50 protein-coding genes and 1 pseudogene (1 of these 51 cut by a window edge) are annotated in these 55402 nt (G+C 73.5%); 21 read left to right on the top strand and 30 right to left on the bottom strand.

Annotated elements, in window-relative coordinates; all coding sequences use genetic code 11:
* Together DRV96_RS03485 and DRV96_RS03490 are read right to left on the bottom strand one after the other, a co-directional pair.
* A partial coding sequence (locus tag DRV96_RS03485; protein WP_473199543.1) for a transposase occupies nt 1-377 on the bottom strand: 377 nt, incomplete at its 3' end.
* A 61-nt stretch (nt 378-438) separates the two neighbouring features.
* Complete coding sequence (locus DRV96_RS03490) at nt 439-1188, bottom strand: SDR family NAD(P)-dependent oxidoreductase (RefSeq protein WP_119287813.1); 750 nt, start codon at nt 1186-1188, stop codon at nt 439-441.
* A gap of 62 nt (nt 1189-1250) precedes the next feature.
* Between DRV96_RS03490 and DRV96_RS03495 the strand changes: the two genes are divergently transcribed.
* A complete protein-coding gene (locus DRV96_RS03495; protein WP_119288104.1) occupies nt 1251-1946 on the top strand; it encodes a hypothetical protein in 696 nt (231 codons plus the stop codon).
* A 3-nt stretch (nt 1947-1949) separates the two neighbouring features.
* On the opposite strand, the gene DRV96_RS03500 is transcribed toward DRV96_RS03495, so the two are convergent.
* The 3 genes from DRV96_RS03500 to DRV96_RS03510 all read right to left on the bottom strand — a co-directional run bounded on the left by DRV96_RS03500 (nt 1950) and on the right by DRV96_RS03510 (nt 3702).
* Nucleotides 1950-2582 carry a dioxygenase family protein gene (locus DRV96_RS03500; RefSeq protein WP_119287816.1) on the bottom strand — a complete coding sequence of 211 codons (633 nt, stop codon included), beginning with the start codon at nt 2580-2582 and terminating at the stop codon, nt 1950-1952.
* Nucleotides 2583-2647: 65 nt separating this feature from the next.
* The gene (locus DRV96_RS03505; protein WP_119287818.1) at nt 2648-3262 is read right to left on the bottom strand and encodes an RluA family pseudouridine synthase; all 615 of its coding nucleotides are present in this window, start codon (nt 3260-3262) and stop codon (nt 2648-2650) included.
* A gap of 2 nt (nt 3263-3264) precedes the next feature.
* Complete coding sequence (locus DRV96_RS03510; RefSeq protein ID WP_119287820.1) at nt 3265-3702, bottom strand: MarR family winged helix-turn-helix transcriptional regulator; 438 nt, start codon at nt 3700-3702, stop codon at nt 3265-3267.
* A gap of 154 nt (nt 3703-3856) precedes the next feature.
* Between DRV96_RS03510 and DRV96_RS03515 the strand changes: the two genes are divergently transcribed.
* The 4 genes from DRV96_RS03515 (at nt 3857) to DRV96_RS03530 (ending at nt 6801) form a co-directional block, all read left to right on the top strand.
* A complete protein-coding gene (locus DRV96_RS03515) occupies nt 3857-4405 on the top strand; it encodes a VOC family protein (RefSeq protein WP_119287822.1) in 549 nt (182 codons plus the stop codon).
* A 13-nt stretch (nt 4406-4418) separates the two neighbouring features.
* The gene (locus DRV96_RS03520; protein ID WP_119288106.1) at nt 4419-6068 is read left to right on the top strand and encodes an FAD-dependent oxidoreductase; all 1650 of its coding nucleotides are present in this window, start codon (nt 4419-4421) and stop codon (nt 6066-6068) included.
* A gap of 24 nt (nt 6069-6092) precedes the next feature.
* Entirely contained in the window at nt 6093-6284 is a 192-nt protein-coding gene (locus DRV96_RS03525) for a DUF2783 domain-containing protein (protein ID WP_119287824.1), read from the top strand.
* 304 nt (nt 6285-6588) lie between these two features.
* Nucleotides 6589-6801 carry a cold-shock protein gene (locus tag DRV96_RS03530; protein ID WP_119287826.1) on the top strand — a complete coding sequence of 71 codons (213 nt, stop codon included), beginning with the start codon at nt 6589-6591 and terminating at the stop codon, nt 6799-6801.
* 120 nt (nt 6802-6921) lie between these two features.
* On the opposite strand, the gene DRV96_RS03535 is transcribed toward DRV96_RS03530, so the two are convergent.
* Together DRV96_RS03535 and DRV96_RS03540 are read right to left on the bottom strand one after the other, a co-directional pair.
* Complete coding sequence (locus tag DRV96_RS03535; protein WP_119287828.1) at nt 6922-8637, bottom strand: choice-of-anchor Q domain-containing protein; 1716 nt, start codon at nt 8635-8637, stop codon at nt 6922-6924.
* A gap of 300 nt (nt 8638-8937) precedes the next feature.
* Nucleotides 8938-9873: a Tim44 domain-containing protein gene (locus DRV96_RS03540; protein WP_119287831.1), complete on the bottom strand. Its 936-nt coding sequence runs from the start codon at nt 9871-9873 to the stop codon at nt 8938-8940.
* 182 nt (nt 9874-10055) lie between these two features.
* On the opposite strand from DRV96_RS03540, the gene DRV96_RS03545 reads away from it, so the two are divergent.
* A complete protein-coding gene (locus DRV96_RS03545) occupies nt 10056-10538 on the top strand; it encodes a DUF456 domain-containing protein (protein WP_119288109.1) in 483 nt (160 codons plus the stop codon).
* On the top strand, nt 10538-12763 hold the full coding sequence (locus tag DRV96_RS03550; protein ID WP_119287834.1) for a TonB-dependent receptor plug domain-containing protein: 2226 nt from the start codon (nt 10538-10540) through the stop codon (nt 12761-12763). Before DRV96_RS03545 ends, DRV96_RS03550 begins: the two co-directional genes overlap by 1 nt.
* Here the strand turns inward: DRV96_RS03550 and DRV96_RS03555 are convergent.
* The 4 genes from DRV96_RS03555 to DRV96_RS03570 form a co-directional block, all read right to left on the bottom strand.
* Nucleotides 12729-13775 carry an LLM class flavin-dependent oxidoreductase gene (locus DRV96_RS03555; protein WP_119287836.1) on the bottom strand — a complete coding sequence of 349 codons (1047 nt, stop codon included), beginning with the start codon at nt 13773-13775 and terminating at the stop codon, nt 12729-12731. The two genes, DRV96_RS03550 and DRV96_RS03555, sit on opposite strands and share 35 nt — an antisense overlap.
* An 87-nt stretch (nt 13776-13862) precedes the next feature.
* A complete protein-coding gene (locus DRV96_RS03560) occupies nt 13863-14330 on the bottom strand; it encodes a fasciclin domain-containing protein (protein WP_119287838.1) in 468 nt (155 codons plus the stop codon).
* Between the two features lie 82 nt (nt 14331-14412).
* Nucleotides 14413-15411 carry a fasciclin domain-containing protein gene (locus DRV96_RS03565; protein WP_119287840.1) on the bottom strand — a complete coding sequence of 333 codons (999 nt, stop codon included), beginning with the start codon at nt 15409-15411 and terminating at the stop codon, nt 14413-14415.
* 136 nt (nt 15412-15547) lie between these two features.
* Nucleotides 15548-16531, bottom strand: coding sequence for a magnesium transporter (locus tag DRV96_RS03570; RefSeq protein ID WP_119287841.1), 984 nt, complete (start codon nt 16529-16531; stop codon nt 15548-15550).
* 123 nt (nt 16532-16654) lie between these two features.
* On the opposite strand from DRV96_RS03570, the gene DRV96_RS03575 reads away from it, so the two are divergent.
* From DRV96_RS03575 to DRV96_RS03590, 4 genes are read left to right on the top strand one after another with little or no spacing between them, the layout of a single operon-like run.
* Nucleotides 16655-19741 carry a cation-translocating P-type ATPase gene (locus DRV96_RS03575; RefSeq protein WP_119287843.1) on the top strand — a complete coding sequence of 1029 codons (3087 nt, stop codon included), beginning with the start codon at nt 16655-16657 and terminating at the stop codon, nt 19739-19741.
* The gene (locus DRV96_RS03580; protein ID WP_162910931.1) at nt 19738-21849 is read left to right on the top strand and encodes a P-type ATPase actuator domain-containing protein; all 2112 of its coding nucleotides are present in this window, start codon (nt 19738-19740) and stop codon (nt 21847-21849) included. The genes DRV96_RS03575 and DRV96_RS03580 overlap by 4 nt, the downstream gene beginning before the upstream one ends.
* Before the next feature lie 24 nt (nt 21850-21873).
* Complete coding sequence (locus DRV96_RS03585; protein WP_119287848.1) at nt 21874-22359, top strand: hypothetical protein; 486 nt, start codon at nt 21874-21876, stop codon at nt 22357-22359.
* Between the two features lie 34 nt (nt 22360-22393).
* On the top strand, nt 22394-22621 hold the full coding sequence (locus DRV96_RS03590; protein ID WP_119287850.1) for a hypothetical protein: 228 nt from the start codon (nt 22394-22396) through the stop codon (nt 22619-22621).
* A 10-nt stretch (nt 22622-22631) separates the two neighbouring features.
* On the opposite strand, the gene DRV96_RS03595 is transcribed toward DRV96_RS03590, so the two are convergent.
* A complete protein-coding gene (locus DRV96_RS03595; RefSeq protein WP_119287852.1) occupies nt 22632-25364 on the bottom strand; it encodes a cation-transporting P-type ATPase in 2733 nt (910 codons plus the stop codon).
* A gap of 167 nt (nt 25365-25531) precedes the next feature.
* Here DRV96_RS03595 and DRV96_RS03600 point away from each other — a divergent pair, with 167 nt between their 5' ends.
* Nucleotides 25532-26572, top strand: a complete 1041-nt coding sequence (locus DRV96_RS03600) for a sodium:calcium antiporter (RefSeq protein WP_119287854.1) — start codon at nt 25532-25534, stop codon at nt 26570-26572.
* A 15-nt stretch (nt 26573-26587) separates the two neighbouring features.
* On the opposite strand, the gene phnE (DRV96_RS03605) is transcribed toward DRV96_RS03600, so the two are convergent.
* The 5 genes from phnE (DRV96_RS03605) to DRV96_RS03625 all read right to left on the bottom strand — a co-directional run bounded on the left by phnE (DRV96_RS03605) (nt 26588) and on the right by DRV96_RS03625 (nt 32766).
* Entirely contained in the window at nt 26588-27400 is an 813-nt protein-coding gene (gene phnE / locus DRV96_RS03605) for a phosphonate ABC transporter, permease protein PhnE (protein ID WP_119287857.1), read from the bottom strand.
* A complete protein-coding gene (phnE, locus tag DRV96_RS03610; protein ID WP_119287859.1) occupies nt 27397-28206 on the bottom strand; it encodes a phosphonate ABC transporter, permease protein PhnE in 810 nt (269 codons plus the stop codon). Before phnE (DRV96_RS03610) ends, phnE (DRV96_RS03605) begins: the two co-directional genes overlap by 4 nt.
* Nucleotides 28203-29027 carry a phosphonate ABC transporter ATP-binding protein gene (gene phnC / locus DRV96_RS03615; protein ID WP_119287861.1) on the bottom strand — a complete coding sequence of 275 codons (825 nt, stop codon included), beginning with the start codon at nt 29025-29027 and terminating at the stop codon, nt 28203-28205. The genes phnE (DRV96_RS03610) and phnC overlap by 4 nt, the downstream gene beginning before the upstream one ends.
* Nucleotides 29028-29037: 10 nt before the next feature.
* Nucleotides 29038-29985 (bottom strand): phosphate/phosphite/phosphonate ABC transporter substrate-binding protein, encoded by a 948-nt coding sequence (gene phnD / locus DRV96_RS03620; RefSeq protein WP_119288111.1) that lies wholly within the window; start codon nt 29983-29985, stop codon nt 29038-29040.
* Nucleotides 29986-30069: 84 nt separating this feature from the next.
* On the bottom strand, nt 30070-32766 hold the full coding sequence (locus DRV96_RS03625; protein WP_119287863.1) for a cation-translocating P-type ATPase: 2697 nt from the start codon (nt 32764-32766) through the stop codon (nt 30070-30072).
* A gap of 58 nt (nt 32767-32824) precedes the next feature.
* On the opposite strand from DRV96_RS03625, the gene DRV96_RS03630 reads away from it, so the two are divergent.
* The 5 genes and pseudogenes from DRV96_RS03630 (at nt 32825) to DRV96_RS03645 (ending at nt 38668) form a co-directional block, all read left to right on the top strand.
* Nucleotides 32825-33727 (top strand): universal stress protein, encoded by a 903-nt coding sequence (locus DRV96_RS03630; RefSeq protein ID WP_119287865.1) that lies wholly within the window; start codon nt 32825-32827, stop codon nt 33725-33727.
* A 161-nt stretch (nt 33728-33888) separates the two neighbouring features.
* A pseudogene (locus DRV96_RS18525) lies at nt 33889-34437 on the top strand (patatin-like phospholipase family protein); the annotation flags it as partial.
* Nucleotides 34438-34965: 528 nt separating this feature from the next.
* Nucleotides 34966-36426: a GntP family permease gene (locus DRV96_RS18340; protein WP_210756964.1), complete on the top strand. Its 1461-nt coding sequence runs from the start codon at nt 34966-34968 to the stop codon at nt 36424-36426.
* Between the two features lie 57 nt (nt 36427-36483).
* A complete protein-coding gene (locus tag DRV96_RS03640) occupies nt 36484-37803 on the top strand; it encodes a GTP-binding protein (RefSeq protein WP_119287870.1) in 1320 nt (439 codons plus the stop codon).
* Nucleotides 37796-38668 carry an amino acid kinase family protein gene (locus DRV96_RS03645; protein ID WP_119287872.1) on the top strand — a complete coding sequence of 291 codons (873 nt, stop codon included), beginning with the start codon at nt 37796-37798 and terminating at the stop codon, nt 38666-38668. The genes DRV96_RS03640 and DRV96_RS03645 overlap by 8 nt, the downstream gene beginning before the upstream one ends.
* A 7-nt stretch (nt 38669-38675) precedes the next feature.
* Here the strand turns inward: DRV96_RS03645 and DRV96_RS03650 are convergent, their stop codons facing one another.
* The 5 genes from DRV96_RS03650 to acsA all read right to left on the bottom strand — a co-directional run bounded on the left by DRV96_RS03650 (nt 38676) and on the right by acsA (nt 44112).
* On the bottom strand, nt 38676-38912 hold the full coding sequence (locus DRV96_RS03650; protein WP_119287874.1) for an acyl carrier protein: 237 nt from the start codon (nt 38910-38912) through the stop codon (nt 38676-38678).
* Nucleotides 38913-38926: 14 nt separating this feature from the next.
* A complete protein-coding gene (locus DRV96_RS03655; RefSeq protein WP_119287876.1) occupies nt 38927-40222 on the bottom strand; it encodes a dihydrolipoamide acetyltransferase family protein in 1296 nt (431 codons plus the stop codon).
* A 2-nt stretch (nt 40223-40224) separates the two neighbouring features.
* Entirely contained in the window at nt 40225-41217 is a 993-nt protein-coding gene (locus DRV96_RS03660; RefSeq protein ID WP_119287879.1) for an alpha-ketoacid dehydrogenase subunit beta, read from the bottom strand.
* Nucleotides 41214-42215, bottom strand: coding sequence for a pyruvate dehydrogenase (acetyl-transferring) E1 component subunit alpha (gene pdhA, locus DRV96_RS03665; protein ID WP_119287881.1), 1002 nt, complete (start codon nt 42213-42215; stop codon nt 41214-41216). The genes DRV96_RS03660 and pdhA overlap by 4 nt, the downstream gene beginning before the upstream one ends.
* Nucleotides 42216-42321: 106 nt before the next feature.
* Nucleotides 42322-44112 carry an acetate--CoA ligase gene (gene acsA / locus DRV96_RS03670; RefSeq protein WP_119288113.1) on the bottom strand — a complete coding sequence of 597 codons (1791 nt, stop codon included), beginning with the start codon at nt 44110-44112 and terminating at the stop codon, nt 42322-42324.
* Nucleotides 44113-44353: 241 nt separating this feature from the next.
* Here acsA and DRV96_RS03675 point away from each other — a divergent pair, with 241 nt between their 5' ends.
* Nucleotides 44354-45397: an amidohydrolase family protein gene (locus DRV96_RS03675; RefSeq protein ID WP_119287883.1), complete on the top strand. Its 1044-nt coding sequence runs from the start codon at nt 44354-44356 to the stop codon at nt 45395-45397.
* Nucleotides 45398-45449: 52 nt separating this feature from the next.
* Nucleotides 45450-46445: a Bug family tripartite tricarboxylate transporter substrate binding protein gene (locus tag DRV96_RS03680; protein ID WP_119287885.1), complete on the top strand. Its 996-nt coding sequence runs from the start codon at nt 45450-45452 to the stop codon at nt 46443-46445.
* A gap of 156 nt (nt 46446-46601) precedes the next feature.
* Here DRV96_RS03680 and DRV96_RS03685 read toward each other — a convergent pair whose 3' ends face one another.
* The 4 genes from DRV96_RS03685 to DRV96_RS03700 form a co-directional block, all read right to left on the bottom strand.
* Nucleotides 46602-47009, bottom strand: a complete 408-nt coding sequence (locus tag DRV96_RS03685; RefSeq protein WP_119287888.1) for a type II toxin-antitoxin system VapC family toxin — start codon at nt 47007-47009, stop codon at nt 46602-46604.
* A complete protein-coding gene (locus DRV96_RS03690) occupies nt 47006-47251 on the bottom strand; it encodes a FitA-like ribbon-helix-helix domain-containing protein (RefSeq protein ID WP_119287890.1) in 246 nt (81 codons plus the stop codon). The genes DRV96_RS03685 and DRV96_RS03690 overlap by 4 nt, the downstream gene beginning before the upstream one ends.
* A gap of 237 nt (nt 47252-47488) precedes the next feature.
* A complete protein-coding gene (locus DRV96_RS03695; protein ID WP_119288115.1) occupies nt 47489-48127 on the bottom strand; it encodes a SagB/ThcOx family dehydrogenase in 639 nt (212 codons plus the stop codon).
* Nucleotides 48128-48194: 67 nt separating this feature from the next.
* Nucleotides 48195-48536 carry an HPF/RaiA family ribosome-associated protein gene (locus tag DRV96_RS03700; RefSeq protein ID WP_119287892.1) on the bottom strand — a complete coding sequence of 114 codons (342 nt, stop codon included), beginning with the start codon at nt 48534-48536 and terminating at the stop codon, nt 48195-48197.
* Between the two features lie 154 nt (nt 48537-48690).
* On the opposite strand from DRV96_RS03700, the gene DRV96_RS17960 reads away from it, so the two are divergent.
* The gene (locus tag DRV96_RS17960) at nt 48691-48936 is read left to right on the top strand and encodes a lipopolysaccharide assembly protein LapA domain-containing protein (protein ID WP_162910932.1); all 246 of its coding nucleotides are present in this window, start codon (nt 48691-48693) and stop codon (nt 48934-48936) included.
* Between the two features lie 27 nt (nt 48937-48963).
* Here the strand turns inward: DRV96_RS17960 and DRV96_RS03710 are convergent, their stop codons facing one another.
* Genes DRV96_RS03710 through DRV96_RS03725 form a run of 4 tightly spaced genes read right to left on the bottom strand, consistent with a single transcriptional unit; the run spans nt 48964 to nt 53615 of the window.
* Nucleotides 48964-50295, bottom strand: a complete 1332-nt coding sequence (locus DRV96_RS03710; protein WP_119287907.1) for an SLC13 family permease — start codon at nt 50293-50295, stop codon at nt 48964-48966.
* Complete coding sequence (locus DRV96_RS03715; RefSeq protein ID WP_119287909.1) at nt 50292-51185, bottom strand: universal stress protein; 894 nt, start codon at nt 51183-51185, stop codon at nt 50292-50294. The genes DRV96_RS03710 and DRV96_RS03715 overlap by 4 nt, the downstream gene beginning before the upstream one ends.
* Nucleotides 51182-52858: a cation:proton antiporter gene (locus DRV96_RS03720; RefSeq protein WP_119287910.1), complete on the bottom strand. Its 1677-nt coding sequence runs from the start codon at nt 52856-52858 to the stop codon at nt 51182-51184. The genes DRV96_RS03715 and DRV96_RS03720 overlap by 4 nt, the downstream gene beginning before the upstream one ends.
* A 46-nt stretch (nt 52859-52904) precedes the next feature.
* Nucleotides 52905-53615, bottom strand: a complete 711-nt coding sequence (locus tag DRV96_RS03725; RefSeq protein ID WP_119287911.1) for a VC0807 family protein — start codon at nt 53613-53615, stop codon at nt 52905-52907.
* A gap of 126 nt (nt 53616-53741) precedes the next feature.
* Here DRV96_RS03725 and DRV96_RS03730 point away from each other — a divergent pair, with 126 nt between their 5' ends.
* Nucleotides 53742-55402: the 5' portion of an ATP-dependent DNA ligase gene (locus DRV96_RS03730; protein WP_119287912.1), read on the top strand. The gene runs 52 nt beyond the window's last position; 1661 of the gene's 1713 nt are visible here — the first part of the coding sequence; its start codon is at nt 53742-53744; its stop codon lies off the right edge, out of view.

Genomic DNA, 55402 nt, shown 5'->3' on the forward strand with positions numbered 1-55402 from the left:
AGCCGCGCCAGCTCGCGCCCGCTGCCCACGCCTTCGAGCGTGGCGTACAGCCACAGCGCAAACAGGATGCGCGGGTCGATCGCCGCGCGTCCGGCATTGCTGCCGCGCGCCTTGATCGCATCGGTCAGCCGGCTCAGGTCCTGCCGCTCGACGTAGCCCCATACCAGCCGCGCTCGGTGATCCTCGCCCAGCAGCGACTCCAGGTCCGATGCTCGCAGTTCGATCTGCTTGCGGTTGGGCTGCAGCAGCCGCGGCGGCTGCGCGCGCAGCGCAACGGCTCGCGCTTGCACGGCGGCCTGCACCGCTTGCTCATCGACGCGCACCAAGTCCTCGAACAAAACCCCGGCCACGCTGTCTTGGTGCTTCGGATCGCTCATGCCCAACAGCAAGCCAGAGACATGCCAGCACGAGGGCAGCGGACGAAAAACTCTCACGCTCTCAGGCGTCGCGCACGTCGGCCACCGGCTGCGCGCCGAAGTCGGCGCGGTCGAGGTAGGCCAGCACTTTCGCGGCGGCGGCGGCGGGGCTGTCGAGCTGGCCGCGCGCGTGCAGCTGCGCGAAGCGCTCGCGCTCTGTGAACACGGCCGCGTCGGCGCTGCGCAGCTGCACCTGCATGTCGGTGTCGATCACGCCGGGGGCCAGCGACACGACGCGCGCGCCGTTCGGCTTGAGCGCCTCGTCGAGCGCGAGCGCGCGGCTGAAGTGGTCGAGCCCGGCCTTGACGGCGCAGTACGGCGCGCTGCCGGCCATCGCGAAGCGGCCGAGCCCCGACGAGATGTTGAGCAGCTTGCGCGCGCCCGGCCACGCGGCGGTCGCGCGCACGAAGGCCTGCGCGAGCAGCACCGGCGCCTCGAGCCCCACGCGCATTGCCGCCGACAACGCCTCGGCCGTCGTCGCGCCGATCGGCCCCGGCGGCGTCAGCAGCGCCGCGTTGTTGACGAGCGCGGCGCTGGCGAAGCACACGCCGTCGAGCGCGCCGAGCCAGGCTTCGAGGCGCTGCGCGACGGCCAGCGGCTGCGCGAGGTCGGCCGCCCACTGCTCGAGCACGGCGCCGGCCGGTGCGGCCAGCGTCGCGTCGGGGTGGCGCGAGATCGTCAGCACGTGGTGGCCTTCGCGCAGCCGCTGCGCGGCCATCGCGCGGCCCAGGCCGCGCGAGGCGCCGGTGATCACGGTCAGGTGCATGTTCATGGGTGCAGCATAGCGGCCGCGGCGCGCGAGGGCACGCCACCGCGGCGCGGGACAATGACATGATGAAGGAATGGTGGACCCGCCCGTGGCTCGTCGCGCTGGCCGCCGGCGGTGCGATCCTGGCCGCCGCGCTGCTGCCGCCGCTGTGGCAGGCCTGGCGCGCGCCCGCGGCGCCGGTGGCCGACGCGCACGGTCTGCCGTGGCAGGTCGAGGTGCTGCCGGGCGGCGCGACGCGCGTGTTCGGGCTCACGCTCGGCGCGAGCCCGCTCGCCGCCGCGAGCCGGCGCGACGACGACCTTCAGGTCGCGCTCGTCGCGCGCGGCGACGAGCCCGGCGTGCTCGAGGCCTACGTCGAGCGTTTCCAGGCCGGCTTCGTCGAAGGCCGCCTCGTGATCGCCGCGGCCGCCGACGAGGCGCAGCGCCGCGCGTGGCGCGCGCGCTCGACGCAGCGCGACGCGGGCGGCGAGGGCACGTGGCGGCACCGCCTCGCCCCCACCGATCTGGCCGCGGCGCGGCAGGCGCTGATCACCGGGCTGACCTTCATTCCCGCCGCGCAGCTCGACGCGGCCACCGTCGCGCAGCGCTTCGGCGAGCCGGCCGAGCGTGTGCGCACCGGCACGCGGCTCGAGCACTGGCTGTACCCCGAGCTCGGCCTCGCGGTGACGATCGACGCCGATGGGCGCGAGGTGCTGCAGTACGTCGCGCCGGCCGAGTTCGACGCGCGGCTGCGCGCGCCGCTGCGCGCCGCGGCCGACTGACGTTCAGGTCCGCACGACGATCGGGAACGTCGCGCGCACGCCGTCGGCCGCCGGGCGGAACGGCACCGTGATCAGCGCGCGCTCGTCGTCGCGCAAGCGACGCCACAGAAAGTCGCGCTCGTTGCCGGGGTCGCCCTCGACGTAGAGCTGCGTCGTCAGCAGCTCGCGCGCGCCGAGCCGGACCTTGACGTGGATGTGCGGCGTGCGCCCGCTGTAGGGCACCGGGCGCAGCGTGCGGAAGCGCCAGCGCGCGTCGGCGTCGACCGGGGTGCGCCCGAAGCCCTGGAACGCCGGGTCGTGGCGGCGCGGGTCGCCCGGGTGGTTGTAGACGCCGTCGACGTCGCACTGCCAGATCTCGACGACCGCGCCGCGCACCGCACGGCCGTCGAGGTCGACGACGCTGCCCTCCACCGTGGCCGGTGTGCCGCGCGTCGTCACGAGCGTGCCGTGGCGCAGCAGGTCGGCGTCGTGGTCGTCGGGAATGTCGAGCGGGTAGAACGGGCCTTCGGTCTGCGACGGTGTCGGCCGCAGCGGACGCGACTGCGCGAGCGCGCTGCGCCAGACGGCCGGCGCGCCGATCAGCGCGGCGCCGGCGGCCAGGTGCAGCACGCGGCGGCGGGGGAACGTGGCGGGCATGGGGCGCTCCGTGAACGTCGACAGCCCATTGTGAGCCGCGCACCCGCGCCCGGTTCCGCACGGGGTCAGAACGGCGGCGGCGACTCGAACGCGACCGCGCCGCCACCGGCCGGGTGCACGAACGCCAGGCGCGTGGCGTGCAGCAGCAGCCGCGGCGCCGCGTCGGCGACGGCGGGTGGCGCATACAGTGCGTCGCCGACGATCGGGTGGCCGAGCGCCATCAGGTGCACGCGCAGCTGGTGCGAGCGGCCGGTCACGGGTTCGAGCGCGAGCCGCGTCGTGCCGGCGCCGCGCGCGAGCACGCGCCAGCGCGTCAGCGACGGCTTGCCGCGTTCGCGGTCGACGACCTGGCGCGGCCGGTTCGGCCAGTCGGCGGCCAGCGGCAGGTCGATCTCGCCGGCCTCGCCGGTGACCGCGCCGGCGACGACGGCCACGTAGGCCTTGCCGACCTCGCGCGCCGCGAACGCGCGCGACAGCGCGCGCTGCGCCGCCGCCCCGCGCGCGAACACGACGAGGCCCGACGTGGCCTGGTCGAGCCGGTGCACGACGAGCGCGTCGGCGAAGCGCTCGCGCACGCGCGCCCACAGGCAGTCGGCCTTGTGCTCGCCGCGGCCGGGCACCGCGAGCATCCCGGCGGGCTTGTCGGCGACGACGAGCGCGTCGTCGGCGTGGACGATCACCGTCAGCCCGTCTGTGCGAGCAGTCGCGCACGCTCGCGCAGCTTGTCGATCGCGCGGTCGAGCACGCGGCGCTCGTCGGCGTCGAGTGCGTCGAGCAGGAAGGCCTCGCGCGCGCGCGCCAGCGGCGCGATGCGGCGAAACAGCGCGCGTCCGGCCGGCGTCAGCCGCAGCACGCGCGCGCGCCGGTCACTGGCGACCTGCTCGCGCTCGATGAGCCCATGGGCCTCGAGCCGGGTCACGGCGCGGCTGACCTGCATCTTGTCGAGCGTCGTGTGCGCGATCACGTCGCCCGTCTTCATCGGGCCGCCGGCCAGCGCCGCCAGCACGCGCCACTCGTCGCGCGTGAGGTCGAAGCGCTCGCCGTAGACGTCGGCGATCGCGCGGCTGACGGCCTCGGCCAGCACCGCGAGCCGGTAGGGGAAGAACTGCTGCAGGTCCATGCGCCGATGGTAACGAAAGTGACGGAAAGGCCCGCGCTGACGTGCATTTGATCCAGCGCAAACTTTGTTCATACGCATGCGCGCCCCGGTATGACGGTGCCCCCGACCCGATCGTCACAAGCGTTACGATTGCGCGCCGACTGAGGAGACCCCGATGCTGATCCGCAAGATCCACCACGTCGCGTACCGCTGCCGCGACGCCAAGCAGACCGTCGACTGGTACCGCGAGCACCTGGGCATGGAGCTGATCCTCGCGATCGCCGAGGACCGCGTGCCGTCGACGAAGGCGCCCGACCCGTACATGCACCTGTTCCTCGACGCCGGCGCCGGCAACGTGCTCGCGTTCTTCGAGCTGCCGAACTCGCCGCCGATGGGCCGCGACCCGAACACGCCCGACTGGGTGCAGCACATCGCGTTCGAGGTCGACAGCGTCGAGACGCTCGAGAAGACGAAAGCCAGGCTCGAGGCCGCCGGCATCGACGTGGTGGGCATCACCGACCACGTGATCTTCAAGTCGATCTACTTCTTCGACCCCAACGGCCACCGGCTCGAACTCGCCGCGCCCACCGGCACGCCCGAGATGTACCGGCGCCTCGACGAGGTCAAGCACGCGATGATCGACGAGTGGAGCCGCACGAAGCGCGCGCCGCGCCACGCCGCGTGGCTGCACGAGGGCGAGTTCGCCGATGTCGCTGCCGACTGACACGGAGGGCGCGATGCTCAAGACCTACACCTGGCCCAGGTTCGCGTACCGGCAAAGCGACGAGCAGAAGATCGGGCGGCCGCAGCGCCACCCGGTGGTCGTCGTCGGCGCGGGGCCGATCGGGCTGACGGCCGCGCTCGACTGCGCGCAGCGCGGGCTCGACGTGGTCGTGCTCGACGACAACGACACCGTCAGCGTCGGCTCGCGCGCCGTGTGCTACGCCAAGCGCCCGCTCGAGATCTGGGACCGCATCGGCCGCATGGGCGCGGGCGGGAGCGGCGCACCGACGCTCGGCGAGCGCTTCGTCGAGCGCGGCGTGAGCTGGAAGCTCGGGCGCGTGTACTTCCGCGACGAACTCGTCTACACGTTCGACCTGCTGCCCGAGGCGCATCACAAGATGCCCGCGATGATCAACCTGCAGCAATACCACCTCGAGGAGATGCTGGTCGCCGCATGCGACGCGCACCCGCGCATCGACCTGCGCTGGAAGCACCGCGTGCTGAGCCTCGCGCAGCACCCCGACCACGTCGTGCTGCAGGTCGAGACGCCCGACGGCATCTTCCGCACCGAGGCGCAGTGGGTCGTCGCGTGCGACGGCGCGAACAGCGAGCTGCGGCGCATGGTCGGCGCCGGCTTCAGCGGCCAGTTCTTCCAGGACCGCTTCCTGATCGCCGACATCGTGATGAAGCGCGACATGCCCGCCGAGCGGCGCTTCTGGTTCGACCCGCCGTTCCACCGCGGCCAGAGCGTGCTGCTGCACAAGCAGCCCGACGACGTCTGGCGTGTCGACTTCCAGCTCGGCTGGGACGCCGACCCCGAGGTCGAGAAGCAGCCCGAGCGCGTGCGCCAGCGCGTGCGCGCGGCACTCGGCGACGACGTCGAGTTCGAGCTCGAGTGGGTCTCGGTCTACCAGTTCGCGTGCCGGCGCATCGACCGCTTCCGCCACGGCCGCGTGCTGTTCGCCGGCGACGCGGCGCACCAGGTCTCGCCGTTCGGCGCGCGTGGCGCCAACACCGGCGTGCAGGACGTCGACAACCTCGCGTGGAAGCTGGCCTACGTGCTCCAGGGCCTCGCGCCCGAGTCGCTGCTCGACAGCTACCACGACGAGCGCGCGTACGCCGCCGACGACAACCTGCGCGCCTCCACACGCTCGACCGACTTCATCACGCCGAAGAGCCGCGGCAGCCGCCTGTACCGCGACGCCGTGCTCGGGCTGGCCAAGACCGAGCCGTTCGCGCGTCCGCTCGTCAACAGCGGGCGGCTGTCGACGCCGACGCCGTACCTGCACTCGCCGCTGAACACGCCCGACGAGAGCCACTTCGGCGGCACGCTGTGCCCGGGCAGCGTGTGCGCCGACGCGCCGGTGCAAGCTGGTGGGCGCCGCGGGTGGCTGCTCGAGCACCTCGGCGAGGGCTTCACGCTGCTGGCGTTCGGCCGCCGCCCGGCCACCGACGCGGTGCGCTGCGGCGGCGTCGAGGCGCGCGTGCTGCACGTCGGCAGCGACGTGCTCGACGTCGACGGCGTGCTCGCCGAGCGCTACGACGGCCGCCCCGGCACCGTGGTGCTGATCCGCCCCGACCAGCACGTGGCCGCGCGCTGGCGCGGCTTCGACACCACCGACATCGAGGCCGCGCTCGCGCGCGCGCTCGGCCACGCCGCCTGAACCCACCCACCCTCGGAGACGACGATGTCCCTGATCCGCGAGCCCCACGTTGCCGACCCCGACGGCTTCTACGAGGAACTGATCGCCAGCCAGCGCGACCTCGACGACGAGCAGTGCGCGCTGATGAACGCGCGCCTCGTGCTCGTGCTGGCCAACCACGTCGGCGACCGCGACGTGCTGCGCGAGGCGCTGCGCGTGGCGCGGCCGGTGCCATGAGGAGCCCCGTGGGGCCAAGTCGTTTTCGGGCGGCGCGGCGCGCCTTCTGAGGTGCACCCTCTAACCGCGGGCCGGCACGCGGCCCGCGGATCGGCTACATTACGGGCACAGACATACCAAGACCGTTTCCACAAGGTCTTTTCAGCTTTACCGCCCCGGGGCGCTGCCCCCGACGGCCGGCCTGGTTTGAATCTCCCGCCTGGCGTTTCTTGAGTGTTTCTGTCCCCGCCCGGGGCGTGCTCGCGTGTTCGCGTCGCGCACAGCGGTGGGGTTTCGTCATCCACTTTCACTCGAGGAAAACTCCATGAGCACCACGCAAACCGGCATCGTCAAATGGTTCGACGACGGCAAGGGCTACGGCTTCATCACGCCCGACGGCGGCGGCAAGGACCTGTTCGCCCACTTCAGCGAGATCCGCGCCGACGGCTTCAAGAGCCTGCAGGACAACCAGCGCGTCGAGTTCGAAGTCAAGCAGGGCCAGAAGGGCCTGCAGGCCGCGAACATCCGCCCGCTGTAAGTGGGCGTGGCGCGCCGCCGTGGCGACACGGCGGCCGCCGCACCAAGACAAACGCCCCTGCGTGCAGGGGCGTTTTCTTTTGGCCCGGCCGCCTCGCGGCGGCCAGACCCCCGGCGCGCGTCAGGCCTTGCGGCGGCGTCGCAGCGCCAGGCCGGCGAAGGCCGCGGCCAGCAGGCCGAGCAGGCCGCCGTCGAACTTCGCGTTCGGGTTCGTCGTGCAGCCGCCGCCGCCGCCGCCATCCGCGTCGTCCGTCGGGGCGGGCAGTTCGAACGCGCCGATGTCGGGCGGGCTGTCGCGCCGCTCACCGCGCTGGTCCACCGTGATGTCGGCCTCGTCTTCGCCGGCGCCGAGCGCCGGGCTGTCGGCAGCCAGCGCGTGCGTCTGCGTGGGGCCGCCGTTGTCGGCCAGCGGGCCGAGCTTCGGGTCGACTTTGTTCAGGTCGCCGGCCACCGTGAAGATGTCAGCGCAGCTGGTGTCGCTGCTCAGGTTGTGCCCGCGGGACTCGATGCTCACGTTACCGCCAGTCCCGCCGCAGTTCTTCGACGCCAGCGAGGCGACGTAGTCGGGGGTCAGCTCCGACTCGCCGTCCCAACCGACCTTGTTGTCGGCCAGCAGCACGTTCTTGACGGTGACGCTGGCCGATCTAGAGGGGAACGTGTTGATGCCGGAGCCGCCCGCACCTCCTGACGATACTTCACCGCCTGACACATTGTTGGCGATCGTCACGAAGCGCAGTTCGGCGACGCCGTTGGTGTACAGGCCCGCACCGACGTCGCTGCCGGTGTTGCCGCTGATCGTGCTGTTGACGATGCGCATCGTGACACCGGCGCGGCCGCTGATCGCGCCACCGCCGACGGCGTGGTTGTCCGAGAACGTGACCCCCGCGATGTTCACCACGTTGCTGCCGGTGCCGAAGAAGCCACCGCCGCCCTCCGCCGTGTTGCCCTTGATCGTCGAGGCCGCGATCGTCGTGTTGCCCTCGTTGTAGATGCCGCCGCCGTTCGTCGTCGAGGTGTTGTTGCTCACGACGACGTTGGTCGCCGTCATCGCTGCCGCGGTGTAGATGCCGCCACCGTCGCCCTGCGCGCTGTTCGAGTCGACGACGACGTCGGTCAGCGTCAGGCTGAACGTGGCGCCGCCCTCGTCGGGTTCGGTCGGACGCTTGCTGCCACCACGGCCTTCCGAGTTCTCACGGCCTTCGACGCTCGGGTCGAACAGCACGACGTTGGCGGCGGCGCCGACGGCGATCGCGCCCCCGGCGCGGCGCAGGTAATAGCTGGTGCCCTCCGTGGCACCAGGGGCAATTAACGTCTCGAGCGTCTGACCGTTCGTCAGCTTGACGCCCTGGATCTGCACGTCGATCGTTCCCGTCTCGGCGAAGACGTGGAAGATGCGGTCGCGGGTCTGCCCTTCTTCGGTCGACCATTGAATCGTCGTGGTCGCCGAGCCGGCACCGACGATCTTCACGCTCTTCGTGATGTCGAGGTCGCCCCTGGAGGCGTCAGCGGTGATGGTGGCGACCCAGGGCACGGTGCCCCCGCTGGACTCGTACGTCTCGTCGACGCCACCGGTCGTCAGCGTGTAGGTGCCCGCCGGCAGGTTGATCGTGTCGTTGACGCCAAAATTGTCGGCCACCGAGTTGGCGCAGTCGGCCGTCGCGGCACCCGCGTTGATGGCCATCACGGCTTCGCGCAGCGAACACTTGTCGTCGTTCGGGACGCCATCGGCGGCCGTCGGGTCGGCGGTGAGCGTGGCCGACCACGTGGGCATCGCGCACAGGGCTGCCGCGGCGGCAAGGGCCAGTGCGGTGGGCTTCAGGCGAAGGGGAAGGTGCATTCGGGTCTCCCGTGGAAGTCCTCAGTCGTCATCGGGTCGGCTCGTCGCGCGGCCCACTGCGCAGTCCGTCGATTCGGTACAGCGTGGGGTAAATCTACCGGCGCGGTGTCGTCGTCGGGCTTGACGGAACTCAACGAAGTCCCGGACCTTCCCGCGGTGGTGCCCGCGTTTCGTCGCATTTGCGTCGTTTGCGTCACCCCTCAACCGCGGGGGGCGGATGCGAGCCGCGCGAGCCGATGAAAAACGGGGGCCGCAGCCCCCGTTCGATCATCGCCGTGCGCCGCCCTGCGGCGCGGCGGCTCAGTGCCGCTGCTGGATGCCGGCGATGGCCCAGTTCGCGCCCTCGGCCTTGACGAGGTGCCAGACCTCGTCGAATGGCTGCGCGTCGGCGCCCTGCTCTTCGCGGATCAGGCCGTGGAAGCGCACGCTGACGACTTGGCGCTCGGCCTCCTGCGCGACGTCGAGCACCTCGGCGTCGACGCGCACGACGTCGGTGTGGTTCGGCGCGGCGCCGCGCTCCTGCAGGTCCAGCCGCACCGACGCGAACAGTTCGGGCGTCGTGAACTGGCGCAGGTCGTTCAGGTCGGCGGCGTCGTGGGCGGCCTGCATGCGGATGAAGATCATCTTCGCGATGCGCTCGAAGCCCTCGCGGTCGAAGTCGGCCGGCACCGACGTGGCCGATGCGTGCGCTCCGGCCACGGGCATCACCGGGTCGGCGGCGGCGCCGGGCTGCACCGGCGCGGGGTTCCACGCCGGCGTCGGCGCGGGCTGCAGGCTGCTGCGCGCCATCGCGCCCTGTGCAGCGCCGGCCGGGCCGGCAGCGGCCGTGGCGAGCTGCGGCGAGCCGCCGGCGAAGCGGCGCATCAGCAGCCGCACGACGACGAGGGCCGCCACCGCCAGCAGCGCGATCATCAGAAAGTTCGCCAGTTCCTCGCCGAAGCCCAGGTAGCTCGCCAGCGCGGCGATGCCCAGACCGGCGGCCAGGCCGGCGACCGGCGCCATCCAGCCCGGTCGGCTCGCGGCGGCCGCGCCCGCGGCACCGGTGGCGCGGGCAGCGGCCGGCGCGGTGGCGGTCGGCGCCGCAGTGGGCGTGTCGGGCGTGGCGTTGCGCTGCGCGGGCATGTCGCGCTGCATGCCGCTGGACTTCCCGCCGCCGAAGCGCTTGGCTTCGGCCTCGATCGGGGTGAACACGGCGGCCAGGCCGGCCACGGTGGCGGCGATCAGCCAGTTCTTCATCGTCGTCGTTTCCTCGGTGTGTCGTGGTCGGGTCGGCGAACCCCGGCGGGCCGGGGACAGCGGCGCGGATGGTGGCCGTGCCGCGTCGGATGCGCGGCAGCGCGCGGAAGTTCCCGCCGCCGCCGTGCGGACTCGGCGCTCGGGCATCATCCGCCCCCGGTTCGTTAGGCGGGGTGCCCGGCGTGGTCGATCTCGTGTGGTGGGTGCTGGCGGTGGCGCTGATCGGTGTCGGCGTCGCCGGCACCGTGCTGCCGGCGCTGCCGGGCACGGCCTTCGTGCTCGCCGGCATCGTGCTCGGCGCGTGGATCGACGGCTTCACGCGCGTCGGCGCGGTCACGGTGGCCGCGTGTGCGGTGCTGGCGGCGCTGGCCTTCGTGCTCGACTACGTCGCCGGGCTGCTCGGCGCGAAGAAAGTGGGCGCGAGCCCGCAGGCGGTGGCCGGCGCGGCGCTGGGCACCGTCGCCGGGCTGTTCATGGGGCTGGTCGGCGTGCTGTTCATGCCGCTGGTGGGCGCGGCGCTCGGCGAGTACCTGGCCGGGCGCGACCACCGCCGCGCGGCGCACGTCGGTGCGGCGACGTGGCTGGGCATCATGGCCGGGCTGGTGGCGAAGGTGGTGATCGCGTTCGCGATGATCGGCCTGTTCGTCGTCGCGCTGGTGTTCTGATGAAGGTGCTGCGGCACTTCGCGATGGTGGCCGCGCTCGCCGTCGCCGGCGCCGTGCGCGCGCAGACCGGCGCCGCGCCGTCCCCGCTGCCGGAGCCCGCGCCGCAGCGCATCGAGATCACCGGCGCGCGCGCCGGCGACGAGCAGGAGCGCCGCGAGTCGACGGCAGCGAAGATCGTTGTCGGCCGCGACGAGATCGAGCGCTACGGCGACGCGACGGTGGGCGACCTGCTCAAGCGCCTGCCTGGCGTGACCGCCGGCAGCGGCGGCAGCCCGCGCATGCGCGGGCTCGGCAGCGGCTACACGCAGATCCTGCTCGACGGCGAGCGGCTGCCGCGCGGCTTCTCGCTCGACGCGCTGAGCCCCGAGCAGATCGAGCGCATCGAGGTCTACCGCGCACCGACCGCCGAGACCGGCGCGCGCGCGATCGCCGGCACCGTCAACATCGTCACGCGCGAGGGCTTGCGGCGCCGGCTCAACGAAGTGAAGGCGAGCGTCGGCACCGTGGGCGCCGGCGCGCAGCCCGAGCTGAACTTCGCGCGCAACGACAGCGCGGGCGACCTGACCTACAACCTGTTCGGCGCGCTGTTCCGCAGCCAGGGCGCCGGGCGCAGCGTGACGACGACCACCGTCGAGGCGCTCGACGACGGCGAACTGCTGCGGCTGGATCGCGAGACCTCGACGACCCACAGCGAGCGCCAGGGGCTGCGGCTGGGGGCCCGGGCGCAGTGGCGGCTCGGCGACGGCGCCTCGCTCGTGCTCGCGCCGTTCCTGATCCGCTCCGCGAGCGACAGCGCGTCGCGCTCTACGCTGGTGCGCGACGTCGGCGCCGAGCCGGCGCCGTACGCGACGAGCGCGAGCGACGGCGAGGGCACGTTCGCGCTGACGCGGCTGAACACGCAGGTCCGCCACCGGCTCGGCGACGGCACGCGCCTGGAGTGGAACCTCAACGGCTGGCACACGCGCTCGACCGCCGAGGGCCGGCGCGTCGAGTTCGACGCCGACGGCGTGCCGCTGCGCACGCGCGACGACGCGAGCGACGCGATGCAGCGCACGCTGACGGCGTCGGTGAAGGCGCAGCGCCTGCTCGACAACGGCCACCAGCTCGTGGCCGGCGCCGAGGCCGAGGCGCAGCAGCGGCGCGAGTGGCGCACGCTGCGGCTCGACGGCGTGCCGCTGGCGGCCGACGTCAGCGGCGGGCTCGACGCGCGGCTGTCGCGCAGCGCCGTCTACGTGCAGGACGAGTGGCAGGCCACGCCGCAGTGGGCCTTCAACGCCGGGCTGCGCTGGGAGGCGATCACGGTGCGCGGCGCCGCGGCCGGCGACGAGCCGGCGCCGCGACAGCGCAGCGTCGTGCTGACGCCGCTGCTGCACGCGGTGTGGAAGCCCGACCCGAAGGCGCGCGACCAGGTGCGCGTGAGCGTCACGCGCAGCTACCGCACGCCGTCGCTCGCACAGCTCGTCGCGCTGCCCGCGATCGACAGCACGTTCCCGCCGCCCGGCACCAACGACCCGACGCGCCCCGACCGCGTCGGCAACCCGGCGCTGCGCCCCGAGCTGGCCACCGGCGTCGACGTCGCGTTCGAGCGCTTCCCCGCCGGCGGCGGCGTGCTAAGCGCGGGCGTGTTCCACCGCCGCATCGCCGACCTGATCCGCACGCGCACGACGCTGGAGACGGTGCCGTGGGCCGACGCGCCGCGCTGGGTCAGCCGCCCGGCCAACGTCGGCGACGCGACGACGCAGGGCCTCGAACTCGAGGCCAAGGGCCGCTGGCGCGACCTCGTCGCGGCCTGGGGTGGCGACGCCGATGCCGCGCCGCGCGTGGACCTGCGCGCCAACGCGAGCGTGTACCGCTCGCGCGTCGACGGCGTGCCCGGCCCCGACAACCGGCTCGACGAGCAGCCGGGCGTCACGGCCAACGTCGGCGCCGACTGGCGCGTGGCCGGGTGGCCGCTGACACTGGGCGGCAACCTGAACTGGACGCCGGGCTACCGCACGCGGCTGTCGGCCACCGAGTGGGTCGAGGTCGACACGCGGCGCGTGTTCGACGCCTACGCGCTGTGGACCGTGAGCCCGGCGCTGGCGTGGCGGCTGTCGGTGGGCAATGCGTGGCCGCGTGACACGGAGTCGCTGCGCGCCGTCGCCGACGACGACGTGCGGCAGACGGCCACCACCGTCACGCGCGGCGTCGTCAGCTGGCTGCTGCGGCTGGAGATGAAGCTGTAGCGTTGCCGGTGCTCAGCCCGAACTCGCGCGCGAGCAGCGCATACGAGTGCCGGCGCACCGCCGGGTCGTGCGCCCAGGTGTTGACGAAGAGTTCGTCGAGCTGCAGCTCGGCCGCGAGCGCGCGCAGCGCGTCGGCGACGCGGTCGGCGCGGCCGACGAAGGCCTTGCGGCGCATCGGCTCGAGCTGCGCGAGCTCGTCGGCCGTGAAGCCGCGGCGCGCGACCTCGTCGGGCGGTGCGATCGGCTGCAGCACGCCGCGCGCGCGGTCGAGCCGCCAGCGCTCGCGCGACAGCGCGTGGTGGCGGGCTTCGTCGTCGCTGTCGGCGGCCAGCGCCCACACGCAGATCGTGGCCTGCGGCCTGGGGTGGCGCTCGCTCGGCCGGTACAGCGTGCGGTACAGGTGCAGCGCCTCCTCGACGCCGCGCCCGTCCATGAAGAAGTAGGCGAACGCGTACGGCAGCCCGAAGTGCGCGGCGAGCTGCGCGCCGTAGTCGGAACTGCCGAGCACCCAGACCTCGGGCGCGCGCTCGACGCCGCTGCCCTCGGGCGGGCGCGGGTGCGCGACGATGCCCTGGTGGCGCTCGCCGGCGGACCAGCGCAGCAGGTCGTGCACCTGCTGCGGGAACGCGTCGGCGGCGTGGTGCGCGTTGGGGTTGAGCGCCAGCGCGGTGCGCATGTCGCCGCCCGGTGCGCGGCCGACGCCGAGGTCGATGCGCCCGGGCGCGAGCGCGTCGAGCACGCGGAACTGCTCGGCGACCTTGAACGCGCTGTAGTGCGGCAGCATCACGCCGGCGCTGCCGATGCGGATGCGCCGCGTGCGCGCCGCCACCGCGGCCATCACGATCTCGGGCGCGGTGCCGACGATGGTGGGCAGCGCGTGGTGCTCGCTCACCCAGAAGCGGCGGTAGCCGAGCGCCTCGGCGTGGACGGCGAGTTCGACGGTGTCGCGCAGCGCGTCGTCCTCGCCGCGCCCGGCGCAGGCCACCGACTGGTCGAGGATCGCGAGGTGCATGGCCGCGGATCCTGCCATGGCGGCGGGCCCGAAACGGCAAAGGGGTGGCTCGCGCCACCCCTCGAGGTCACGGACCGGTGCGGCCGCTCACATCGGCGGCAGGATCACGGTGTCGATCACGTGGATCACACCGTTGTCGGCCGTGATGTCGGTCTTGACGACGTTGGCGTCGTTGACCTTCACGCCGCCCGTGGTCGAGACGTTGATCGCCGCGCCCTGCACCGTCTTGACGGCGCCGGCCTTGACGTCGGCAGCCATCACCTTGCCCGGCACGACGTGGTAGGTCAGCACGGCGGTGAGCTTGGCCTTGTCGGCCAGCAGCGCGTCGAGCTGCGCCTTCGGGATCTTCGCGAACGCCTCGTCGGTCGGCGCGAAGACGGTGAACGGGCCGGGGCCTTTGAGCGTGTCGACCAGGCCGGCGGCCTGCAGCGCGGTGGCCAGCGTCTTGAACGAGCCGGCGGCCACGGCGGTGTCGACGATGTCCTTGGCGTGCGCCGACAGCGCGGCCAGCGACACGGCAGCGACGAGGGCGGTGCGGGCGATGAGCTTCTTCATGGGGACTCCTGGGTGAAGAGGTCGGTTGACGCGGAGGGGGAAGACAGACGCCCGGTGCGTCGGGCCGGGCGTGCTGGGGCCGTCAGTTCGGTGCAGGGATCAGGACCTGCGTGATGACGTGGATCACGCCGTTGCTGGCGCGCACGTCGGTGGCGGCGATCGTGGCGTCGGGGCTGTCGACGTCGTCGTCGATCAGCGTCAGCGGCAGCGTGTTGCTCGGCACGGTCAAGTTGCTGCCGCTCAGCAGCGTGGGCACGCTGGCCGGCTTCGGGGGTCCGAGCACGTCGGCCGCGCGGAAGGCGCCGGAGGCCACGTGGTAGCGCAGGATGTTCCCGAGGTCGGGCGAGCCCAGCAGGTCGTTGGCGCTGATGCCGAGGCGAGCCAGCAGCGCAGTAAAGGCGTCGTTCGTCGGCGCAAACACGGTGAATGGACCGGCGCTCTGCAGGCCGGAGACGGGACTGTCCAGACCGGCCGTCGTCACGGCGGCCACCAGCGTCGAGAAGGCCGGATTCAGCTTGGCCATCTGCACGACGTTCAGCACACCAGGCGGCACCAGCACCTTGTCGATCACGTGGATCACGCCGTTGCCGGCGTCGACGTCCGGCGTCGTGACGTTGGCCGCCACGAGGACCTCGTCGGTGACCGTCACGCCGCCGGTCGTGCCGATGGCCAGCGTCGCCGGGGTGCCCTCGAACTCGTACAGCGTCGGCTCGTTGCCGGCGGTCAGCTGCGCGGCGGTCTTGCGCGCCGGCAGCACGTGATAGGTCAGGATCTTGGCGAGCGTCGGGCCGTCGAGGGCCGCGACCATCGCCGTGGCGTCGGCGAAGCCGAGCTTCGTCGCGAGCGCGTCGAAGGCCGCGTCGGTCGGCGCGAAGACGGTCAGGTTGGCGCTGGTGTCGCTCAGTTCGTCGACCAGCCCCGCCTTGTCGGCGGCCGCGACCAGCGCGGAGAAGCCGCTGGCCGTGGCGACCGACGCAATGGTCGTTGGCGTTGCGGGAGGATCGTCGTCGTCGCCGCCGCCACACGCGGCCAGGAACGCGACGGAGGAAGTGGCAATCAGGTACTTCAGCCAGCGGTACATCGGTGACTCCTTGATCGAGCTCAACTGCTCGGACGCGGAAGTTACCGGATAGTTCAATATTTGTACTTAACAGTCACATAGTGACCACATGGTACGTGCGGAATTGCACGTACCCGGCCGCCGGGCTTCGGACGCGCTACAGCACGACTGCCGACACGCACGCGAAGTAGATGACCAGGCTCAGCACGTCCTGCACGATGGTCGCCAGCGGCCCGCTGCCGTAGGCCGGGTCGGTGCCCAGCCGCGCGAGCGCCCACGGCAGCATCAGCCCGAGCACGGTGGCCAGCGCGCTCGCGCCGGCCAGCGCCAGCCCCACCGCCGCGGCCAGCCGCGCGTCGCCGAACGCGAGCCACACCAGCGGCCACGCCGCGAGCGCGAGCACCAGGCCGATCAGCAGCCCGGTGCGCAGCTCGCCGCCGAGCAGCCGCGCGACGCCGATGCGGCTGAGCGACAGCCCGCGCACGGCCACCGCCTCGCTCTGCGTGCCGATCGCGTCGGCCAGGTAGACCAGCGCCGGCACGAAGAACGCGATCGCGGGCACCGCGGCCAGCGCGGCCTCGAAGCGGCTGACGACGAAGGTCGCGACGATGCTGCCGCCGAAGCCGACCAGCAGCCACGGCAGCCGGTGGCGCGCGCGGCGCAGCGGCGGCTCCTCGAGTGCCTCGACAGCGCGTTCGGTCTCGCGCGAGATGCCGGCCAGCCGGTGCAGGTCCTCGACGTGCTCGCGGCGCAGGATGTCCATCAGCGCGGTTGCACCGGCCACGCCGAGCAGGTGGCCGGCCGCATCGACGACCGGCACGGCCGAAAGGCCGTGCTCGATCGCCAGCGACACCATCTGCTCGCGGTCGGCATCGGCGCGCACGACCGGCAGGTCGAGCCGCGCGAGCGTGCGCACGCGTGCGTCGTCGGCGCTGGCGAACAGCCGTGCCGTCTCGACGCTGCCGACGAGCCGCCCGACGTCGTCGACGATGCAGACGATTTCGCCGGGCGGCAGCGCCGCCTCGCGCGCTCGCGCGCGCACGGCGCCGACCGACTCGTCGACCGTGGCGACGAGCCACGGCGGCTCGATGTGGGCGGCGGCGACGTCGAGGTGCGCGCCGGTGGACTCGATCGACGCCATCGGGCGTGCTCCAGGCAGTGGGGTCGCGCCGATTCTGCGTGCGCGGCGACGGCAGACGGTGGCACAGCGGCGGGGTCGGCTGTCACGGAACCGTCATCCTGTCTCCCTACCTTGAGGGGTCAGATGGGAGAGGAGCGGATCGACATCGTCGAGGTCGGGCGCGGCCGGGGCTGGGTGCGCGTGCGCGTGCGAGGACTGCTGCGCAACGACGCGCTCGCGGCGCGGCTGCATCCGCCGCGCGAGGCCCGCTGGACGGTGAGCGCGGCCACCGGCACGGTGCGCCTCGAGACGGCCGACGCCGCACTGCAGGCGCAGTGGCTCGCACTGATCGCGCGCGCGCTGCGCGCCGGCGTCGCGGCGCGGGCGCCCGCGCCGATGCCCGCGCTCGCGGCGGTGGGCGCCGCCCCGCCAGCGCGCGACGGGGCGCCGCCGCGGCGCGCTGCCCGGGCCGCGGCGGCGTCCGCGGTCCAGGCGGAGGCGCCAGAGGGCGTGCTGACGCTCGCGCGAACGGCGCGCCGTGCGTCGGCGCCGCCGCCGGCGGCGGGCGTGGCCGACGGCGAGCCGCCGTGGCACGCGATGCCGCTGCCGGCGGTGCTCGCGCTGTGCGGCGAGCCGCACCGCCCGCTCGATCCGGCGCGCGGACTCTCACCCGCGCAGGCCGCGCAGCGCCTCGCGCGCGACGGGCGCAACGAGATCCGCGACGTCACCGGCCGCAGCGCCGGCGAGATCCTGCTCGACCAGTTCACGTCGGTGCCCGTCGGTCTGCTCGGCGTCTCTGCCGGGCTCGCGCTGTCGACGCGCGCGTTCGCCGACGCGGCGGCGATCGGGGCCGTGCTGGCGGCCAACGCCGGCCTCGGCTTCGCGACCGAGAAGCGCGCCGAGGAGACGGTGTCGAGCCTGCGCAAGCTCGCGCCGCGGCAGGCCACCGTGCTGCGCGACGGCCAGCCGGTGTCGGTCGACTCGCGCGACGTCGTCGTCGGCGACGTGCTCGTGCTGCAGCCGGGCGAGCCGGTGGCCGCCGACGCGCGCGTCGTCGAGGCGCACCGGCTGGCCACCAACGAAGCCGCGCTGACCGGCGAGAGCCTGCCGGTCAAGAAGCAGGCCGGCGACGCGCTGCCGGCCGACACGCCGCTGGGCGAGCGCAGCAACATGGTGTTCCTCGGCAGCGTCGTCTCGGGCGGCGTCGGGCGCGCCGTCGTCGTCGCCACTGCCGAGCGTGCCGCACTCGGGCGCATCCGCGAGCTCGCGCAGAAGGCCGAGGCCCCGCGCACGCGGCTGCAGGTCGAGCTCGACCGGCTCGGCCGCCGGCTCGCGATCGGTGCGGCGCTGCTGTGCGTCGGCGTGTTCGCGGTCGGCGCGCTGCGCGGGCGCGCGCTGATGCCGCTGCTGCGCACCGCGGTGTCGCTCGGGGTCGCGGCGATCCCCGAGGGGCTGCCGACGGTGGCCACCAGCCTGCTCGCCGCGGGCATCCGCTCGCTGCGCGACCGCCAGATCTATGCGCGCCGGCTCGACGCGATCGAGAACCTCGGCGCGATCGACACCGTGTGCTTCGACAAGACCGGCACGCTGACCGAGAACCGCATGCGCGTCGCGTCGCTGACGGTGGGCACCGAACTCGTCGCGCTCGACGAGGCGTCCTCGCCGCCGGCGCTGCCCGACGCGTGGCTGCGCGTCGCGGCGCTGTGCAACACCGTCGAGCACGCCGACGGCGGTGACAGTGCGAACAGCGGCACACCGCGCTGGCAGGGCTCGGCGACCGAAGTCGCGATCGTCGAGTACGCGCAGGCGCGCGGCGCCGACATCGACGCGCTGCGCCGCCGCCACCCGCTGCTCGGCGTGCGCCAGCGCAGCGAGCACCACCCGTACATGGTCACGCTGCACGACAGCGCGCACGGCCTGCTGGTCGCGGTCAAGGGCCGCCCTGACGAGGTGCTCGCGCGCTGCGAGAGCTGGTTCGACGGCCGTGCGGTGCAGCCGCTCGCCGACGACGTGCGGCTCGCGCTGTTCGGCCTCAACGAGCGCATGGCCGCGCGCGGCGAGCGCGTGCTCGCGCTCGCGGTGCGCGAGCAGGCGAGCACGCGCTACGGCGAGACCGGCGGCCTCACGTGGTTCGGCCTCGTCGGCCTCGCGGACCGGCTGCGCCCGGGGCTGCCGCAGATGATGGCGCGGCTGCGCGCCGCCGGCATCCGCCCGCTGATGATCACCGGCGACCAGCTCGGCACCGCGCGTGCAGTGGCCGAGCGCGTCGGGCTCGCCGACGGCGAGCGCATCGTCGACGCCGGCCAGCTGCCCGAGCAGGCCGAGCGCCTGCACGATGCCGTCGAGCGCGCGAGCGGCTTCGCGCGCACCAGCCCGGCGATGAAGCTCGAGATCGTGCGCGCGCTGCAGCAGCGCGGCCACGTCGTCGCGATGACGGGCGATGGCATCAACGACGGCCCGGCGCTGAAGACGGCCGACGTCGGCGTCGCGATGGGTGTCACCGGCACCGACTTCGCGCACGCGATGAGCGACCTCGTGCTGCGCGACGACCACCCGGCGGCGATGCTGACCGCTGTCGAGGAAGGGCGCACCGCGTTCCTGAACATCCAGAAGTCGGTGCGCTACCTGGTGGCGACCAACCTCAGCGAGCTCGCCGCCACCGCGGTCGCGGTGGCCGCCGGCGCGCCCGAGCCGTTCGAGCCGCTCGCGCTGCTGTGGACCAACATCGCCACCGACATCTGGCCCGCGATCGCGCTCGGCCTCGAGCCGCCCGAGCCCGGCGTGCTCGAGCGGCCGCCGGTGTCGCTGCGTGAGGGGCTGCTCGACCGCCGCGAGTGGGGCGCGGTGGCCACCGACGCCGGCGTGATGACGCTCGCGTCGCTGGCGAGCTTCGGCGTCGGGCTGGCACGCTACGGCGCGAGCCCGCAGGCGCGCACGATGGCCTTCATGACGCTGACCGCGTCGCAGCTGCTCTATGCGCTGGCCGCGCGCTCGCAGCGCCCGCTGCTGGGCGGGGGCCTGGCGCGCAACCGCATGCTCGAACATGCGGTGGGCTGGTCGCTGCTCGCGCAGGCCGGCACCGTGCTGTGGCCGGCGGCGCGCCGGCTGCTGCGCACCGCGCCGATCGGCGTGGCCGATGCGCTCGTCGTTGCCGCCACCGCGGCGCTGCCGCTGCTGGTGCGCGAGGCGCTGAAGATGCGCGCCGCGCGCGGTGCGGGGGCTGCGCCGTGAGCGTCGACGTGCTGCACGAGACCGCGACGCGGCTGCGCGCCGCGTGGCCGGCGCACGCCGACGCGGCGACGCTGCGCTCACGCCTCGAGACGCTGCCCGGCGTGCAGTCGGTGCGCGTCAACGCGACGCTGCGCTGCGTCGTCGTGCACCACGACGGCTTGCCCGGCACGCGCGCCGCCGTGCTCGAGCGGCTCGCGTCGGTCGGCGAGGCGCCGCCATCGACGGGCCGCCGCGCGCACGCGACGCCGGCAGCGTCGAGCGTCGCGTGGACGCCGGCGCTGCTGTCGCTCGCGCTGCCGCTGCTGAGCGGCCGCTGGCGCGCCGGCGGCGCGCTCGCGGTGATCGCCGCGCGCTCGCTCGCGCAGCGCGAGCAGCTCGTGCGCGATCCGGCCGCAGTGCTGCTCGACGCCGCGTCGCAGACCGCGGCCGCGCTGTCGGGCCACCCGCTGGTGGTCACCGCGTCGGTGGCGGCGCGCACGCTGTCGGAGGCGCTGTCGGCGCGCCTCGTCGCGCAGGCCGACGACCTGCTGCGCCACCTGCTGCCCGTCGAGGCGGCCCGCTACGCGGCGCGCCGCGTCGGCGAGCGCGCCTGGCAGCCGCTGCCACCCGACGCGCTGCGCGCCGGCGACCGCGTGCGGCTGGCCGCCGGCGACGTCGTGCCCGTCGACGGCCGCGTCGTGCGCGGGCGCGCGACGCTCGTCGCGACGCTGCACCACGGCAGCGGCGCGCCGCGCGCCGTCGCGGCCGGCGAGCCGCTGGCCGCCGGCGAGCAGCTGCACGACGGTGCGCTCGAACTCGTCGCCGAGGCCGATGCGGCCGGCTCGCGCCTCGAGCGGCTGCGCGCGCACCTGCGCCACGCGGCGGGGGCCCGCGACCCGGCCGGGCGGCTCGCGCCCGAGATCGAGCGGCTCGTGTCGCTGCCGCTGACCGGCGCCGCGCTCGTGATGGGGCTGACCGGCGACGCCAGCCGCGCCGCCGCGATGCTGCAGGCCGACCCGCAGCAGGGGCTGGACCTCGCGCTGCCGCTGGCGCGCGAAGCGGCGCTGTACACGCTCGCGCGCCAGGGGCTGCTTGCCGGCGGGCTCGAGGTGCTCGAGCGCCTCGCGGTCGCGCCGACGCTGGTGCTGCAGGACAGCGGCGTGCTCGCGCGCGGGCGCTGGCGCGTCGCCGCGGTGCGCACGGCGCGCGGCGTCGACGCCGCGACCGTGCACGGCTGGCTCGCGCGGCTGGCCGCGGCCGGCGACGCCGACACCGATGCCGACGATGGCGTGCGCACCGAGGCACCGAGCGTCGCCGACGCCGTCGTGCGCCGCTGGTGGCGCCACGGCGCGCTGCTGCCCGACGTCGGTGGGCGCGAGCTGCACCTGGCGTCGCCGGCGCGGCTGCGCGAGGTCTGGCGGCTCGAGCTGCCGCCGCTGCCGGCCGCCGTCGACGGCCTGCAGCGCACGTTCGCGTTCGTGCAGCGCGGGCGTGTCGTGGCGCGCGTGACGCTGGCCAGCGACTGGCGCGACGGCGCCGCCGCGCACCTGGCCGCGCTGCGTGCGCTGGGCTTCGAGCGCATCGCGCTGCTGCCCGAGGCCGACGACGTGCCTGCGGCGCCGCTTCACGGCGACGCCGCCGGCGTCGAGTGGATCGACCCGCGGCGCGCGCCGCGCGACGAGTGGTTCGCCGACGCGGTACGCGACGGCCGCCCGCTCGTGCTCGCGCACACCGTCTGGCGCGACCTCGTGCCGCCGGGCAGCGTGAGCCTGTGCCCGGTCGACGCCGATGCCGGCGCGCACGGCGTGCTGCTCGGCGACCCGCTGGTCAGCCTGGTCGCGGCGCGCCGGCTCGCGCAGGCGGTGCACCGCCGGCTGCGCCGCCAGCAGGGCGCAGCGGTGGCCGCCAACGCCGCGCTGATGACGGCCGCCGCGCTGCGCTGGCTGCCGCCCGAGGCCACCGCGCTGCTGCACCACGGCTTCGTGTTCGCGCTGCTGTTCGACAGCCTGCGCATCGAGGCGCTCGATGCCTCGGGCACGCGTTCCGCCGCCGCGCCCGCCCCGCCGTCGCACGACGCCACCGATGCCCCGGCGCGGTCCGACGACCGCGCCGTTCCCGCCGTTTCCTGATCCACGACCTCGAGGAACCCCCCCATGAAGATCGAACACCTCGGCGCCGCATTGATCGGTGCCGCCGTCGGCACCGTGCTCGGCTTCGTCGCCGGCGCCGCCTACGCCCGCGACCCGCAGGCGGTGCGCCGCACGACGCAGCGCGTCGTGCGCGGCGCCGCGCAAGGGCTCGAACAGGCGACGCTGATCGCGGCGCAGGCGCGCGAGCACATCGCCGACCTGTGGGCCGAAGCGCGCGAGGAAGCGCGCGCCGAGGTCGATGCGCGCGACTTCGCGCGTGCCGCCGCGGCGGCCGCTGCCGCAGCGCCGAGCGCTGCCACCCCTGCGGCGGCCGCTGCCGCCGCGCCGCGGGGCCGCGCGTCGGCGGCGGCCGCGCCCGTCAAGACGCCTGCCAAACGCGCGGCCAAGACGGCGCCGCGCGCGGCCAAGACGGCCGCGGTGCGCAGCCCGCGCGGCAAGGCCGGCGCCGCCCCGGCGGCCGAGCCGACCGGCGGCGCGCCGGCGGCATGACCCGTCGTGCGACCCACGTCCCCGGAGGCCGACCATGGAATCGATCGCCCAGCGCATCCACGCCCTCGCGCCGATCGGCGTGCCCGTCGAACTGCCCGCTGCCGGCACCTGGCTCGAGAACCCCTTCGTCTACGACGCCGCGGCGCGCGAGATCAAGGCGCTCACGCGCGACGGCTGCACCGAGATCGTCAGCGAGCGCCACGCGCACACGAGCGACGGCGAGCCGATCGTCGTGCACCTGGTGTTCAAGCGGCTGTGCTGAGCGGTGCGGCTCAGGCGCGCAGCGCGCCGAGCCGCCGCAGCAGCGTCTTCTCGAGCTCGAGCACGACGAGCAGCGCGACGCCGACGGCGACGATCGCGGCGCCGGTCGCCAGCGCGAGCGCTTCGGTGCGAAACAGCGTCTGCATGAACGGCGCGTAGGTGAACGCGAGCTGCAGCACGAACACGCCGGCCACCGCGGCGAGCACGCGCGGCGTGCCTTTGACGCCTTGCCACGTGAACGACGGCGCCTTCAGGTAGCGCACGCTGAACAGGTAGAACACCTCCATGCACACGAGGGTGTTGACGGCCACCGTGCGTGCGGCCTCGACGCTGGCGCCCTGCGCGAGCGCCCACTCGTGCATGCCGAAGATGCCGCCGAGGAACAGCGCGGAGACGAACACGATGCGCCACACGAGAAAGCGCGACAGCAGCGGCTCGTCGGGTGCGCGCGGCGGGCGGCGCATCACGTCGGGCTCGGTCGGCTCGAACGCGAGCACCATCGCCAGCGCGACCGAGCTGACCATGTTGACCCACAGGATCTGCGCCGGCAGGATCGGCAGCGCGACGCCTGCGAGCACCGCGACCAGCAGTGCCATCGACTCGCCGCCGTTGATCGGCAGCAGGAACGTGACCGTCTTCTTCAGGTTGTCGTAGACGGTGCGCCCTTCCTCGACGGCGTGCGCGATCGACGCGAAGTTGTCGTCGGCGAGCACGACGGCACCGGCCTGCTTGGCCGCCTCGGTGCCCTTCATGCCCATCGCGACGCCGACGTCGGCCTGCTTGAGCGCCGGCGCGTCGTTGACGCCGTCGCCGGTCATCGCGACGATCTCGCCGTTGGCCTTCAGCGCGCGCACCAGGCGCAGCTTGTGCTCGGGGCTCGCGCGCGCGAACACGCGCGTCGTGCGCACGACCTCGCGCATCGTCGCGTCGTCCATCGCCTCGAGCTCGGGGCCGGTGACGGCCTGCAGGCCCTCGCCCATGCCGAGCTGCGCGGCGATCGCGCTGGCCGTCACGCCGTGGTCGCCGGTGATCATCACGACGCGGATGCCGGCCGCGGTGCACTGCGCGACCGCCTCGATGGCTTCCTCGCGCGGCGGGTCGATGATGCCCACCAGCCCGAGCAGCGTCAGGCCCTGCGCGACGTCGGGGTGGTCGAGGTCCTCCTTGCCGGCGGGGAAGGGGCGGCGCGCGAGCGCGAGCACGCGCCGGCCAGCGCGCGCCTGCGCCTCGATCTCGGCGTGCCAGCGCGCGGCGTCGAGCGGTTGCTCGCGGCCCTGCGCGTCGAGCTCGGTCGCGCACATCGCGAGCACGCGCTCGGGCGCGCCCTTGACGAGCGCGACCGTGCCGCCGTCGGCGGCGTGCAGCGTGGCCATGAAGCGGTGCTCGGACTCGAACGGGATCACGTCGGGCCGCTCGCGCTCGACCTTCAGTTCCGCCGGGTTCAGCCCCGCCTTCATCGCCAGCGTCAGCAGCGCGCCCTCGGTCGGGTCGCCGGCCAGCGTCCAGCGGCCGTCGGCCTCGTGCAGGCTGGCGTCGTTGCACAGCGCGGCGACCTCGACGAGCGCGGCCAGCGCGGGCGCACGCTCGGCGAGCGCAGCCGGCTCGAGCACCGCGCCGTCGAGCTTGAGCGCGCCTTCGGGCGCGTAGCCGGCCCCCTCGACGTCGACGGTCTGGCCGGCGCACACGACCTGCTGCACCGTCATCTCGTTGCGCGTGAGCGTGCCGGTCTTGTCGGAGCAGATCACGGTCACCGAACCGAGCGTCTCGACGGCGGGCAGGCGGCGGATCACCGCGTGGCGCTGCGCCATGCGCTGCACGCCGATCGCCAGCGTGATCGTCATGATCGCCGGCAGTCCCTCGGGGATCGCCGCCACCGCGAGGCCGACCGCGGCCATGAACACTTCGACTGCGGGCATGCCGCGCACGAGCAGCCCGAACGCGAACAGCGCCGCCGCGGCGGCGAGGATCACGAAGGTCAGCGTGCGGCCGAAGCCGGCCATCTTGGCCAGCAGCGGTGTCGTGCCCTGCTCGACCGACTCGAGCATCTTGCCGATGCGCCCGATCTCGGTCGCGTTGCCGGTGGCGACGACGACGGCACGCGCCTGCCCCTGCGTGACCAGCGTGCCGGCGTAGCCCATGCACAGGCGGTCGCCGATCGCGGCGTCCTCGGCCACCGGGTCGACGCGCTTGTCCACCGGCACCGATTCGCCGGTCAGCGCCGCCTCGTCGACGCGCAGATTGCGCGCCTGCAGCAGCCGCACGTCGGCGGGCAGGCTGTCGCCCGAGGCGAGCAGCACGACGTCGCCGGGCACGAGCTCGGCGGCGTCGACGTCGTGCTGGTGGCCGTCGCGCAGCACGACGGCGTGCGGCGACAAGAGGTGCCGGATCGCCTGCAGCGCGCGCTCGGCCTTGCCTTCCTGCACGAAGCCGATCACGGCGTTGAGCACGACCACCGCCAGGATCACGCCGGTGTCGACCCAGTGCCCCATCAGCGCCGTGACGACGGCGGCGGCCATCAGCACATACAGCAGCAGGTTATCGAACTGGCGCAGCAGCCGCACGAGCACGCCCGGCGGCTCGACCTCGGCCAGGCGGTTCGGGCCGTAGCGCTCGAGCCGCTCCTTCGCCTCGGCAACGCTCAGGCCGTGAAGCCGCGACTGCAGTGCGCGCAGCGTGTCGTCGGCGCTGCGGGCGTGCCACGGCAGCGGCGAGGCGCCGTCGAGGGCGGGCGGAGGATCGGCCATGGTGGGGGGATCGGACCGGGGGCTGCGATGCGGGTCGGCGCTGGCGTTGGCGGCGTCGCGGGACACGTCGATCGGGCAGGGTAACCTATCCGGATGACGCGCCTGCCAGCCGCCGAGCGTTCGCTACACGGGTGCAGCACTTCAGCCATCACCCGCCCGGCCGAAGCATGAACGGCCTCGCGCTCGCGTGGGCGGTCTTCGTCTTGCTCGCGCTGGTGATCGGCGTCGCCGGCTACACGCTGACCCGCGAGGCCGACGCGATCGCCGACGCGCTCGCTCTGTCGCGCACGTGGATCGGTGTCACGCTGGTGGCCAGCGTGACCTCGCTGCCCGAGCTGGCCAGCGGCATTTCGGCGGTGACGGCGGCCCAGGCGCCGGACATCGCGGTGGGCAACGCGCTCGGCGCGTGTGCGGTCAACCTCGCGTTCCTCGCCGTCGTCGACCTGCTCGTGCGCGGCAACCCGCTGTACCGGCAGGCGAGCCAGGGCCACATCCTCGGCGCGGCGTTCGGCGTGCTGATGTTCGGCGTCGTCACGGTCGCCATCCTGCTCGGCGACGCGCAGCGCCGCGCGGGCGACGCGACGGGCGGGCTCGACGCCGTGCTGCCGGGCTTCGGCGTGGCCACGCCGGTGCTGCTCGCACTGTACGTCGTGGCGATGCGCACGGTCTTTCTGCACGAGCGCGACGGCGCCTCGTCGCCACCGGCCGGGTCCGACGGCGGTGCGGGCGCGCGGCTGCGCGTGCACGCGGTGCGTTTCGCGGTCGCGGCGCTCGTCGTGCTGGTGGCCGGGTCGCGGCTGCCGTTCGCTGCCGGTGACGTCGCGCAGGCGATGGGCTGGAGCGGCAGTCTCGTCGGCACCGTGTTCGTCGCCCTCGTGACGACGTTGCCCGAGATGGCGGTCACCGTGGCGGCGATCCGCCTGGGCGCGCTCGACCTCGCGATCGGCAACCTGCTGGGCAGCAACCTGTTCAACGTCGCCGTGCTCGCCATCGACGACATCTTCTACCCCGGCGCGTCGCTGCTGGCCGAGGTCTCGATCGCGCACGCGACGACGGCCACCGTCGCCGCGGCGATGACGGGGCTGACCATCGTCGGCCTGTACTACCGGCCGCAGCGGCGGCTGCTGCGCGCGGTCGGCTGGGTCAGCCTCGGCCTGCTGGCGCTGTTCGCATTCAACGTCGCCTCCGTCGCCCGCCACGGCGGCTGAGGGCCCCGGCGGCGCTCAGATCAGCTGCCGCCGCACGCGCGCCGAGACCCACTCGCTGACGACGACGGTGGCCAGGATGGCGATCAGCAGCATCGTCACCTTCGGCCACGCCAGCACGGCCAGCGCCGCCTCGAGCTTGACGCCGATGCCGCCGGCGCCCACCAGGCCGAGTACGGTCGACTCGCGGATGTTGATGTCCCAGCGGAACACCGTGATGCCGGCCAGCGTCGGCGCGACCTGCGGCACGATGCCGTAGGCCATGACCTGCGCCGGCGCCGCGCCGGTGGCCTCGACCGCCTCGACCTGGCGGGCGTCGATCTCCTCGATCGCCTCGTACAGCAGCTTGCCGACGAAGCCGATCGAACGCAGCGCGATCGCGACGATGCCGGCCAACGGCCCCGGGCCGACGATCGCCACCAGCAGCAGCGCCCAGATCAGCGAGTTGATCGAGCGCGACGCGACGATCACCAGCAGCGCCAGCGGCCGCACGACGGCCACGCTCGGCGTCGTGTTGCGCGCGGCGAGGAAGGCCACCGGCGTGGCGATCACGACGCCGAGCAGCGTGCCCAGCGTGGCGATGTTGACTGTCTCCCACAGCGGCGCCAGCAGCTCGCGCGTGAAGGCCCAGTCGGGCGGCACCATGCGCGAGCCGATGTCGGCCGCCTGCTTCGGCGCGTCGGTGACGAAGGCCCAGATCGTGTCGGCCGTCATGACCTGGAAGCACCACGAGACGAACGCCAGCGCGAACACCCAGCCGGCAAAGATCGCCAGCTCGGCGCGCGGCGCGCGCTTGCGCCAGACGGCGTGCGCCGCGGTCGACGCGCTCATTGGATGCGCCGGCGCAGCAGGCCGGAGGTGTACTCGGCCACCATCACGATGGCGATGATGACGAGGATCACCGCGGCGGCCGACCCGTACTCGTAGCGGTCCATCGCCGTGTTCAGCGTGTCGCCGACGCCGCCGGCACCGACGATGCCGATCACCGCCGACTCGCGGAAGTTGATGTCGAGCCGGTACATCGACAGCCCGACGAGGCGCGGCGTGACCTGCGACAGCACGCCGTAGTCCAGGCGCTGCCAGAACGTGGCGCCGGTGGCGCGCAGCGCGTCGAGCTGGTCGGGGTCGATCTCCTCGATGTCCTCGGCGAGCAGCTTGGCCATGAAGCCGATCGTCGCAAAGGTCAGCGTCAGGAACCCGGCGAAGGGCCCGAAGCCGAACATCGCCACCAGCAGGATCGCGACGATGATCTCGTTGAGCGTGCGCGCGACCGCGACGAAGGCGCGGCACGCGAGGTAGATCCAGCGCGGCGCGAGGTTCGTCGCCGCGCCGACCGCCACCGGGATCGAGAGCAGGACGCCGACCGCGGTCGAGGTCACCGTCATCGTCAGGCTCTCGGCGAAGCCGCGCTGGATGTCGGGCCAGCGCGACGTGAAGTCGGGCTGCGCGAAGGCGGCGACGAAGGCCGCGCCGCGCTCGAGCCCCTGCACGACGCGCGTCCAGTTGACCTCGAGCGATCCGACGCCGACGACGAGGTAGGCCAGCGCCCCGAGGATCAAGGCCCAGCGCCAGCGGGCGTCGGCGATGAAGGGCGGGCGGCGCCAGGCGCGCGCCGCCGCGGTGGCCGGTGCCGTCATGCCGCCTCGGCCTCGAGCTCGGCGTCGAGCGCCGCGCCGCGCGTGCGGCGCTGCGCGTGCAGGCGCTGCGTGATCGCGCTCCAGTCCTCGTCGCCGTAGATGCGCGTGAGCACGGCCTGGTCGACCTGCGCCGCTGGCCCGTCGTAGACGACCTCGCCGGCACGCAGCCCGACGATGCGTGGCAGGAACTCGGTGGCGAGCACGACGTCGTGGATGTTGACGATCGCCGCCAGCCCGCGCTCGCGGCACAGGTCGAGGATCAGCCGCATGATCTGGCGCGAGGTCTTCGGGTCCAGGCTCGCGGTCGGCTCGTCGACGAGCAGCAGCTTCGGGTCCTGCATCAGCGCGCGCGCGATGCCCACGCGCTGGCGCTGCCCGCCCGACAGCGCGTCGGCGCGCTTGTTCTCCATGCCGGCCAGCCCCACGCGTTCGAGCAGCTCGAACGCCCGTGCGACGTCGGCGGCGGGAAAGCGCCGGAACCAGCTCGCCCAGAACCCGGTGTAGCCGAGCCGGCCCGACAGCAGGTTCTCCATCACCGTCAGCCGCTCGACGAGCGCGTACTCCTGGAAGATCATGCCGATGCGCCGGCGCGCGGCGCGCAGCTTCGCGCCACGCAGCGACGCGAGGTCGACGCCGTCGAGGCGGATCACGCCGCCGCTGGGCTCGACCAGGCGGTTGACGCAGCGGATCAGCGTCGATTTGCCGGCACCCGACGGGCCGATCAGCCCGAGCACCTCGCCGGCGCCGACGGCGAGCGACACGCCCTTGAGCGCCAGGTCGCCGGTCGGGTAGCGCTTGGTCAGCCCTTCGATCGCGAGCACGCTGCGGGCCTCACTTGCAGGCGTAGCTCACGCCCATCGCCTTGTCGATGTCGCGCACGACCTGCCAGTACTGCTTGTAGGTGATCGGCATGAACTTTTCCTGCGGCGGCTCGGACTTGTTGAACTCCTTGGCCAGTTCCGAGCCCTCCCAGTCGAACGAGAAGAACGCTTCCTTGACCTTGGCCGCGAGCTCGGGCTTGAGGTTGTAGACGTGGCCGTAGCCCGTGGTCGGGAAGGTCTGCGACTTGTAGATCACCCTGGTCTGCTCGGGCTTGACCGCGCCGCGCGCTTCCATCCGCACCTTCACCGAGTTGGCGATCGCACCGGCCGGGTAGTCCTTGTTCGCGACACCGAGGATGGTGTTGTCGTGCTTGCCGCTGAACACCGGCGTGTAGTCCTTGCCGGCTTCCATCTTGTACTGGTCGCGCAACAGTGCGGCCGGCGCCTTGTAGCCCGAGTTGGAGGTCTCGGCGCTGAACGCGAGTTTCTTGCCGCGGATGTCCTCGATCTTCTCGATGCCGCTGCCCGGGTACGTGATGATCTCCATCTCGTAGCCGAAGCGCCCGTCCTTGCTCGCCATCATCGCGAACGGGACGAAGCCGGCGCAGGCGACGGCCAGAGGGTTCGAGCCGGTGTTGAACCCGGCCACGTGCAGGCGGCCGGCGCGCATCGCCTCGATCTGCGCCGCGTTGCTCTGCACCGGGAAGAACTGCACCCGCTTGCCGGTGACCTTGGCCAGGTGCTGCACGAAGCCGTCCCACACCTTGGCGTAGACGGCCGGGTCCTCGACCGGCGTGTACGAGAACACGAGCACCGGCGGGTCGACGAACTCGGCCGGGTTGGTTGGCGGGTCGGCGACGAGGTCGCCGTCGGCGTCCTTGTAGCGGGGGTCCATCGCGAAGGCGAGCGCCGGCAGCAGGGCCGCGAAGGCGACGGTGACGAAGAGACGACGTTTCATCGAGGGCTCCATCGGATCGAGACAAAGCTGGCAGTGTTCTCGGCGCCTCATGACAGTTTCATGAACCCCTCGCCGGGCCGGGCTTTATCGCCGGCGTCGCCGAACGAGCTTGCGTGCCTCCTCGACCCACAGCACCAGGCTCGCGGCGGCGACCATCGGCACCAGGTCGGCCGGGGGGATCGGCACGGTGTGGAACAGCGCGTTCATCGGCGCCGTGTAGACGACGGCCCACTGCAGCGCCACGCTCAGCAGCAGCCCGCCGGCGAGCCAGCGGTTGCGCAGCAGCGCACCACCGAGCGAGGTCTGCGTGGCCGACTGGCAGTTGACGACGTTGAACCACTGACACATCGCGAGCACGGTGAAGGTCTCGGTGCGCACGACGTCGACGGGCGCGCCGGTCGCGAGCCGCCACGCGAACCAGCCGAAGGTCGCCGCCACGGCGGCGCTGGCCATCAGCACGATGCGCGCGAGCATCTCGCGGTCGACGAGGCGGTCGTCGCGCGGCACCGGCGGGCGCTGCATCTCGCGCCCGTGCAGCGGCTCCATCACGAGGTTCACCGTCAGCGTCGCCTCGGTGACGATGTTGATCCACAGGATCTGCACCGCCTGCAGCGGCAGCGGCAGCCCGGCGAACAGCGCCAGCAGCAGCACGACGACTTCGTCGACCGAGGTCGCGAACAGGTACAGGATGACCTTCTTCAGGTTCGCGTAGACGAGGCGGCCCTGTTCGACGGCGCCGACGATGGTCGCAAAGTTGTCGTCGGTGACGACGACCTTGGCCGCACTCTTCGCAACCTCGGTGCCGGTGATGCCCATCGCGACGCCGACGTCGGCGCGCGCGAGCGCCGGCGCGTCGTTGACGCCGTCGCCGGTCATCGCGACGACGTCGCCGCGCGCCTGCAGCGCCTCGACGATGCGCAGCTTCTGCGCCGGCACCACGCGCGCGAACACGGCCACGCGGTCGAGCGCCGCGGCGAGCTCGGCATCGCCCATGCGCTCGAGCTCGACGCCGTCGAGCGCGACGTCGCCGTCGCGCGCGATGTCCAGCTCGCGCGCGATCGCCAGGCCGGTGAGCTTGTGGTCGCCGGTGATCATCACCGGCCGGATGCCGGCGCTGCGGCACGCGGCCACCGCGGCGCGGGCTTCCTCGCGCGGCGGGTCGATCTCGCCGACCAGCCCGAGCAGGTGCGCGCGCCCGGCCAGCGCGCCGAAGCCGCCGTCGGCGTCGAGCGCGTCGTCGTCGACGCGCGCCACCGCGAGCACGCGCAGCGCGCGCGCGGCCATCGCCTCGGCGGCCGCGCGCGCCGCGTCGCGCTGTGCGGCGTCGGCGACGAGGCGCAGCACGGCTTCAGGGCTGCCCTTGACGAACACGGTGCGCGGCGCGCCGGGCAGCCGGTGGCGCGTGGCCATCAGCTGCGCCGCCGGGTCGAACGGCAGCTCGGCCTCGCGCGCAGCGCTGGTGCGCAGCGCGTCGAGGTCGATGCCGGCCTTGGCCGCGGCGACGAGCAGCGCGCCCTCAGTCGGGTCGCCGATCACGCTCCAGCCGGCGCGGCCCTCGCCCGGCGGTACGAGCCGTGCGTCGTTGTTCAGCGCGACGGCGCGCAGCAGCGCAGCGAGCGCCGGGTCGCGCGCATCGCACGCGCGGCCGTCGGCCGCGGTGAACGCGCCTTCGGGCCGGTAGCCGCTGCCGCTGACGGCGATGTCGCGCCCGTCGGGCAGCCACAGCGCGGTGACCGTCATCTCGTTGCGCGTCAGCGTGCCGGTCTTGTCGGCGCAGATCACCGTCGTCGAGCCCAGCGTCTCGACGGCGGCGAGCCGGCGGATGATCGCGCCGCGTGCGGCCATGCGCTGCATGCCCACCGCCAGCGCGATCGTCATCGCCACCGGCAGCCCCTCGGGCACCACCGACACCATCTGGCTGATCGCCACCATCAGCAGCTCGGCCAGCGGCACGCCGCGCACGACGCCCAGCGCGACGACGACGACGAACAGCACCAGCGCCGCGGCGACGAGCGTGCGCCCGAAGCGCTCGATGCGTCGCTCCAGCGGCGTCGGCGGCTCGACGGCGCGCTGTGTCAGCTCGGCGATGCGGCCGACCTCGGTCGCGCTGCCGGTGGCCACGACGACGGCAAGCGCGCGCCCGGCGGTGACGTGCGTGCCGGCGTAGACCATGTCGCAGCGGTCGGCCAGCGCGGTGGCCGCCGGCAGCGCGTCGGCGAGCTTGGCCACCGGTGCCGACTCGCCGGTCAGCGCGGCTTCGGCCACCTGCAGCTGCTGGGCATCGAGCAGCCGCGCGTCGGCGCCGACGGCATCGCCGGCGGCCAGCAGCAGCACGTCGCCGGGCACCAGCTCGCGCGCCGGCAGCACGCGCTCGGCGCCGCCGCGACGCACGCGCGCCTGCAGCTCGGCCAGCCGCCGCAGCGCGGCCATCGAGTGTTCGGCGCGGCCTTCCTGCAGTGCGCCGATCAGCGCGTTGGCGATGACGACGACGAGGATCACGCCGGCGTCGCCGAGGTGGCCGAGCACCGTGGCCAGCGCGGCCGCGACGAACAGCAGGTAGATCAGCGGGCTCTTGAACTGGCGCGCGAACAGCGCGAGCGCCGAGCGCCGCGGCGGCTCGGGCAGCGCGTTCGGCCCGTGCGCCTGCAGCCGGCGCGCGGCCTCGTCGTCGGCGAGCCCACGCTCGGGGTCGGTGCCCAGGCGCGCGGCCACGTCGGCCGCGTCGAGCGCGTGCCAGGGCGAGCCGGGCGTCGGCGTCGGTGTCGCAGGCGGGGGCGTCATCGGGCCGTGGGGCCGTCAGCGACTAACATGGGCCGACGCAGCCTTGCAGGAGACGACGATGAGCGACATCCGCCGCATTCTGGTCCATGTCAATGACAGCCCCCGCTCGCGCGAGGTGCTGCTGCTGGCCGCGCGGCTGGCCGCCGAGCACGGTGCCGAGTTGTCGGCGCTGTATGCCGTCGAGCCGCCGCCGCCGGGGGCCTACCTGACGCCCGAGGCGTCGACGATCGCGGCGCAGATGACGCTCGAGGCCGAGCAGGCGCGCCGCGACGCCGCCACCGCGCTCGTCGAGGCCGCTGCGCGCGACGCCGGCGTCGCGCTGCCGCTGTCGATCGCGCGCGGCGACCCGCTCGTGGCGTTGCTGCACGAGGCGCACACCGCCGACCTCGTCGTGCTCGGCCAGCACGACCCGAAGACCCCCGACGGCTGCGGTGCAGCGATGCACGGGCGGCTGATGATGGGCGCGGGCTGCCCGCTGCTGTTCGTGCCCTACGTCGAATGGGGCACGGGGCTGGCCGGCGGGCACGCGAGCTGCGGCCAGCGCGTGCTCGTCGCGTGGTCCGACAAGCGCGAGAGTGCGCAGGCGCTGCGCGACGCGCTGCCGCTGCTCAAGCGTGCGCAGCGCGTCGAGGTGGTGAGCTTCACGCACGCCGCGGCCGGCGACGAGATGGGGCCGCCCGAGTCGCTCGACGCCGTCGTCGCGCACCTGAAGCGCCACGGCGTCGAGGCCAGCGGCCACGTCTTCGTCACGCGCGAGCCGACGGTGGCCGAGCGCATGCGCCGCCCGTGGACGCCCGACGCGCCGGTGGCCGAGGCGCTGCTGTCGCACGCGGCCGATGTCGACGCCGACCTGATCGTGATGGGCGGCTACGGCCACAGCCGGGCGTGGGAACTGCTGCTCGGCGGCGTCACGCGCACGCTGTTGCAGTCGATGACGGTGCCGGTGCTGATGTCGCACTGACGGCGCGGCAACGGCGTCCCCGCGGCTGTCGTTTCGCCTTGGCGCCGCGGGGTCGCCAAGACCTTGCGGGGCGGCCGGCGTCGCGTGGCTGCTATGCTGCGGCGCAGCAATCATCGGTTTCGCGGTCCGGCGCGCGGTGCTGGCGGCGGGGCGACTCGGCCATGGGCAGCACCGCCAAGACGATCGATCTCGCACTGCAGGGTGGCGGCGCGCACGGCGCGCTGACCTGGGGTGTGCTCGACCGATTGCTCGAGGAGCCCGACCTGCACATCGACGGCGTCAGCGGCACCAGCGCCGGCGCGATGAATGCCGTCGTGCTCGCCGACGGCCTCGAGGCGGGCGGGCCCGAGGCGGCGCGCGCCGCGCTCGCGCGCTTCTGGAAGGCGGTCAGCGATGCTGCGCTCGCGAGCCCGATCCAGCGCAGCCTGTGGGACCGCCTCAGCGGCCACTGGAGCCTCGCGAACTCGCCCGGCTACGTCCTGATGGACCACCTGACGCGCGTGTTCTCGCCGTACGAGCTCAACCCGCTGAACCTGAACCCGCTGCGTGACCTCGTCGCCGCCACTGTCGACTTCGATCGCGTCAACCGCTGCACCGCGGTGCAGCTGTTCGTCACCGCGACCAACGTGCGCACCGGCCGGCCACGCATCTTCCGCCGCGGCGAGATCACCGTCGACGCCGTGATGGCGTCGGCGTGCCTGCCGCTGATGTTCCGGGCCGTCGAGATCGGCGGCGAGGCGTACTGGGACGGCGGCTTCACCGGCAACCCGGCGCTGTTCCCGCTCGTCGACGAGTGCGCCGCGCGCGACCTCGTGCTGGTGCAGATCAACCCCTTCTACCGGCCCGAGCTGCCGCGCAGCGCGCGCCAGATCATCGACCGCCTCAACGAGATCACGTTCAATGCCGCGCTGCTGAAGGAATTGCGCGCGATCGAGCTGCTGCGCGACCGCATCGAGGCCGAGGGCATCGAGGACGAGCGCTGGCGCGACATGCGGCTGCACCGCATCCACGGCGACGAGGATCTCGTCGCGCTCGAGCCGTCGAGCAAGCTCAACGCCGAGTGGGCGTACCTGTGCCACCTGCGTGACCTCGGCCGCGCACGCACCGACCACTGGCTGCGCCCGCCACAAGGCCGACCTTGGCGTGCGCTCGACCTTCGACCTCGGCTGGCTGCTCGAGGACAGCGTCAAGCCCGCCGGCGCGATCGCGACGCGCCGCTGCGGCAAGGAGGGCGGCGCGTGATCGGCCTGGCCGGCGTGCTGCTCGCGCTCGGCGCGCTGATCTGGCTCGCGTACCGCGGCGTCAGCGTGCTGCTGCTCGGTCCGCTGATGGCGCTGGTGGCGGTCGCGTTCGCCGCCGACACGCCGCTGATGGCCAGCTACACGCAGGTCTTCATGCCCGCGGCCGGTGCCTTCGTCGTGCAGTTCTTCCCGCTGTTCCTGCTCGGCGCGGTGTTCGGCAAGCTGATGGACGACAGCGGCGCCGCCGAGGCGATCGCGCAGGGCATCGTGCGCCGCCTCGGCGGGCAGCGCGCGATCCTCGCCGTCGTGCTCGCGTGCGCGGTGCTCACCTACGGCGGCGTGTCGCTGTTCGTCGTCGCGTTCGCGGTCTACCCGATCGCGGTCGCGCTGTTCCGCCAGGCCGACATCCCCAAGCGGCTGATCCCGGCGACGATCGCGCTCGGCGCCTTCACGTTCACGATGACGGCGCTGCCCGGCACGCCGGCGATCCAGAACGCGATCCCGATGCCGTTCTTCGGCACGACGCCGTTCGCGGCGCCCGGGCTCGGCCTCGTCGCCGCCGCGGTGATGTTCGGCCTCGGCCAGGCCTGGCTCGCGCGCCAGGCCGCGCGCGCGAAGGCCGCCGGCGAGGGCTACGGCGCGCACGACGACCGCCCGCCCGCGTTCGACAGGGACCAGCGCGAGCGCAGCGCCGGCGCCGGCTTCGACGCCGCGCTGATCGCGCCCGAGGCGCCGCCGCGCGGGCTGCCGCCGTTCGCGCTCGCGCTGGCGCCGATCGTCGTCGTGATCGTGCTGAACTACCTGTTCAGCGCGCACGTCATCCCGGCGCTCGACACCTCGTTCCTCGCCGAACCGCACTTCGGCGCGACGACGATCGACAGCGTGCGCGGCGTGTGGGCGATCATCGGCTCGCTGACGGTGGCCGGCGGGCTGCTCGTCGCGCTGTGCTGGCGCCGCTTCGCCGACCTCAAGCGCACGCTCGACGACGGCGCCAACGCGTCGGTGATGCCGATCTTCAACACCGCGAGTCTCGTCGGCTTCGGCGCCGTGATCGCGGCGCTGCCGGCGTTCGAGCTGCTCGTGGGCTTCGTCGAGGGCCTGGGCGGCGGCAACCCGCTCGTGTCGCTCGCGCTGTCGGTCAACCTGCTCGCCGGCATCACCGGCTCGGCCTCGGGCGGCATGAGCATCGCGCTGCAGGCGCTCGGCGCGCAGTACGCGCAGTACGTCGAGGCGGCGCAGGCCGCCGGCATCGCGCCCGAGGTGCTGCACCGCGTGACGACGGTGGCCACCGGCGGCCTCGACAGCCTGCCGCACAACGGCGCCGTCGTGACGCTGCTGGGCATCTGCGGGCTCACGCACCGCCAGGCGTACAAGGACATCTTCATGGTCGCGGTCGCGTTCCCGATCGCGGCGCTCGTCCTCGTCGTGACGCTGGCGACACTGTTCGGCGCGTTCTAGCGTCGTCTGCGCCTGCGCGGCGCGCTGCCGCTACGATGCGGCGCAGGACACCGGGCCATGAAGCGCATCGTGATCTGCGGCGCCGCCGGGCGCGACTTTCACGTCTTCCACACCGTCTACCGCGACGACCCGGGCTCGCACGTCGTCGCGTTCACTGCGACGCAGATCCCGGGCATCGACGCGCGCCGCTACCCGGCCGCGCTCGCCGGCGCGCGCTACCCCGACGGCATCGCGATCGTGCCCGAGACCGAGCTCGACGCGCTGGTGCGCCGCGAGGCGGTCGACGTCGTCGTCTTCGCCTACAGCGACGTCGAGCATGCCCACGTGATGCACCTCGCGTCGCGCGCACTGGCCGCCGGGGCCGACTTCGTGCTGGCCGGTCCGCGCGCGACGATGCTGCATGCGACGAAGCCGGTCGTCGCGGTGTCGGCGGTGCGCACCGGCTGCGGCAAGTCGCAGACGGCACGCCACCTCGCCGCGGCGCTGAAGGCCAGCGGCCGGCGCGTGGCCGTCGTGCGCCACCCGATGCCGTACGGCCACCTGGTGCGCCAGCGCGTGCAGGCCTTCCACGCGCTGGCCGACCTCGACGCCGCGCAGTGCACGCTCGAGGAGCGCGAGGAGTATGAGCCGCACCTGCAGGCCGGCCACGCGGTGTATGCCGGCGTCGACTACGCGCGCGTGCTCGAAGCGGCCGAGCGCGACGTCGACGTGATCGTCTGGGACGGCGGCAACAACGACTTCCCGTTCTTCGCGCCGACGGTGCACGTCGTCGTCTGCGACGCGCTGCGCCCCGACCAGCTCGCGACGCACCACCCCGGCGAGGCCGTGCTGCGCATGGCCGACGTCGTCGTCGTCAACAAGGTCGATGCGGCGCCGCCGGCCAATGTTGAGCGGCTCGAGCGCGCGCTCGCGCAGCTCGTGCCCGGCGTGCCGGTGGTGCGCGCCGCGTCGCCGGTGCGCGTCGACGACGCGCGCGCGCTCACCGGCCGGCGCGTGCTCGTCGTCGAAGACGGGCCGACGATCACGCACGGCGGCATGCCGCACGGCGCCGGGCTCGCGGCGCTGCGTGCGATCGACGGCGCGCAGATCGTCGACCCGCGCGCGAGTGCGGCGCCTTCGATCGCCGCCGCGTATGCGCAGTACCCGCACATCGGGCCGGTGCTGCCGGCGCTCGGCTACGGCGCGGCGCAGCTCGACGACCTGCGTGCGACCGTCAACGCGAGCGCGGCCGACGTCGTGCTCGCCGCCACGCCGATCGACCTCGCACGGCTCGGCGGTTTCGCGAAGCCCATCGTGCGCGCGCGCTACGCATACGCCGACGCCGGCACGCCGACGCTGGCCGAGCTCGTGCGCCAGCGGCTCGACGCCTGTGGCTGAGCCGCTGCTCGTCGTCGCGCTCGGCGGCAATGCGCTGAGCCCACCGGGCGGCGCGCAGACCTACGCCATCGAGCGCGCGTCGATCGCCGCAGCTGCGCGTGGCCTCGCCGCGCTCGCAGCGCAGCGCTGGCGGCTGCTCGTCGTGCACGGCAACGGGCCGCAGGTCGGCCGGTTGCTGCGCCACGACGCCGACACCGCCGACCTCGACATCGCCGTCGCGCAGACGCAAGGCGAACTCGGCTACCTGCTCGCCGACGCGATCGGCCGCGCGACCGGCCAGCCGGCGGTGGCCGTCGTCACGCGCGTCACGGTCGACGCCGCCGACCCCGCGTTCGCGCAGCCGACGAAGCCGATCGGCCCGGTGCTCGCGACGCCGCCCGCTCGCGTGCCCGCAGTCGCGGTGGGCGGCGGCTGGCGGCGCGTCGTCGCGTCGCCGCAGCCGCTGGCCGTCGTCGAGCACGACGCGGTCGCGACGCTGCTCGCGCGCCACCACGTCGTCGCCGGTGGCGGCGGGGGTGTCGCGCTCGGGGCTGCCGGGCCGCTGGCCGCCGTGATCGACAAGGACCGCGTCGCGGCGCGGCTCGCGATCGCGCTTGACGCGCAGGGGCTCGTCTTCGCGACCGACGTCGCCGGTGTCGAAGACGATCACGGCACGCCGCACGCGCGCGTGTGGCCGCGGCTGACGGTGGCCGAGGCGCACGCGCTGCTGGCCCGCGGCACGCTCGGCGCTGGCTCGATGGGCCCGAAGGTCGAGAGTGCAGCCGACTACGCCGAAGCCACCGGCCGCGCGGCGCGCATCGTGCACTGCGACGCGATCGCGCAGGCGCTCGACCCCGAGGCGCCCGGCACCGCCGTCGTGCCGTGACGCGCGCTCAGGCCGACAGGTAGCCGATCAGGCCTTTCATCGTGAACAGCTTCGAGGTGTCGGCCTCGGGGATCTTGCGGCCGGTCTTCTGCGCCAGCGCGATCACGAAGTTCAGGAAGTCCATCGAGTCGAGGTCGAGCGCCTCGCGCAGGTCTTCGGTGTCGCCGACCGTCGACAGGTCGGCCTCGGGCGCGATGCCGGCCAGCGCCTCGGCGGCCAGCGCGCGGATCTCGGATTCGGTCATCGTCGGGCTCCGGATTACAGCGTCTCGGGGGACTGCAGCGCACGGTCGATCGCGGCGAGCAGCAGGCCACCCACGTGGCCGTCGCTCGCGCGGTGGTCGGCGGCCAGCGTCGTCGTCACCAGCGGCCGTGGCATGACCTGCCCGTCGACGACCCACGGCCGCACGACGATGCGGCCGAAGCCGACGATCGCGACCTGCGGCGGGTAGATCACGCCGAGCACGCTCTCGGCGCCGCGGTCGCCGAGGCTCGTGATCGTGATCGTCGGGTCCGTCAGCTCGCCGCTGCGCAGGCCGCCGGTGCGCGCGCGCTGCACGAGGTCGCGCAGCGCGGCCATCAGCTCGGGCAGCGTCTTCTTGTCGGCGTCGTGGATCGCCGGCGCCACCAGCCCGCCGCCGCGCAGCGCGATCGCCCAGCCGAGGTGGATGCCGGCGCCGGGCTCGAACGCATCGTGCTTCCAGAAGCCGTTGAGCTGCGGCACCTCGACGAGCGCCTTCGCGGTCGCCTTGAGCAGCAGCGTCGCGGGCAGCAGGCGCTCTGCCGGGTCGCGCTCGGCGTTGTAGGCGTCGAGCCAGGCCTGCGCGGCGGCGAAGTCGATCGTCGTCGCGAGGTAGTAGTGCGGGATCTCGCGCTTGGACTTGCCCATGGCGGCGGCGATGGCCTGGCGCATCAGCGCGGGGTCGAAGCCGCCCTTCGAGGGGCGCGGCGGTGCCGTCGGTGCCAGAGCCGGGGCGGGGCGCGCGCGCGGCTGCGCGGCGGCGAGCTCGACGTCGGCCAGCGTCACGGCGCCGTCGACGCCGGTGCCGTGCAACGCATCGGCGTCGATGCCGAGCTCGGCCGCGCGCCGGCGCGCTGCGGGGCTGACCTTCCCGCGCGTGGCCGCCGGCGCGGCCGGCGGGGCTGCGATGGGCGCTGGCGCTGCGGGCACCTCGCGCGGGGGTGCAGCGGCGGGGGCGCGCACGGCAGCGGCTGCAGGCGCCGCCTCTGGCGCCGCAGGCGGCGCGGGTGATGCGACCGGGGGCGGGGCCATAGGCGGCGCGGCGGCCGGTGCGACGGCCGGTGCGACAGCAGATGCTTCGCCCGCCGTGCGCACGTGCGCGAGCACCGCACCCACCGGCAGGTCGACGCCCAGCGGCGCGAGGTCGTCGATCACGCCGTCGAGGAAGCACTCGACGTCGATCGCGCCCTTGTGCGTCTCGACGACGGCGATCACGTCGCCGGGCTTGACGCGGTCGCCCGGCTTGACGAGCCACTCGACGACCTTGCCGGTCTCCATGTCGGCGCCGAGCGCGGGCATCGTGAAGTCGGCCATGTTCAGCTCCTGCGCGGCACGACGGCGCGCACCGCGGCGACGACGCGCTCGACGCTCGGCAGCGCGGCGTCTTCCAGGTGCGCCGCGTAAGGCACCGGCACTTCGCGGCTGCACACGCGCTTGACCGGCGCGTCGAGTTCGTAGAGCGCATCCTCGGCCAGCCGCGCGGCGATCTCGGCCGAGATCGAGCCGCTCTTCCAGCCCTCGTCGACGATCACGACGCGCCGCGTGCGCTGCACCGACGCGACGACGGTGGGCATGTCCAGCGGGCGCAGCATGCGCAGGTCGATCACTTCGGTGTCGATGCCGTCTTTCGCCAGCGCGCCGGCGGCGGCCAGGCACTTCGGCAGGCTGTTGCCGTAGGTCACGAGCGTGACGTCGCGCCCCGGCCGGCGCACCTTGGCGTGCTCGAGGTCGACGGCGGTGATGGCGGGGTCGAGCTCGCCCTCGGCGTTGTAGAGCACGATGTGCTCGAAGATCAGCACCGGGTTCGGGTCGGCGAGCGCGGCGGCGAGCATGAAGCGCGCGTCTTCCACCGTGCCCGGCACCGCGACCTTGAGCCCCGGGATGTGCGCGTACCAGCCCTCGAGGCTGTGCGAGTGCTGCGCCGCAAGCTGCCGCCCGCCGCCGGTGGCCATGCGGATCACGAGCGGCACCGCGAACTGGCCGCCCGTCATGTGCGGCAGCGTCGCCGCGTTGTTCATGATCTGGTCTAGCGCGAGCAGGCTGAAGTTGCAGGTCATGATCTCGAGCAGCGGCCGCAGCCCCGCGATCGCGGCGCCGATCGCCAGCCCCGTGAAGCCGTTTTCGGCCAGCGGCGTGTCGACGATGCGCTCGGGGCCGAACTCCTCGAGCAGGCCCTTGGTGACTGCGTAGCAGCCGCCGTACTTGCCGACGTCTTCGCCCATCACGAAGGTGCGCGGGTCGGCCTTCAGCGCGTCGCGGATCGCCTGCTTGCACGCTTCGCGGTACGTCATGCGCAGCGGGGCGGTCATGCCTGCTCCTCCTGCACGACCCTATCCATCAGCACGAAGCGCTCGAGCTCGTCGACCGGCTCGAGCGTGCCGGCCTCGGCGAACGCGACGGCGGCGTCGATCTCGGCCGCGACGTCGGCCTCGATCGCCTGCGCCTCGGCGTCGCTCAGCTGGTGGTTGGCGACCATCCACGCGCGCAGCCGCTCGATCGGGTCGAGGTGCTTCCAGCCCTCGATCTCGTCGCGCGTGCGGTAGGCCTGCGTGTCGAACATCGAGTGCGCGCGGAAGCGGTACGTGCGCACCTCGAGAAAGTACGGGCCCTGACCGTCGCGGACCTGCGCCACCGCGCGCCGCGCCGCGGCCTCGACCTTCACCGGGTCCATGCCGTCGACCTGTTCGGCGGGCATCCGGTACGCCTTCGCCTTGCGCCAGATGTCGGTCTCGACCTCGCTGTCTTCGAGCGGCACGCCCATCGCGTAGAGGTTGTTCTCGCAGACGAACAGCACCGGCAGCCGCCACAGCTCGGCGAGGTTCATCGTCTCGTGGAACACGCCTTCGCCGACCGCGCCTTCGCCGAAGAAGCAGGCGGTGACGGCACCGCGGCCGAGCCGCTGGTCGGCCATCGCGATGCCGGCCGCGAGCGGCAGCCCGCCGCCGACGATCGCGTTGCCGCCGTAGAAGCGGTGCGCGCGGCTGAACAGGTGCATCGAGCCGCCGCGGCCGCGGCAGCAGCCCTCGGCCTTGCCGAGCATCTCGGCCATCAGCGCGGGCATCGGCACGCCCCACGCGAGCGCCTGGCCGTGCTCGCGGTACGTGGCCACCACGGCGTCGCGCGCGGGGTCCATCGCGGCGGCGACGCCGACCGCCACCGCCTCCTCGCCGTCGTACAGGTGCAGGAAGCCGCGGATCTTCTGCGCCTGATAGAGCTCGACGCACTTGGCCTCGAAGCGGCGGATGCGCAGCATCTGCCGCCACAGGTGGTGCAGGTGCGCGCGGTCGAGGTGGATCTTGTCGGTCATTGGAACCCCCCGGTCACCGGGTCCGGTGCCCGGCCCCCCGAGGGGTCGGCCAGCTTGGGGCGGCCCGGCGCCCGGCCCGCTCGCGTTCGCCGCAACACGGCCTTGCTCATCGCTTCTCGTCGCTCTCGAGCGTCGACAAATCCCCCTCGGGCAGCCCGAGCTCGCGCGCCTTCAAGAGGCGCCGCATGATCTTGCCGCTGCGCGTCTTCGGCAGGTTGCTGCGGAACTCGATCGCCTTCGGCGCCACCGCGGCGCCGAGGCGCTTGCGCGCGTGGCCGAGCAGTTCGCGGTTCAGCGCCTCGCTCGGCTCGAACCCGGGCTTCAAGGCCACGTAGGCCTTCACGACTTCGCCCACCGTCGGGTCGGGGATGCCGATCACGCCGGCCTCGGCGACGGCCGGGTGCTCCATCAGCGCGCTCTCGACCTCGAACGGGCCGATCAGGTGGCCGGCCGACTTGATCACGTCGTCGGCGCGGCCGACGAACCAGTAGTAGCCGTCGGCGTCGCGCTTCGCGAGGTCGCCGGTGAAGTACCAGCCGTCGGCGAAGCACTTGCGGTAGCGCTCCTCCTCGTGCAGGTAGCCGCGCATCATCGACGGCCACGGCGTCTTCAGCACCAGCTCGCCTTCGGTGTCGGGCGCGTCGATCAGCTCGACGCGACCCTCGGACGTGCGCCGCGCGATCGCGGCCGTGATGCCCGGCAGCGGCTTGCCCATCGACCCGGGCTTGATGTCCATCGCCGCGTAGTTCGACACCATGATGCCGCCGGTCTCGGTCTGCCACCAGTTGTCGTGGAAGGTCTTGCCGAACGCGTCGAGGCCCCACCACACGGCCTCGGGGTTCAGCGGCTCGCCGACGCTGGCCATGAAGCGCAGCGCCGACAGGTCGTAGCCGCGCAGCGAGTCGGCGCCCAGCCGCATCATCATGCGGATCGCGGTCGGTGCCGTGTACCACACCGTCACGCGCTCGTCCTGCAGCACCGAGTACCAGGTCGGCGCGTCGAACTCGGCCTCCACGACGACGTTGGTCACGCCGCTGACCAGCGGCGCGACGATGCCGTAGCTCGTGCCGGTGACCCAGCCGGGGTCGGCGGTGCACCAGAACACGTCGTCGTCGTGCAGGTCGAGCGCGTAGCGTGCCGTCATCGCGTGCATCACGACGGCCTCGTGCACGTGGATCGCGCCCTTCGGGCGGCCCGTGGTGCCGCTCGTGAAGTGCAGCAGCGACATCGTCTCGGGGTCGGTCGCGCCGATCGTGAAGTCGAGCGACGCGGGGTCGACGACGTCGGCCCAGCGCACGGTGCCCGCTTCGTCGACCGCGTCGCCGACGAGGATCACGTGCTTGAGCCCCGGCAGCCGCTCGCGCAGGCCCTTGACCTTGCGCTGGTACAGCTCGGGCGTCGTCACCAGCACGCGCGCGTCGCCCATCTCGCAGCGCGTGGCGATCGGCTCGGGACCGAAGGCCGAGAACAGTGGGCTCACGACACAGCGCGCCTTCAGCGCGCCGAGCACCGCGAGGTACAGCTCGGGCAGCCGCCCCATCAGCACGAACACGCGCTCGCCGGGCTGCACGCCGAGCGCGCCGAGCGCGTTGGCGAAGCGGCTGGTGCCTGCGGCGAGGTCGGCGTAGCTGAACTCGCGCCGCGCGCCACTCTTGCCCAGCCAGCGGATCGCCGTCTTGCCGCCGCGGTTGTGCGCGACGTGGCGGTCGACCGCCTCGTGCGCGATGTTGAGCCCGCCGGCGGGCAGGCCGTCGAGCAGCGCGCGCGCGTCGTCCCAGCGGAACGCCGCGCACGTCGCGGCGTGGTCGAGCAGGTGGGGCACGGGCGCGAGCGCGCCCGGCGTCTTGACGATACGGGGCGGACGGGCGGTGCCCGCCGCGGCCTCGGCGGCAGTCATCACGGTCTCCTCGCTGTGTGGGCGCATCGCACGCGGCAGTGCACCCTCGCGGACGTCATCATCCCGGCCCCTGCGCAAGCGGGTTTGAGCCTGGTCAAGGGATGCGTCGATGCCGCGCCGTCGCCGGCAGCGGGCGCGCGACGCGGGAATGCCCGCGTTGACCGTGCCGATGACCGTTGAAACACTGCCGTGGCCGTTGCGTCGCAACGGCGCACCGACGAACACCGAAGAGGACGCAGCGATGATCGACGCCGCGACGCGGGGCTACCAGCGCATCGCCACCGAAGAGGCCTGGGCGCCCACCGAGATCCTGCAGCGCTACGTCAGGCTGCTCGACGAGGGCACGCACCACGACCCCGGCTTCCAGAGCCTGTGGGGCTTCTTCGGCAAGAGCACCACGCAGCGCGCGCGCGACCTGTACGAGCGCCTGCAGGACCTCGACGCGCGGCGCATCGCCGACATGGACGCCGCCGGCATCGACCGCGCGATCCTGTCGCTCACGTGCCCCGGCGTGCAGCTGTTCGACGCCGCCACCGCCACCGACCTCGCCGCGGCGTCGAACGACCAGTTGGCCGACGCGATCCGCAGGCACCCGACGCGCTTCGCCGGGCTGGCCGCGATCGCGCCGCACGCACCCGAGGCGGCCGCCAAGGAGATCGAGCGCGGCGTGAACCGCCTGGGCCTGAAGGGCGTCATCGTCAACTCGCACACGCAGGGCACCTACCTCGACGACGAGAAGTTCTACCCGATCTTCGAGGCCTGCCAGGCGCTCGACGTGCCGCTGTACCTGCACCCGAACACGCCGTCGCCGCAGATGGCGCAACCGTTCATCCCGCGCTGCCTCGACGCCGCGATCTACGGCTTCGCGGTCGAGACCGGGCTGCACGCGCTGCGCCTGATCGTGGCCGGCGTGTTCGACCGCTTTCCGCGCCTGAAGCTCGTGCTCGGCCACTGCGGCGAGGGGTTGCCGTACTGGCTGTACCGCATCGACTTCATGCACGCCGGCATCGTCGCCAACGACCGCAGCCCCGGCGCGCGGCCGCTGAAGACGAAGCCCAGCGACTACCTGCGCGAGAACGTCTGGTACACCACCAGCGGCATGCCGTGGGAGCCGGCCATCACCTTCGTGCAGCACGTCATCGGGCAGGACCGGCTGATGTACGCGATGGACTATCCGTACCAGTACGTGCCCGAGGAAGTCGCGATGTGCGACCGCCTGCCGCTTTCGCCGCACGTCAAGCGCATGTTCTTCCAGGAGAACGCCGAGCGGCTGTTCAAGCTGTGACGCGCGCCCAACCCTGCGACAGCGACGGCCGCCACGACACGAGGAGACGACGATGACCCAAGTGACGAACCCCTCGCGCCGCCGCGCCACCGCCGCGGCGCTGGCGCTGCTGGCCACCGGGCTGGCGCCCGCGGTGCGCGCGCAGGAGCGCTGGCCGAGCCGGCCGATCCGCCTGGTGGTGCCGTTCCCGCCCGGGGGCAGCAGCGACGTGGCCGCGCGCCTGCTCGCGCCGCGGCTCGGCGAGCGGCTGGGCCAGCAGGTGGTCGTCGAGAACCGCCCCGGCGCCGGCGGCACGCTCGCGCTGGGCCAGGTGGCCAAGGCCGCGCCCGACGGCTACACCCTCGTGCTGGCTGCGGCCGGCGGCCTGACGATCAGCCCCAGCCTGAACCCCAACCTGGGCTACGACCCGCTCGCCGACCTGGCGCCGATCACCGGCTTCGCGCGCATCCCGTTCGTGCTGGTGGCCCACGCCGACCTGCCGGTGAGCCGTGCCGACGAGCTGATCGCGCTCGCGCGCCGCCAGCCCGGCCGGCTGACGTTCGCCAGCGGCGGCAACGGCACCGCGATGCACCTGGGCGGCGAGCTGATGAAGTCGATGAGCGAGACCTTCATCGTCCACATCCCGTATCGCGGCAGCGCGCCGGCGATCACCGCCGTGATGGCCGGCGAGACGCAGCTCGCCGTCTCCGACATCACCAGCGTGCTCGGCAAGACCGAGGGCGGGCGCATGAAGGTCATCGGCGTGATGAGCAAGGACCGCACCGATCTCGCCCCCGGCGTGCCGACGCTCGACGAGACGGGCCTCAAGGGCTTCGACGTCAGCGGCTGGTTCGCGATCATGGCGCCGGCGCGCACGCCGCAGCCCATCATCGCGCGCCTGAACGCCGAGATCACGTCGCTGATCCGCACCGACGAGTTCCGCGAGCGCTTCAGGGCGCTGGGCATGGAGCCGATCCCGACCACGCCCGAGGAACTGACGCAGATGATGCGCGCCGAACTCGCGCGCTGGGCGGCGGTGATCAAGCGGGCGGGGGTGAAGGCGGAGTGACGGCACGCACGGCCGGCGGCTCGTCGCCATCTGATCCAGCGTGACGTTGCACGTCACGCCCATGCTGCGGTCGGGCGTGGGGGCGGGATCGGGCGGGATCGCGGCAGTGCGCCACGGTCCGGATATGGGCGCGATGCTGCGCGACCGACCGCCGGCTCAGCTCGGGCTCTTGTCAGCAGAAAGCGCCACGGCGTGCCCGGGAAACGCCTTCAGAAGCTTGGCATCCATCGTCACCAGCGGCACGCCCAGCGTCATGGCCAGCGCCACGAACTCGCAGTCGTACGCGGAGCAGTCGCTGTCTCGCACGAGTTCCAGCACCAGGCGTGAGTCGACCTCGTGCTCGGCGCCAGCGAGCAGGCTCTCGGCCTCACGTTGCAGCTCGAGCGCGACCTCGAACGTGAGGGTCTTGCGCCGCACGTAGCCCGCGAGGATGTTGCGGAACTCGCTGCGCCACAGCAAAGGCGCAGCCCAGTCGGCGTCCTGCTGCAGCAGCGCTTCCGCCTTCTCGGTGTGCTCGCCCGGCAGGTACAAGTACGCCACGACATTGCTGTCGACGACGATCACGCTCGCCCCTCGCGCTTGTGGGCGTCGATCTCGTTGGCGTGGAACGTCGCCTTCGGCAGCCCGGCACGCAGCGCCCGAGCCCGTGCCAGACGCTCGCTGACTGCCATGCGCTCAGGCAGCAATACGGATTCCAGGCACACGATCGCCTCGCTGTTGAGGCTGCGGCGGTGAGCCTGTGCCGACGCCTTCAGTCGCTCGTACACCTCGTCTGGAATGTTCTTCAGGGTCAATGTGGTCGGCATGGTGGCGCACCTCAAAGCGGTTCCATTTTGGTTCGGTTTTGGTTGCAACGCAAACGTGCGCCGGGTAGGCCGGTGTCGTCGCCATCGGGCGGAGCGACCTTGCGCGTCGTGGCGGGTGTGACGATCCGGCTCGCGGCCGGGACTGCCGTCGGGGCGTCCGTTGGCCAAGTGAGTTGCGCCGTCTCCGACGCTGGCCGATCGACGTGCCGTGATGCCGTCACGGCCCGCGCACCGCGCTCAGCGCGGATGCCCCACAGCCACGATCGCGAGCACCGACTCGCCATCCCCCAGCGGCACCGCGCGCCGCAGCGCGGCCTCGTCGAACGCGCCGACCACCGTGCCGCCCAGCCCGAGCGCGACGGCCTGCAGCAGCAGGTTCTGCGCCGCGGCGCCGGCTTCGATCGCCACGTAGCGTTCGGCGCGCGTCCCGTAGCGCGCCGCGGGGCGCTGCGGCTGCGCGGCGATCACGACGAGCGCCGGTGCAACGGCGAGCCAGCGCTGGCTGCGCGCGGCGGTGGCGATCTCGGCGCGAAGGTCGCCGCCGGCGACCGCGGCGAGGCGGTGCGCCGGCGGCTCGTAGCGGTGCACGCCCGCCGGCAGGCCGTCGACGCGGCCGGCGACGAGGTACAGCACGAGCGGGTACGTGGCGCCGGCCGACGGCGCGGTACGCCGCTGCCGCGCGGTGTCGCTGACGCCCTGCGCGGCCCACAGCAGCTGGCCGGCGTCGGCGAGCGCGAGCGGGCGCGGCGCGAAGCTGCGCAGCGAGCGCCGCTGTGCCAGCGTGCGCTCGACGGCGACGGTACCGTCGGTGCGCGGTGCCGGCAGCGGCGTCACTGCGCCGGGTGCCGCGGGCTGCGCGTTGGCAGCGGGCGCCATGGCCAGCGCTGCGGCCAGCGCCGCGGTCACCGCGAGCGCGCGGGCGCGCCAGCGCGCGCGGCGTCGTTCAGGCGCCGCGGATCGACTCGCGGCCCTTCGCATCCTTGGCGCGCCCGAGCGTGGTGTCGAGCAGGCGCGCGAGCTTGTCGGCCGCGCCGTGCACGGCCTCGGCCACCTTGGCGGCGTCGTGCTGCACGGCCACCGGCTGGCGGCCGGCGAGGCGCGCCTCGAGCTTGCAGCGCTTGTCCTGCCCGTCGGTGCGCGCGGCGTTGACGTCGCTCAGGTGCACCTCGATGCGCGTGACGTGGTCGCGAAAGCGCGCGAGGCGGTCCTTCAGTTCGGACTCGACCCAGGTCGCCAGCGACGCCTCGCCGTGCACGTGGTTGTCGGTGTTGAGCTGGATTTGCATGGGGGGTCCTCGTCGTCCATCAAAGTTGGATGCGACCCGTCGCCGGCGCCGGGGTTCAATCCGCACCGCAGCGCTGCCCTGCGCCCGCGGAAACCTCGCGCGGCGCGGAAGGTCATACCGGGTGCCATTGTGGCTGCGATGCAGGAGGATCCCGATGAACGTCCGCTACGTCAGGCCGGCGGTGCTGCTGCTGCTCGTCGCCGCGCTGCTGACCGTGATCGTGCAGAACCGTGCGCCGGTGCAGACGCACTTCCTGCTGGTCACGGTCGAGATGCCGCACATCCTGCTGCTGACGCTGACGGCGCTCGGCGGCTTCATCGCCGGGATGCTGGTGTCGGCGCTGCGGCGCCGGCGCGTGTGGCCGCGCCCGCACGCCGACGCGGCCGCGCGCGACGCCTGACGCGCCGCGCCGTGGCGTGCCGCCGCGTCAAGCCAGCGCGCTGGCGACGGCGACGATGACGGCGATGCACACGAGGTTGAGCACCAGCCCGCAGCGCATCATCGCATCGGCCGGCACGGCGCCGGTGCCATAGACGATCGCGTTCGGCGGCGTGGCCACCGGCAGCATGAACGCGCACGACGCGCCGACCGCGATCGCGGCGGCCAGCAGCGCCGGCGGCAGGCCCAGCGCGGCCGCGACGCCGAGGAAGATCGGCACCAGCAGCGCCGCGCTCGCGGTGTTGCTGACCAGCTCGGTCAGGAACACGACGAACGCGACGACACCTGCCAGCAGCAGCCACGTTGGGGCGCCGTGCAGCAGCGCGACGAGCCCGTCGGCGAGGAAGCGGCTCGCGCCGCTGCTGCCCATCACGTGGCTCAGCGCCAGCCCGCCGCCGAACAGCAGCAGCACACCCCACTCGGTGCGCCGCTCGATATCGGGCCAGGTCAGCACACCGCCGGCCACCAGCGCGACGACGGCGGCGATCGCGACGACGCTGTCGACGTCGCCGCCGATGCCGAGCGCGCGCCCGAGCGGCGCGCCGGCGACCCAGCCGGTGGCGGTCAGCGCGAAGATCGCCACCGCGGCGCGCCGCTCGCGCGTCCACGCGAGCGGCTCGGCGGCAGGGGCGTCGAAGCGCCCGCCGAGCTGCGGGCGCAGCAGCAGCCACAGCACGCCGATCATCAGCGGCCACAGCAGCGCGACCATCGGCAGCCCGATGCGCAGCCAGCCGGCGAAGTCGATGCCCGCCTGCGCGGCGGCGATCGCGTTCGGCGGGCTGCCCACCAGCGTGCCGATGCCGCCGATGCTCGCGCTGTAGGCCAGACCCAGCAGCACGAAGGCCTTCTCGCGCGCGCCGACGCGCTCGTCGCCTTGCAGCAGGCCGAGCGCGAGCGGCAGCATCATCGCCGCGGTCGCGGTGTTGCTGCTCCACATCGACAGCGCTGCGGTGAGCGCGAACAGCAGCAGCACGGCGTGTGCGCGCCGCCCGCGGGCCAGCCGCAGCATGCCGGCGGCCAGCGCGCGGTCGAGCGCGTGGCGCTGCAGCGCGGCGGCGAGCGCGAAGCCGCCGAGGAACAGGAAGATGATCGGGTTCGCGAACGACGCGAGCGCGTCGCGCACGCTCAGCAGCCCGGCGAGCACCGCGAGCAGCGGCACCAGCAGCGCGGTGGCGCTCAGGTGCAGCGCCTGCGTCATCCACAGGCCGCCGATCAGCACGAACAGCGCCAGGCCGGCGCGCGTCGCGTCGGGGGCCGTCGTCAGCGCGTGGACGAGGGCGGCGAGCGCGACGCAGGCCAGTGCGCGCAGCGTCGCACTCATGCGGCGCGGGCGGTCGACACCAGCACGTCGGCGCTGCCCTCGGCGAGCACGTGCTTGGTCACGCTGCCCAGCAGCAGGTCCTCGGCCGCCGACTGGCCGTGCTTGCCGAGCACGACGAGGTCGGCGTCGAGCTCCTGCTCCTGCTCGACGATGCGCTGCGATGCGTCGCCTTCGACGACGACGGCGTCGTAGTCGCCGGGCTTCAGCCCCGCCGACTGCGCCGCGGCGTGCAGCTTCTGCGTCGCGGCGGCGCGCGACTGCTGGCGATAGCGCTCGATCGTCGCCGCGTCGACGCCGGCGAAGTGCAGCTTCTCCTCAAACGGCACCTGGAACGCGGTCAGCAGCACCAGCCGCGCGTGCGGCGCGACGCGCCGCGCCAGTGGCAGCGAACCCGCCGACCACGGCGAGAAGTCGAGCGCGACGAGCACGCGCCGGTACGGCTCGTGCGGCGTGTGACGCACGACGAGCAGCGGGCGCGTCGTGCGGCGCAGCAGCCGCTCGGCCGTCGTGCCGAGCACGAGCCTGCGCAAGAAGCCGGCACCGCGTGCGCCGAGCACGAGCAGGTCGGCGTCGAGGGCGTCGGCCTGGCGGCCGATCTCGTCGAGCACGGCGCCGGTGGCCAGGTGCACCTGCACCGCAACGCGCCGTGCGGCGCCGAGTTCGTCGGCGAGGCGTTGCAGCTGCTCGCGTGCCTGCGCGAGCAGCTGCTGCGGCGCCTGCGGCTGTGCGCCGAGCCACTGGCGCAGCTCCTCGAGCGGTTGCGCGGGCAGCGTGTGCATCAGCGTCAGCGCGGCACCGGTCTCGTGCGCCAGCCGCGCGGCGCGGTCGGCGGCGTGGCGTGCCGGCGCCGAGAAGTCGGTCGCGGCGAGGATGGCCTTCATCGTGCTCATGCCGGTTGCTCCTGCGGACGGATCTCCGCGGCCAGGGTCTGCGCGGCGCGGTCGGCCGCGTCTTCGAACGGATTGAGCACGCGGTCGATGCCGGCGCGCGCCAGCGCGAGCGCGTGCGCGTGGTCGCGCACCGCGCCGGCGATGTGGCCGCGGTAGCCGGCCGTCTTCAGCGCGTGCAGTAGCGCGCGGTTGCTCTCCCACTGCGGGAACGTCGTGACGACCCAGCGCGCCTGCGCGAGCGGCAGCGACTCGAGGAAGTCGGGGTCCTCGCCGTCGCCGAAGCGCACCGGCAGGTGGCGGCGGCGCAGCTCGCGCACGGCCTCGGGGTCGAAGTCGACGCCGATCGCCTCGACGCCGGCGTCGCGCAGCTGCGCGAGCAGCCGGCTGCCGTAGCGCCCGAGGCCGAACACGATGGCTTCCACCGGCCGCTCGGGCCGCGGCTGGCGCTCCACCGCGAGCTCGCGGAACGGCCGCCGGCGCTCGAAGAGCCCCAGCCAAGGCGCGAGCTTCTCGTACAGCGGCTGCGAGTACAGGATCATGTAGGTCGACACCGTGATCGTCACGAGACCGACCAGCGTCGTCAGCCCGAGCGCCTCGACGCCGACGTGGCCGAGCGTGATGCCCATCGCGACGAACACGATCGAGAACTCGCTGATCTGCGCCACTGTCAGCCCGGCGAGGAAGCCGGTGCGCTTGCGGTAGCCCATGTAGCCCATGATCGCCATCACGATCAGCGGGTTGCCGATCAGCACGAACAGCGACAGCACGACGGCCGGCCCCACCTCGGCGCCGAGCGTCGAGAGCTCGAGCTTGGCGCCGAGGTCGATGAAGAAGAACAGCAGCAGGAAGTCGCGCACGCCCGTCAGGCGCGCGTTCATCGCCTCGCGGTACGGCGTCGAGGCGAGCGAGAACCCGGCGAGGAAGGCACCCGCCTCCTTGCTGAAGCCGGCCCACTCGCCGAGCGCGGCCAGCGCGACGCCCCACGCGACGGCGAACACGAGCAGCAGCTCCTGCGAGCGCGCCATCGCCGAGACGACGACGGGCAGCACGTGGCGCATCAGCCCGAACATCAGCGCCGCCGCGGCGGCCAGGCGCCAGCCGAGCGACAGCAGCACGTCGAGCCACGCAGCCGGGTCGCCCTCGGTGCCGCCGGCACCACCGGCACCACGCAGGGTGCTCATCGTCATCATCGCGATCACGACGGCCAGGTCCTGCACGATCAGGAAGCCCACCGCGATGCGCCCGTGCAGGCTGTCGAGCTCGCGCTTGTCGCTCAGCAGCTTGACGATGATGATCGTGCTCGAGAACGTCAGCGCGACCGCGACGTACAGTGCCTCCATCACGCCCTTGCCGAGCGCGAGGATCAGCAGGAAGCCGAACGCGATCGTGAAGCCGAGCTGACCGAGCCCGGTGGCCAGCGCGACCGGACCGATGTGGCGGATGTGGTGCAGGTCGAGCTTGAGGCCGACGACGAATAGCAGCACCGCCACACCGATCTGCGCCAGCAGGTCGATCTGGTCGTGCGCGCCGACCAGCCCGAGCACCGACGGCCCCGCGACGATGCCGACCACGATGTAGGCGATCAGCACCGGCTGCTTCAGGCGCACGAACACCGCACCGGCGAGCGCGCAGATCAGCAGCAGCAGGGCGAACTCGCCGAACGGTCCCTCCATGAACCGCATGGTATCGGCGGCCCGCCAGGCCGCCGCCCAAGCCCCGTCACTTCGCTGCGGGATCGCCGGGGTGGTGCAGCATCTCCATCAGCGTCAGCCCGGTGAGCTGCTTGACGCCGTGCGCGAGGTAGTAGACGACGCCCAGCGTCATCGCCATCGACGGCAGCGCGATCATCGGATAGCTCATCAGCGTGAGGCGCCCGAGCTCCTCGTTGAACGCCTCGGTGCCGGCGGGGCTGGTGACGATCCAGCGCGCGAGCAGGTAGTTCATCGCCGCCGAGAAGAAGAAGGTGCCGGCCAGCAGCAGCGTGCCGTTGCGCAGCCGCGCCTCGAACGCGTCGACGTTGCCCCGCGCGGCGAGGTGCGCGTCGACCTTGTCAACGTCGAGCACCTGGGGGTTGTAGACCAGCATGCGGATCAGCGGCCAGCGCGTGCGCGCCGAGATCAGCACCGCCAGCCCGATCAGCCCCGGCACCGCGGCCTCCTTGACGGCGAGCCACTGCGGGTCGAGCTTGAGCAGCCCGATGCCGCCGGTCAGCAGCGTGCTGATCACGCCGAGCACCGCGATGAAGCTCAGCTTGTGCAGGCGCACGAGCCCGTACAGTCCCCAGCCGAACGGGAACGCCAGCGCGACGAGCAGCGCCGTCGTCGTGCCGAGGTGCTGGTCGCCGCTGAACTTCATCAGGATCACGGCGGGCACGACGATCGCGACGACGACCTCGAGCAGCGGGTTGCCGTTGTCGCGCCGGCGCGGCATGCCGGGCGATGCGGGCGTCGAAGCGGGGGTGGGGGGCGGCGGCGAGGTCATGGCCGCGAGCTTAGCGCGCCGGGCGCGACGCCCGCCCGGCGCCGGTGGCCACAATGCCGCGGTTCTTCCGCCCCGATGCGCGACTTCGCCGACCTCTACGCCGAACTCGACGCGAGCACGTCCACGGCCGACAAGCTCGCGGCGCTGCAGCGCCATTTCGAGCGCGCCGCGCCCGCCGACGCGGCGTGGGCGGCGTACTTCCTCGCCGGCGGCAAGCCGCGGCAGACGGTGCCCACCGCGCTGCTGCGCGCCACCGCGGTGCGCGAGGCCGGCATTGCCGACTGGCTGTTCGAGGAGTGCTACCAGGCGGTGGGCGACCTCGCCGAGACGATCGCGCTCGTGCTGCCGCCACCGGTGGCCGCGAGTTCGCTCGGGCTCGCGCAGTGGGTCGAGCAGCGGCTGCTGCCGCTGCGCGGCCAGCCCGCCGAGGTGCAGGCCGAGGCGCTCGCACGGTGGTGGCGCGAGCTCGACACGCGTCAGCGCTTCCTGCTCGTCAAGCTGATCGGCGGCGGATTGCGGGTCGGCGTCAGCAGGCTGCTGGTGCAGCGCGCGCTGGCGGCGGTGGCCGGCATCGACGCCAAGCTCGTCGCGCAACGCATGATGGGCTACACCGACGCGCGCGCCACGCCGACCGCCGCGCGCTACCTCGCGCTGATCGCGCGCGGCGACGCGGCGCCCACCGAGCCCGGGCAGCCGTACCCGTTCTTCCTCGCGCATGCGCTCGACCCCGCCGTGGCCGGCGACGTCGCCGCGCTGGCCGACGCGCTCGGGCCGCGCGGCGACTGGCTCGCCGAGTGGAAGTACGACGGCATCCGCGCGCAGCTCGTGCGTCGCGCCGGCGGCGTGTGGATCTGGTCGCGTGGCGAGGAGCTGGTGACCGAGCGCTTCCCCGAGGTCGTCGCGCTGGCGAGTGCGCTGCCCGACGGCACCGTGCTCGACGGCGAGATCGTCGCGTGGCGCGACGGCGCGCCGGCGCCTTTCGCGCTGCTGCAACAGCGCATCGGGCGCAAGACGCTGACGAAGACCGTGCTCGCGCAGGCGCCGGTGCACTTCGTCGCCTACGACCTGCTCGAGTCCGACGGCATCGACCGCCGCGGCGAGCCGCAGCACGCGCGCCGCGCGCGGCTCGAGGCGACCTGCGCCGCGGCCGGCGTGAGCGTCTCGCCGCTGCTCGACGCCGACGGCTGGCCGGCGCTGGCCGCGCTGCGGGCGCGCTCGCGCGAGCACGGCGTCGAGGGGCTGATGCTCAAGCGCCGCGACAGCGGCTACGGCAGCGGGCGCACGAAGGCCGAGGGGCTGTGGTGGAAGTGGAAGGTCGGGCCGATGACGGCCGACGCAGTGCTCGTCTACGCGCAGCGCGGCCATGGGCGGCGCGCCGGCGTCTACACCGACTACACGTTCGCGGTGTGGAGTCGTGCGCCGCGCGACGCCGCCGAGGCGCAGGCGGTGGTCGACGCGATCGCGCAGCGCCGGACGCCGGCCGACGGCGCGCTGCAGCTGGTGCCGTGCGCGAAGGCGTATTCGGGCCTGAGCGACGCCGAGTTCGCCGAGGTCGACCGCGTGATCCGTGCGACGACGATCGACAAGTTCGGCCCGGTGCGCAGCGTCGTGCCGAGCCTCGTGTTCGAGCTCGGCTTCGAGGGCATCCAGCGCAGCCCCCGCCACAGGAGCGGCATCGCGCTGAGGTTCCCGCGCATGTTGCGCATCCGCCGCGACAAGCCGCTGCACGAGGCCGA

The organism is Azohydromonas sediminis (assembly GCF_003574675.1).
Taxonomy (GTDB): domain Bacteria; phylum Pseudomonadota; class Gammaproteobacteria; order Burkholderiales; family Burkholderiaceae_C; genus Calidifontimicrobium; species Calidifontimicrobium sediminis.

Excerpts from the sequence above, each read along its gene's own strand:
- DRV96_RS03680 (WP_119287885.1), top strand. The coding sequence starts at position 45,450 with ATGACCCAAGTGACGAACCCCTCGCGCCGCCGCGCCACCGCCGCGGCG.
- DRV96_RS03490 (WP_119287813.1), bottom strand. The coding sequence starts at position 1,188 with ATGAACATGCACCTGACCGTGATCACCGGCGCCTCGCGCGGCCTGGGC.
- DRV96_RS03570 (WP_119287841.1), bottom strand. The coding sequence starts at position 16,531 with ATGGCGTCGATCGAGTCCACCGGCGCGCACCTCGACGTCGCCGCCGCC.
- DRV96_RS03725 (WP_119287911.1), bottom strand. The coding sequence starts at position 53,615 with ATGCCGCGCCGGCGCGACAACGGCAACCCGCTGCTCGAGGTCGTCGTC.
- DRV96_RS03640 (WP_119287870.1), top strand. The coding sequence starts at position 36,484 with ATGAAGCGCATCGTGATCTGCGGCGCCGCCGGGCGCGACTTTCACGTC.
- DRV96_RS03535 (WP_119287828.1), bottom strand. The coding sequence starts at position 8,637 with ATGCACCTTCCCCTTCGCCTGAAGCCCACCGCACTGGCCCTTGCCGCC.
- DRV96_RS03695 (WP_119288115.1), bottom strand. The coding sequence starts at position 48,127 with ATGGCGCCCGCTGCCAACGCGCAGCCCGCGGCACCCGGCGCAGTGACG.
- DRV96_RS03720 (WP_119287910.1), bottom strand. The coding sequence starts at position 52,858 with ATGGAGGGACCGTTCGGCGAGTTCGCCCTGCTGCTGCTGATCTGCGCG.
- DRV96_RS03495 (WP_119288104.1), top strand. The coding sequence starts at position 1,251 with ATGAAGGAATGGTGGACCCGCCCGTGGCTCGTCGCGCTGGCCGCCGGC.
- DRV96_RS03560 (WP_119287838.1), bottom strand. The coding sequence starts at position 14,330 with ATGAAGAAGCTCATCGCCCGCACCGCCCTCGTCGCTGCCGTGTCGCTG.
- DRV96_RS03515 (WP_119287822.1), top strand. The coding sequence starts at position 3,857 with ATGCTGATCCGCAAGATCCACCACGTCGCGTACCGCTGCCGCGACGCC.
- DRV96_RS03700 (WP_119287892.1), bottom strand. The coding sequence starts at position 48,536 with ATGCAAATCCAGCTCAACACCGACAACCACGTGCACGGCGAGGCGTCG.
- DRV96_RS03530 (WP_119287826.1), top strand. The coding sequence starts at position 6,589 with ATGAGCACCACGCAAACCGGCATCGTCAAATGGTTCGACGACGGCAAG.
- DRV96_RS03550 (WP_119287834.1), top strand. The coding sequence starts at position 10,538 with ATGAAGGTGCTGCGGCACTTCGCGATGGTGGCCGCGCTCGCCGTCGCC.
- DRV96_RS03540 (WP_119287831.1), bottom strand. The coding sequence starts at position 9,873 with ATGAAGAACTGGCTGATCGCCGCCACCGTGGCCGGCCTGGCCGCCGTG.
- DRV96_RS03590 (WP_119287850.1), top strand. The coding sequence starts at position 22,394 with ATGGAATCGATCGCCCAGCGCATCCACGCCCTCGCGCCGATCGGCGTG.
- DRV96_RS03600 (WP_119287854.1), top strand. The coding sequence starts at position 25,532 with ATGAACGGCCTCGCGCTCGCGTGGGCGGTCTTCGTCTTGCTCGCGCTG.
- DRV96_RS03555 (WP_119287836.1), bottom strand. The coding sequence starts at position 13,775 with ATGCACCTCGCGATCCTCGACCAGTCGGTGGCCTGCGCCGGGCGCGGC.
- DRV96_RS03715 (WP_119287909.1), bottom strand. The coding sequence starts at position 51,185 with ATGAGCACGATGAAGGCCATCCTCGCCGCGACCGACTTCTCGGCGCCG.
- phnE (WP_119287857.1), bottom strand. The coding sequence starts at position 27,400 with ATGAGCGCGTCGACCGCGGCGCACGCCGTCTGGCGCAAGCGCGCGCCG.
- DRV96_RS03595 (WP_119287852.1), bottom strand. The coding sequence starts at position 25,364 with ATGGCCGATCCTCCGCCCGCCCTCGACGGCGCCTCGCCGCTGCCGTGG.
- pdhA (WP_119287881.1), bottom strand. The coding sequence starts at position 42,215 with ATGACCGACAAGATCCACCTCGACCGCGCGCACCTGCACCACCTGTGG.
- DRV96_RS03585 (WP_119287848.1), top strand. The coding sequence starts at position 21,874 with ATGAAGATCGAACACCTCGGCGCCGCATTGATCGGTGCCGCCGTCGGC.
- DRV96_RS03575 (WP_119287843.1), top strand. The coding sequence starts at position 16,655 with ATGGGAGAGGAGCGGATCGACATCGTCGAGGTCGGGCGCGGCCGGGGC.
- DRV96_RS17960 (WP_162910932.1), top strand. The coding sequence starts at position 48,691 with ATGAACGTCCGCTACGTCAGGCCGGCGGTGCTGCTGCTGCTCGTCGCC.
- DRV96_RS03625 (WP_119287863.1), bottom strand. The coding sequence starts at position 32,766 with ATGACGCCCCCGCCTGCGACACCGACGCCGACGCCCGGCTCGCCCTGG.
- phnD (WP_119288111.1), bottom strand. The coding sequence starts at position 29,985 with ATGAAACGTCGTCTCTTCGTCACCGTCGCCTTCGCGGCCCTGCTGCCG.
- DRV96_RS03650 (WP_119287874.1), bottom strand. The coding sequence starts at position 38,912 with ATGACCGAATCCGAGATCCGCGCGCTGGCCGCCGAGGCGCTGGCCGGC.
- DRV96_RS03660 (WP_119287879.1), bottom strand. The coding sequence starts at position 41,217 with ATGACCGCCCCGCTGCGCATGACGTACCGCGAAGCGTGCAAGCAGGCG.
- DRV96_RS03675 (WP_119287883.1), top strand. The coding sequence starts at position 44,354 with ATGATCGACGCCGCGACGCGGGGCTACCAGCGCATCGCCACCGAAGAG.
- phnE (WP_119287859.1), bottom strand. The coding sequence starts at position 28,206 with ATGACGGCACCGGCCACCGCGGCGGCGCGCGCCTGGCGCCGCCCGCCC.
- DRV96_RS03500 (WP_119287816.1), bottom strand. The coding sequence starts at position 2,582 with ATGCCCGCCACGTTCCCCCGCCGCCGCGTGCTGCACCTGGCCGCCGGC.
- DRV96_RS03655 (WP_119287876.1), bottom strand. The coding sequence starts at position 40,222 with ATGGCCGACTTCACGATGCCCGCGCTCGGCGCCGACATGGAGACCGGC.
- acsA (WP_119288113.1), bottom strand. The coding sequence starts at position 44,112 with ATGACTGCCGCCGAGGCCGCGGCGGGCACCGCCCGTCCGCCCCGTATC.
- DRV96_RS03690 (WP_119287890.1), bottom strand. The coding sequence starts at position 47,251 with ATGCCGACCACATTGACCCTGAAGAACATTCCAGACGAGGTGTACGAG.
- DRV96_RS03710 (WP_119287907.1), bottom strand. The coding sequence starts at position 50,295 with ATGAGTGCGACGCTGCGCGCACTGGCCTGCGTCGCGCTCGCCGCCCTC.
- DRV96_RS03510 (WP_119287820.1), bottom strand. The coding sequence starts at position 3,702 with ATGGACCTGCAGCAGTTCTTCCCCTACCGGCTCGCGGTGCTGGCCGAG.
- DRV96_RS03630 (WP_119287865.1), top strand. The coding sequence starts at position 32,825 with ATGAGCGACATCCGCCGCATTCTGGTCCATGTCAATGACAGCCCCCGC.
- DRV96_RS03525 (WP_119287824.1), top strand. The coding sequence starts at position 6,093 with ATGTCCCTGATCCGCGAGCCCCACGTTGCCGACCCCGACGGCTTCTAC.
- DRV96_RS03520 (WP_119288106.1), top strand. The coding sequence starts at position 4,419 with ATGCTCAAGACCTACACCTGGCCCAGGTTCGCGTACCGGCAAAGCGAC.
- DRV96_RS03565 (WP_119287840.1), bottom strand. The coding sequence starts at position 15,411 with ATGTACCGCTGGCTGAAGTACCTGATTGCCACTTCCTCCGTCGCGTTC.